46 protein-coding genes, 4 tRNA genes and 3 pseudogenes (1 of these 53 running past the window's edge) are annotated in these 56375 nt (G+C 59.7%); 29 read left to right on the top strand and 24 right to left on the bottom strand.

Translation table 11 applies throughout. The annotated features are described in order from the left end of the window. Nucleotides 1-82: 82 nt before the first annotated feature. The 3 genes from AC2I9W_RS16845 to AC2I9W_RS16855 are packed head-to-tail and all read right to left on the bottom strand — an operon-like array spanning nt 83 to nt 2696. Nucleotides 83-1381 (bottom strand): Y-family DNA polymerase, encoded by a 1299-nt coding sequence (locus AC2I9W_RS16845; RefSeq protein ID WP_486411077.1) that lies wholly within the window; start codon nt 1379-1381, stop codon nt 83-85. Between the two features lie 9 nt (nt 1382-1390). After that, nucleotides 1391-2248 carry an excinuclease Cho gene (gene cho / locus AC2I9W_RS16850; protein WP_486411078.1) on the bottom strand — a complete coding sequence of 286 codons (858 nt, stop codon included), beginning with the start codon at nt 2246-2248 and terminating at the stop codon, nt 1391-1393. Between the two features lie 4 nt (nt 2249-2252). Next, nucleotides 2253-2696, bottom strand: a complete 444-nt coding sequence (locus tag AC2I9W_RS16855; RefSeq protein WP_486411079.1) for a LexA family protein — start codon at nt 2694-2696, stop codon at nt 2253-2255. A 50-nt stretch (nt 2697-2746) separates the two neighbouring features. Between AC2I9W_RS16855 and AC2I9W_RS16860 the strand changes: the two are divergent. Then, nucleotides 2747-3283, top strand: a pseudogene (locus AC2I9W_RS16860) (transposase family protein); the annotation flags it as partial. 482 nt (nt 3284-3765) lie between these two features. After that, nucleotides 3766-3842: transfer RNA gene (locus AC2I9W_RS16865), tRNA-Arg, on the top strand. An 89-nt stretch (nt 3843-3931) separates the two neighbouring features. Here the strand turns inward: AC2I9W_RS16865 and AC2I9W_RS16870 are convergent. Together AC2I9W_RS16870 and AC2I9W_RS16875 are read right to left on the bottom strand one after the other, a co-directional pair. Continuing rightward, nucleotides 3932-5599 carry a M14 family zinc carboxypeptidase gene (locus AC2I9W_RS16870; protein ID WP_486411080.1) on the bottom strand — a complete coding sequence of 556 codons (1668 nt, stop codon included), beginning with the start codon at nt 5597-5599 and terminating at the stop codon, nt 3932-3934. A 272-nt stretch (nt 5600-5871) separates the two neighbouring features. After that, entirely contained in the window at nt 5872-7698 is a 1827-nt protein-coding gene (locus AC2I9W_RS16875; protein ID WP_486411081.1) for a DEAD/DEAH box helicase, read from the bottom strand. A 266-nt stretch (nt 7699-7964) separates the two neighbouring features. Between AC2I9W_RS16875 and ettA the strand changes: the two genes are divergently transcribed. Together ettA and AC2I9W_RS16885 are read left to right on the top strand one after the other, a co-directional pair. Further along, entirely contained in the window at nt 7965-9626 is a 1662-nt protein-coding gene (ettA, locus tag AC2I9W_RS16880) for an energy-dependent translational throttle protein EttA (protein WP_486411082.1), read from the top strand. Between the two features lie 46 nt (nt 9627-9672). Next, complete coding sequence (locus AC2I9W_RS16885; protein ID WP_486411083.1) at nt 9673-11970, top strand: DUF1631 family protein; 2298 nt, start codon at nt 9673-9675, stop codon at nt 11968-11970. 56 nt (nt 11971-12026) lie between these two features. Here the strand turns inward: AC2I9W_RS16885 and AC2I9W_RS16890 are convergent, their stop codons facing one another. Then, nucleotides 12027-13055, bottom strand: a complete 1029-nt coding sequence (locus tag AC2I9W_RS16890; protein WP_486411084.1) for a P1 family peptidase — start codon at nt 13053-13055, stop codon at nt 12027-12029. 163 nt (nt 13056-13218) lie between these two features. Between AC2I9W_RS16890 and AC2I9W_RS16895 the strand changes: the two genes are divergently transcribed. After that, nucleotides 13219-14055, top strand: coding sequence for a MetQ/NlpA family ABC transporter substrate-binding protein (locus AC2I9W_RS16895; RefSeq protein WP_486411085.1), 837 nt, complete (start codon nt 13219-13221; stop codon nt 14053-14055). A gap of 76 nt (nt 14056-14131) precedes the next feature. Here the strand turns inward: AC2I9W_RS16895 and AC2I9W_RS16900 are convergent, their stop codons facing one another. Continuing rightward, entirely contained in the window at nt 14132-15334 is a 1203-nt protein-coding gene (locus AC2I9W_RS16900; protein ID WP_486411086.1) for a leucine-rich repeat domain-containing protein, read from the bottom strand. Between the two features lie 56 nt (nt 15335-15390). Between AC2I9W_RS16900 and AC2I9W_RS16905 the strand changes: the two genes are divergently transcribed. The 3 genes from AC2I9W_RS16905 to AC2I9W_RS16915 all read left to right on the top strand — a co-directional run bounded on the left by AC2I9W_RS16905 (nt 15391) and on the right by AC2I9W_RS16915 (nt 17621). Continuing rightward, complete coding sequence (locus tag AC2I9W_RS16905) at nt 15391-15654, top strand: hypothetical protein (protein ID WP_486411087.1); 264 nt, start codon at nt 15391-15393, stop codon at nt 15652-15654. Between the two features lie 63 nt (nt 15655-15717). Continuing rightward, nucleotides 15718-16368, top strand: coding sequence for an SMI1/KNR4 family protein (locus AC2I9W_RS16910; protein WP_486411088.1), 651 nt, complete (start codon nt 15718-15720; stop codon nt 16366-16368). 80 nt (nt 16369-16448) lie between these two features. Continuing rightward, nucleotides 16449-17621, top strand: a complete 1173-nt coding sequence (locus AC2I9W_RS16915) for an ankyrin repeat domain-containing protein (protein ID WP_486411089.1) — start codon at nt 16449-16451, stop codon at nt 17619-17621. Between the two features lie 53 nt (nt 17622-17674). Here AC2I9W_RS16915 and AC2I9W_RS16920 read toward each other — a convergent pair whose 3' ends face one another. From AC2I9W_RS16920 to AC2I9W_RS16950, 7 genes are all read right to left on the bottom strand, one after another. Beyond that, nucleotides 17675-18028 (bottom strand): copper-binding protein, encoded by a 354-nt coding sequence (locus AC2I9W_RS16920; RefSeq protein WP_486411090.1) that lies wholly within the window; start codon nt 18026-18028, stop codon nt 17675-17677. Nucleotides 18029-18062: 34 nt separating this feature from the next. Next, nucleotides 18063-18569 (bottom strand): DUF411 domain-containing protein, encoded by a 507-nt coding sequence (locus AC2I9W_RS16925; protein WP_486411091.1) that lies wholly within the window; start codon nt 18567-18569, stop codon nt 18063-18065. 106 nt (nt 18570-18675) lie between these two features. Next, on the bottom strand, nt 18676-20061 hold the full coding sequence (locus AC2I9W_RS16930) for a multicopper oxidase family protein (RefSeq protein WP_486411092.1): 1386 nt from the start codon (nt 20059-20061) through the stop codon (nt 18676-18678). Nucleotide 20062: 1 nt separating this feature from the next. Continuing rightward, nucleotides 20063-21496, bottom strand: a complete 1434-nt coding sequence (locus AC2I9W_RS16935) for a TolC family protein (RefSeq protein WP_486411093.1) — start codon at nt 21494-21496, stop codon at nt 20063-20065. Next, nucleotides 21493-21792 (bottom strand): hypothetical protein, encoded by a 300-nt coding sequence (locus AC2I9W_RS16940; RefSeq protein ID WP_486411094.1) that lies wholly within the window; start codon nt 21790-21792, stop codon nt 21493-21495. Before AC2I9W_RS16940 ends, AC2I9W_RS16935 begins: the two co-directional genes overlap by 4 nt. 168 nt (nt 21793-21960) lie before the next feature. After that, nucleotides 21961-22371: a hypothetical protein gene (locus tag AC2I9W_RS16945; RefSeq protein WP_486411095.1), complete on the bottom strand. Its 411-nt coding sequence runs from the start codon at nt 22369-22371 to the stop codon at nt 21961-21963. 64 nt (nt 22372-22435) lie between these two features. Next, nucleotides 22436-24550 (bottom strand): heavy metal translocating P-type ATPase, encoded by a 2115-nt coding sequence (locus tag AC2I9W_RS16950; protein WP_486411096.1) that lies wholly within the window; start codon nt 24548-24550, stop codon nt 22436-22438. 39 nt (nt 24551-24589) lie between these two features. Between AC2I9W_RS16950 and AC2I9W_RS16955 the strand changes: the two genes are divergently transcribed. The 4 genes from AC2I9W_RS16955 to AC2I9W_RS16970 all read left to right on the top strand — a co-directional run bounded on the left by AC2I9W_RS16955 (nt 24590) and on the right by AC2I9W_RS16970 (nt 27631). Next, complete coding sequence (locus tag AC2I9W_RS16955; protein WP_486411097.1) at nt 24590-25063, top strand: Cd(II)/Pb(II)-responsive transcriptional regulator; 474 nt, start codon at nt 24590-24592, stop codon at nt 25061-25063. Nucleotides 25064-25120: 57 nt separating this feature from the next. Continuing rightward, nucleotides 25121-25924, top strand: coding sequence for an MlaE family ABC transporter permease (locus tag AC2I9W_RS16960; protein WP_486411098.1), 804 nt, complete (start codon nt 25121-25123; stop codon nt 25922-25924). A 13-nt stretch (nt 25925-25937) separates the two neighbouring features. Beyond that, entirely contained in the window at nt 25938-26927 is a 990-nt protein-coding gene (locus tag AC2I9W_RS16965; protein ID WP_486411099.1) for an MlaD family protein, read from the top strand. 113 nt (nt 26928-27040) lie between these two features. After that, nucleotides 27041-27631 (top strand): hypothetical protein, encoded by a 591-nt coding sequence (locus AC2I9W_RS16970; RefSeq protein WP_486411100.1) that lies wholly within the window; start codon nt 27041-27043, stop codon nt 27629-27631. Nucleotides 27632-27712: 81 nt separating this feature from the next. Here the strand turns inward: AC2I9W_RS16970 and AC2I9W_RS16975 are convergent, their stop codons facing one another. After that, nucleotides 27713-28762, bottom strand: a complete 1050-nt coding sequence (locus tag AC2I9W_RS16975) for a porin (RefSeq protein ID WP_486411101.1) — start codon at nt 28760-28762, stop codon at nt 27713-27715. Nucleotides 28763-29129: 367 nt separating this feature from the next. Here AC2I9W_RS16975 and AC2I9W_RS16980 point away from each other — a divergent pair. Further along, a tRNA-Pro gene (locus tag AC2I9W_RS16980) sits at nt 29130-29206 on the top strand. Between the two features lie 183 nt (nt 29207-29389). After that, nucleotides 29390-29466, top strand: a tRNA-Pro gene (locus AC2I9W_RS16985). Between the two features lie 95 nt (nt 29467-29561). Here the strand turns inward: AC2I9W_RS16985 and AC2I9W_RS16990 are convergent. After that, nucleotides 29562-30634, bottom strand: a pseudogene (locus AC2I9W_RS16990) (DNA polymerase domain-containing protein); the annotation flags it as partial. A 46-nt stretch (nt 30635-30680) separates the two neighbouring features. Here AC2I9W_RS16990 and AC2I9W_RS16995 point away from each other — a divergent pair. Beyond that, nucleotides 30681-31457 (top strand): annotated as a pseudogene (locus AC2I9W_RS16995) (IS5 family transposase). Nucleotides 31458-31561: 104 nt separating this feature from the next. Here the strand turns inward: AC2I9W_RS16995 and AC2I9W_RS17000 are convergent. Then, nucleotides 31562-31993, bottom strand: a complete 432-nt coding sequence (locus AC2I9W_RS17000; protein WP_486411102.1) for a YbaN family protein — start codon at nt 31991-31993, stop codon at nt 31562-31564. 215 nt (nt 31994-32208) lie between these two features. On the opposite strand from AC2I9W_RS17000, the gene AC2I9W_RS17005 reads away from it, so the two are divergent. Further along, a complete protein-coding gene (locus tag AC2I9W_RS17005; protein WP_486411103.1) occupies nt 32209-33312 on the top strand; it encodes an enoyl-CoA hydratase/isomerase family protein in 1104 nt (367 codons plus the stop codon). Nucleotides 33313-33412: 100 nt separating this feature from the next. Here the strand turns inward: AC2I9W_RS17005 and AC2I9W_RS17010 are convergent, their stop codons facing one another. Continuing rightward, nucleotides 33413-34450, bottom strand: coding sequence for a DUF72 domain-containing protein (locus tag AC2I9W_RS17010; RefSeq protein ID WP_486411104.1), 1038 nt, complete (start codon nt 34448-34450; stop codon nt 33413-33415). Nucleotides 34451-34628: 178 nt separating this feature from the next. Between AC2I9W_RS17010 and AC2I9W_RS17015 the strand changes: the two genes are divergently transcribed. From AC2I9W_RS17015 to AC2I9W_RS17030, 4 genes are all read left to right on the top strand, one after another. Next, nucleotides 34629-37013 (top strand): Tex family protein, encoded by a 2385-nt coding sequence (locus AC2I9W_RS17015; RefSeq protein ID WP_486411105.1) that lies wholly within the window; start codon nt 34629-34631, stop codon nt 37011-37013. Between the two features lie 61 nt (nt 37014-37074). Beyond that, nucleotides 37075-38322, top strand: a complete 1248-nt coding sequence (locus AC2I9W_RS17020) for an alpha/beta hydrolase family protein (RefSeq protein ID WP_486411106.1) — start codon at nt 37075-37077, stop codon at nt 38320-38322. A 65-nt stretch (nt 38323-38387) separates the two neighbouring features. After that, entirely contained in the window at nt 38388-39230 is an 843-nt protein-coding gene (locus AC2I9W_RS17025) for an HDOD domain-containing protein (RefSeq protein WP_486411107.1), read from the top strand. Nucleotides 39231-39392: 162 nt separating this feature from the next. Beyond that, entirely contained in the window at nt 39393-42020 is a 2628-nt protein-coding gene (locus AC2I9W_RS17030) for an AI-2E family transporter (RefSeq protein WP_486411108.1), read from the top strand. 5 nt (nt 42021-42025) lie between these two features. On the opposite strand, the gene AC2I9W_RS17035 is transcribed toward AC2I9W_RS17030, so the two are convergent. Beyond that, nucleotides 42026-43162 carry an iron-containing alcohol dehydrogenase gene (locus AC2I9W_RS17035; protein ID WP_486411109.1) on the bottom strand — a complete coding sequence of 379 codons (1137 nt, stop codon included), beginning with the start codon at nt 43160-43162 and terminating at the stop codon, nt 42026-42028. 190 nt (nt 43163-43352) lie between these two features. Here AC2I9W_RS17035 and AC2I9W_RS17040 point away from each other — a divergent pair, with 190 nt between their 5' ends. The 3 genes from AC2I9W_RS17040 (at nt 43353) to AC2I9W_RS17050 (ending at nt 45527) form a co-directional block, all read left to right on the top strand. Continuing rightward, the gene (locus AC2I9W_RS17040; protein WP_486411110.1) at nt 43353-44333 is read left to right on the top strand and encodes an alpha/beta hydrolase; all 981 of its coding nucleotides are present in this window, start codon (nt 43353-43355) and stop codon (nt 44331-44333) included. A 16-nt stretch (nt 44334-44349) separates the two neighbouring features. Continuing rightward, entirely contained in the window at nt 44350-45207 is an 858-nt protein-coding gene (locus AC2I9W_RS17045; protein ID WP_486411111.1) for a GNAT family N-acetyltransferase, read from the top strand. Nucleotides 45208-45379: 172 nt separating this feature from the next. Then, nucleotides 45380-45527, top strand: a tRNA-OTHER gene (locus AC2I9W_RS17050). Nucleotides 45528-45550: 23 nt separating this feature from the next. Here AC2I9W_RS17050 and AC2I9W_RS17055 read toward each other — a convergent pair. The 4 genes from AC2I9W_RS17055 to ygfZ form a co-directional block, all read right to left on the bottom strand. Beyond that, the gene (locus tag AC2I9W_RS17055; RefSeq protein WP_486411112.1) at nt 45551-46063 is read right to left on the bottom strand and encodes a GlcG/HbpS family heme-binding protein; all 513 of its coding nucleotides are present in this window, start codon (nt 46061-46063) and stop codon (nt 45551-45553) included. 128 nt (nt 46064-46191) lie between these two features. Continuing rightward, nucleotides 46192-46773 carry a response regulator transcription factor gene (locus AC2I9W_RS17060; protein WP_486411113.1) on the bottom strand — a complete coding sequence of 194 codons (582 nt, stop codon included), beginning with the start codon at nt 46771-46773 and terminating at the stop codon, nt 46192-46194. A 17-nt stretch (nt 46774-46790) separates the two neighbouring features. After that, the gene (locus tag AC2I9W_RS17065) at nt 46791-48299 is read right to left on the bottom strand and encodes a sensor histidine kinase (protein ID WP_486411114.1); all 1509 of its coding nucleotides are present in this window, start codon (nt 48297-48299) and stop codon (nt 46791-46793) included. Nucleotides 48300-48399: 100 nt separating this feature from the next. After that, nucleotides 48400-49356 carry a CAF17-like 4Fe-4S cluster assembly/insertion protein YgfZ gene (gene ygfZ / locus AC2I9W_RS17070; RefSeq protein ID WP_486411115.1) on the bottom strand — a complete coding sequence of 319 codons (957 nt, stop codon included), beginning with the start codon at nt 49354-49356 and terminating at the stop codon, nt 48400-48402. Between the two features lie 44 nt (nt 49357-49400). On the opposite strand from ygfZ, the gene mltG reads away from it, so the two are divergent. The 6 genes from mltG to AC2I9W_RS17100 all read left to right on the top strand — a co-directional run bounded on the left by mltG (nt 49401) and on the right by AC2I9W_RS17100 (nt 54378). Continuing rightward, complete coding sequence (gene mltG, locus AC2I9W_RS17075) at nt 49401-50396, top strand: endolytic transglycosylase MltG (protein ID WP_486411116.1); 996 nt, start codon at nt 49401-49403, stop codon at nt 50394-50396. A 127-nt stretch (nt 50397-50523) separates the two neighbouring features. Then, on the top strand, nt 50524-51192 hold the full coding sequence (gene tmk, locus AC2I9W_RS17080) for a dTMP kinase (protein WP_486411117.1): 669 nt from the start codon (nt 50524-50526) through the stop codon (nt 51190-51192). Beyond that, on the top strand, nt 51189-52214 hold the full coding sequence (locus tag AC2I9W_RS17085) for a DNA polymerase III subunit delta' (RefSeq protein ID WP_486411118.1): 1026 nt from the start codon (nt 51189-51191) through the stop codon (nt 52212-52214). The genes tmk and AC2I9W_RS17085 overlap by 4 nt, the downstream gene beginning before the upstream one ends. 86 nt (nt 52215-52300) lie before the next feature. Continuing rightward, nucleotides 52301-52657, top strand: coding sequence for a PilZ domain-containing protein (locus tag AC2I9W_RS17090; RefSeq protein WP_486411119.1), 357 nt, complete (start codon nt 52301-52303; stop codon nt 52655-52657). 150 nt (nt 52658-52807) lie between these two features. Beyond that, nucleotides 52808-53614, top strand: a complete 807-nt coding sequence (locus AC2I9W_RS17095; protein ID WP_486411120.1) for a TatD family hydrolase — start codon at nt 52808-52810, stop codon at nt 53612-53614. A gap of 20 nt (nt 53615-53634) precedes the next feature. After that, nucleotides 53635-54378, top strand: coding sequence for an ankyrin repeat domain-containing protein (locus AC2I9W_RS17100; RefSeq protein ID WP_486411121.1), 744 nt, complete (start codon nt 53635-53637; stop codon nt 54376-54378). Nucleotides 54379-54584: 206 nt separating this feature from the next. Here AC2I9W_RS17100 and msbA read toward each other — a convergent pair whose 3' ends face one another. Continuing rightward, nucleotides 54585-56375, bottom strand: the 3' portion of a protein-coding gene (gene msbA / locus AC2I9W_RS17105; protein ID WP_486411122.1) for a lipid A export permease/ATP-binding protein MsbA. The gene runs 72 nt beyond the window's last position; 1791 of the gene's 1863 nt are visible here — the last part of the coding sequence; its start codon lies beyond the right edge, outside the window; the stop codon is at nt 54585-54587.

Here is a 56375-nt window from a genome sequence, read left to right on the forward strand (position 1 = left end):
TGAACGACAGCCCCCAGCCTAGACCTGCCGCTCACAGCTACTGACCGGACGACAGCTTCTGGCCGTATGCCGACACATGAGGCTACGCTCTGGCAATTGGTACTTCTTCAATTTTTGTGGTGTAGCGTGGTGTGCGGCGCTCCTGGCGCATGCGCCAGCCGTTTTCATCCTGCTCTGATACTCCGGTGCTCGCTACATGCAAAGTGCCTTTGCCAAAGCGCGCGTTGACCTTATCCATGACCTCCATTAGCTTGCTTTGATTGCGGGAAGTTTCCTCAAACAGCAGATCGCCTTGCTCTACCGTGGCCGAGCATAGGTCCAGCAGCATGACCCCGGCCTTGGAGAGTTGATAACCAGGCTCGTAGATCTGGCGTAAACCGCGCACGGCCGCAGTAACAAGAACTTTGGTGTCGGAGGAGGGGGGCTGCAGTTGAATCACTGCCGATTTGTTGAACCTTCGGCCGGGGCGAAATGGCGATGTATGCGCGAAGACAAGCAAGGCTCCCGCGCGCAGCCCATCGGCGCGCAGTTTCTCGGCAGCTCTGGTTGCAAATTCGCTTACGGCTTCGATAAGGGGCGGCAGGGTGCAGATCGGATGGCCGAAGCTGCGGGTGCATGCAATCTGCTTTTTGGCGGAGGGAGCCGTCTCCAAGCTCATGCAGCTGACGCCCTGCAGCTCGCGCACGGTGCGCTCCAGCACAACGCTCCACCCATTGCGTGCGGCATGGGGCGGCATCCTGGCCAGATCCAGCGCAGTCAGCACACCTTGCTCGGCGAGCTGGGCAGAGATATGCCGGCCCACGCCCCAGATCTCTCCGGCAGCGGTGCGGCCGAGAATGTCGGTGCGTTGCTGCTCGGACAGTTCGGCCCAGTTGCACACCCGCTGGAGCTCGGCAGGGTAGCTGCCAGGCTTGCGCTCCGAGTCTTTGGCGACATGGTTGCAGAGCTTGGCTAAAGTCTTAGTGGGGGCCAGGCCTACGCAAGTGGGGATGCCGGTCCATTTCAGGATGCGAGCGCGAATGGCAAAGGCGCGCCGAGTCAGATCGCGGACGCCAGCAAGATCCCCAATGAATGATTCATCGATGCTGTAGATCTCCTGGGTGGGTCCCAAGCCTGCAGCCAGCGACATCATGCGGTCGCTCATATCTCCATACAGCTCGAAATTGGCCGATAGGCAAACCAGCCCCTTGTGTTCAACCAGATCGCGCAATTGAAAAAACGGTTGCCCCATCTTCACGCCCAAGGCCCTGGCCTCGTCAGAGCGTGAGATAGCGCAGCCGTCGTTGTTGCTCAGGACAACAACAGGAATGCCTTGCAGTGATGGGCGAAATACCCTTTCACAGCTGACATAGAAGCTGTTTCCATCAATGAGTGCAAACATGGGAAGCCTTTACAAGGGGATGATCTTGGCGCTGCCGCTTAGGATGGGCCGGCACAAGATCTTGTAGCCATCGGCGTCGAAGCCTTTCACCATGGTGTTCAGTTTCTTTGCTTCAGACACTGTTGGTACGCTTCCCAGATAGCACCAGTTATTGATGACATGGATCTCTCGCAACTCCTGCCATTGCTCCTCAATACCGATCGCACCCGGATAGGGCCAGGTCATAACGCGCAGCTCTTCAAGAGCAGCCTTCAGACGGGCATGGTGTTCCTCTATCGTTTCAGCGCCGCGGCAAACGCCAGCACATTTATCGATCATGCTGCGAAAACAGGGGCGTCCTTGGGCCAACTTTTCCAGCCCAAGAGCGCCATAGCAAAGCTTGTACATATCGGCCAAATCACGTAGAGCCTCCAGCGCTGAGTGACGACTGCCGTACAGGCCAAAAATATCAGGCGTGTTTGCAAAATCAATATCACGCGAATAAACCACCTCAGGGCCCTCGTTGCCGAGCTGAAGAGAGCACAGTTGTCGGTTTCGTCGTAGCTTCTGATTAAACAAGGGCTGCTGCTGCTTGATGAGCTGCGCTTCCAATAGCAGCGCTCCAATCTCGCCCGCCGTGCAGGTGAAGCTTATGCGTACTGTTTGACGGAGCATGCGGGCCTCGTCTTCGCAGCGAAAGTGCGATAGCAAACGAGCGCGCAAGTTAATGCTCTTGCCGATGTATAGCGGCAACTCGCCTTCAGCTGCGTGAAAGATATAGACGCCAGGTGCTGAGGGGACCCCCTCTAGCCATTCAAGAAGGTGCTCGGGATATTCGTACATGCACGTCTCATCAAACTGATGCCGACGACTTGTAGGTTTACGCATGATTTCAAGTCCTAAAGCGTTTGATGCAGGATGTGACTACGCCCCAAATTTCAAGTTCTTGGTCTTCTTTGGGCACGATATCGGGATAGCTAGGGTTGCCAGGCCTGAGCTTGAAGCAGCCGCCTGCGTTGTGAAGAACTTTGACAGTGAACTCATTGTCGAGAACAGCTACAACAATGCTGCCATGGCGCGCACCAAGCGCTCGATCAACCAAAATTATGTCCCCGTCATCGATGCCATATTCGCGCATGGATGGCCCTGCAACGCGCAGCAGGAATGTTGCTTGAGGGTGCTCAATCAACAGAGAGGCAATATCGAGGCGCTTACCTGCAAAGTCGTCAGCGGGGCTAGGAAAGCCTGCAGCCACAGAGCATCCTGCCATCTGCAAGGCAAAGGGGGATGCTATGACGGGCACCGGCGTGCCTATCGGCAAAATACTGCTGTACATGTATACAGTATATTCCTGCCGGAATTCTTTACTATTTCGACCTGTCGGCTCACCCTGACTATCTGGGCAGCTAGGACACCTTTTATGTATGCACGATCAAGGGGGTGGGCCCCATCTACCCGCATACCTTCGTGGACACTTATTCCAAGTGGGGTCCAGTTAAGCTATACACCACCAAGAGACCAATCACAGCGGTTGATCTACTCAATGACCGGGTGCTAGCACTCTTTGCTGAACAAGGCATGGGAATGCTGCGCATCTTGACGGACAGAGGCACGGAGTATTGCGGCAAAGCCGAGCCGCATGATTACCAGCTGTACCTGCTCATCAATAACATCGAGCACACCAAGCCAAGGTGCTTCTGCCGCAAACCAATGGCATCTGTGATGCGCTTCCTCAAAACCATCTAGCAAAAGTTCTATCAGGTAGCATTCCGGGGCAAGATTTACAGATCTATTGACGAATTGCAGGTGGATTTGGGTGACTGGATCAACTACCAACACCTGCGCACCCATTAAAACAAGATGTGCTGCGGCGGGACGCGGATGCAAACGCCGATGGACGCAAAGGATGTCTGGGGCGAGAAGGTAAAAGTGCTGTCTGACAATCGGCCCAGTCGAAACGGGAGCCACGGTCAGATCAGATCGCAACCTCTACACTGCACTTGCTCATGGATTGGTGCGGTACTCGGAGAAGGAATGAAGTCTGTGGAGGCTCCATCAGCAGCTCAATTATGTCCAGTCGTTTGCCGGGTCAGTCCTTGGCTGGGGAGGGAAAGCTTGCACGCACGCTGCAATTTTTTAGGGGCAAAGCAGCTGATGATCAGTGAGCTGGATGGGCATTCCGCTCAATAGGCGATGGCTCTACATGCATGTAGATTAATTTACCACTGCTCGATGTGGCCTGACGCTTTCGGTGGCGTAGGCATGCGGGCTACAGGTTGCGCAATGAGAGTACTGAAGCAAGGCATAATAACGGCTGGTCATATCAGACGGTAAATGACCGATGTGGAGCGCTCCGCAAATCTAGGTTGAGGGTAGGCCAGAAAAAACCTAGTGAAATCAAGCATCTGCCCGTAGCTCAGTTGGATAGAGCAACAGCCTTCTAAGCTGTGGGTCACAGGTTCGATCCCTGTCGGGCAGGCCAAGCTAAAAAGCCACCCAAGCAATTGCTTGAGTGGCTTTTTTGCGGAAGTTACTGCCAAATTTTATCTGGTTTTTTGCGGCAAACTTATATCACTCGATTTCCTCATCAAAAACTACAGATGGAGCTGCAACCACTCTTGCAATGTTGGCTGGACTATTGATCAGATTTTGGCTGACATAGCTGTATGAAGTATCTGGCTCCAAGGCTGCTGCAATCAAATTTGATTTGGCTTGGTTGAGTGTGATGTAGTAGCTGCCAGCAGGAGCATCGACCCCCCCTCTAGTGAGTAAAGGTGTATGGTTTCCAGCCTGGGGCGGGTTGTAGCTTTCCACCATCATATGACCTGTCTCTCCAATCTGAAGCACTTGTACACCTTGCAGGCGAAGGCGGTCAACGGCACGACCAGAGTCAGAGGACAGCCAGTAACCGCATGGTCGGGTGCGGGTTTGAATTGGTTGAATCTTTAATGAAGAGTTCCAGTCCACCCGGGCTTGAATTTGCTCACCAGACTCTGCTTGCAGCATCTGGATTGTGCGCTGCTCCTGGGTTTGCTTGGCTTGAACGGTCAGTGTATTGCGGCAGGCGAGCGCAGAGATGTCGCGGGAGACAAACGATTCCACTTGCAGTAAATTGCGTGACTTTTCTGCGGTGGCCCGAAGCGCTGCAGTCGTGGCAGTGACCAGACCGTGAACACGGCGTTGAATATGCATGCGCCCTAAGTCAGAGCCGCGACTGGCAATCAGTAATGCGGCAGAGTTTTTGAGGCTGCTGGCATTGATAAGAGTGTCTGGATTCAAACTTGCCATGGAGAGTGATTTGTCCTCCGGCTCTGGGCTGGGTTGAAAAAACCACTCGTTGCTGATTTCTGCCTGGTTCAGAGCTGCACGAACGGGCTGGCCAAGCCATTCTAATGCGGCTTTATTGATGAATTCATGAGTGTTGACGGTGCCTGCAGGCTGCACCAAGACATCGTAGCTTTGCACGGCCTGAAACTTCTGCAGTAGCAATCCGCCTGCGGTTACTTCCTGGAGGTCAAGGACTGCCGCCGGGCGGTAATTGCGGATTATGCGTGCAAGGGCTTGTGCTTCGGGCGTGCTGAGCAGCAGGTGATCATGGGCAAGGTCTGTTCCATCGGCCGTGAGGCGGCTGGCTGTGGCTGCTGCATCAGGGTTGGCCCTTGGCACAATCAAGATGTTGATCTGTTGCAGCAAGGGGGCGAGCAGCCCGCCTTGACTGAGCTCGCGTGCGATTAAAAGTAGCGCTTCTGTACTCGCAGGCTCATCGCCATGTTGCCCCCCGACCAAAAGCACTGTCGGCTTACCGTTGCTGTTAAGGGAGGTGGCTTGACTGCCTGATCCTTGGGTAGCGATCAAGGCCTGAATGGGGAGGCCTTTTTGAGAGGTGCCGATGGTCAATGGAGCTAGCAGGATCCCATTGTCTGCCTTGTTGCTCAGTGTCTGAAGCCAGGCGCTGATTTCTGTGTGTGTGCTGAATTGCTGGCGATTGATGCCAAGCCCTGGTGTGTCATAGATGGTGGTTGGCGCTGTAAAGCGAGACTCTATGGCCGGGTTGTATGGGACAGCTGTGAGTTGGGGGGCTACTGGTTGACTCGTGGCTGGAGTTGCTGCAGAAGCCGGTGCAGGGCTAGGTACGCTTTGGCCTGGTGCCCTGCTTGACATTGCTGACCATGGCGGTAACTGCACATTGGCACAAGCCGTTAACAGCACTGCTGAGCTCACTGCAGTCAGCTTGAGCATGCTTGAGCTCCATAGAGGCAGGTTGCGTCTAGCATGAGAAAAAACGAGCTGGGTGAGAAATGTCATAAGTTCAACACAAATAAGAAGAATAGGCTTGGAGCGAAATCCTAAGCTTCGCATATACGCGTCTCATATTAGGCCTGCTGGCTTGCGACCGCCTGTCAGCGTATGGCGATGCTGTCACTGAAAAGCAAAAGGGCTGCAATGCTGTTGATTGCAGCCCTTAAGGCGTTTGACCGAGAGAGTGTTATTCCTCGGTTGTTGAAGGAGGGTTAACGACCGTAGCCGCCTCCAAAGCCACCTCGATTGCTACCTCCACGATTGCCTCCGCCAAAGCCCCCGCGATTGCCGCCAAACCCACTGCGACGGCCACGATCTGCCATGCTGTCCACGCTGGTGCGCATTGGGTCAGGCTGGCCACCATTGCTGCCGCGAGAGTTGCCATTACGTGCATGACCTTGCTGGGTTCCCAGGTGGGCGTCAGGGCGTGGAGGCTGGTCATCGTAGCGGTTGCCGCGTTCGCGATCGCCGAACTGACGGGCGCCGCCGCGCTTGGGGGCTCGTTGTTGCTCATTGCCATTAGGGCGTGGAGCGCGCTCGCTTTGAGCAAACGAGTTGGCACGATCACCATGCTCTGGATGGCGGTCGTTGGTGCGTGCAGTGCGCTCAACGCCAGCTTGACCGCGTGAGCTGTTGAGGCGGTTGTTGCTGCGTGGCTTTTGCGGGCGCGCAGGGCGCTGCTGCATTTCGCCTTCCGCTTCGCCTTGTTGGGAGTCTCCAGCAGGACGACGGCCACCACGGCTGCCATTGGGCGCCTTGTTAGAGCGAATGCGCTCCATCATTTCCTGACGGGCTGCCTTGGCTGCTGCCTGCATGACATCGCGGCTGGGAGGCTTGCCTGCACCGCCCCACAGGGTCTGGCGGCCCATGGCGATGGGCTCGGCGACTTCACCTTCTTCAGGGCCAAAGCCTTCGATGGGCTGTACCGGGATCTCCTGCTTGGTGAAGCGCTCAATGTCCATCATGAAGCCTTCTTCGTCCATGCAGACCAGGCTCACTGCATTGCCTTCACGGCCCGCACGGCCGGTGCGGCCAATGCGGTGCACGTAGTCTTCCGAGATATTGGGAATCTCATAGTTGACCACGTTGGGCAGCTCATCAATGTCGATGCCGCGTGCTGCAATATCTGTAGCTACAAGCGCACGCAGTTCACCGGTCTTGAAGCCTTCCAGGGCTTGAGTTCGCGCGCTCTGGCTCTTGTTGCCGTGCAGGGCCATGGCGCTGACGCCATTCTTGGTCAGGTACTCGGCCACGTTGTTGGCGCCGAACTTGGTGCGGGTGAACACCAGCACTTGGCTCCAATTGTTTTCCTGGATGATGTGCAGCAGCACCTGCTTTTTCTTGCCGCGGCCCACGGGGTGGATCACTTGCTTGATGCGCTGCACGGTGGTGTTGCGCGGAGTGACCTGAATGGACTGAGGATTCTTGAGCAGGCCATTGGCCAGTTCACGGATTTCATCGCTGAAGGTAGCCGAGAACAGCAGGCTTTGCTTGTCCTTGGGCACCAGGGCGAGAACCTTCTTGACGTCGTGGATGAAGCCCATGTCGAGCATGCGGTCGGCTTCGTCCAGGATCAGCATTTCGACGGTGGACAGGTCCATGAAGCCCTGTCCGGCCAGGTCCAGCAGGCGGCCGGGCGTGGCGACCAGAACGTCCACGCCTTTTTCAATGCGGGCAATCTGGGGCTTCATGCCCACACCACCAAAAATAACGGTGGAGGTGATGTCCAGATACTTGGCATAGCTGCGCAAGTTTTCTTCGACCTGAGCCGCCAGCTCACGGGTAGGGGTCAGAACCAGCGTACGGATGCCTTTGCCGCCAAACTTGTTCTTGGGGGCCGTGCCGGTAGACAGGCGTTGCAGCATGGGCAGGGTAAAAGCTGCTGTCTTGCCTGTGCCAGTCTGAGCGCCTGCCAGCAAGTCGTGGCCGGCGAGAACCAGAGGAATAGCTTGTGCCTGAATGGGGGTCGGGTTTTCATAACCCTGTTCTTGGACGGCCTTCAGAATGGCTGGGGCCAGATTCAGTTCTTCAAATGTCATTTGTGATCAATTGCGCCAATCCTGGGCGCGGGGTATCAGCCTGTCATGGTGCCCGTTGGGCAGCCTGGCCAGTTGTAGGCAGATATAGTTTGCGTGTCGGGAGCTTGGAAACGCTTCCTTTGTCCCCAGCTGAAGTGCTGCTGCTGCAGGCAACTGGACGCCTGTTGCGAGGGGTATTGTCGCATGCACCGATAATCATGGCTGGATTGCCGTGCAAAGCGGCACATTTTTTTGCATAAATTTAAGTAACTCAAAGCAATTCGGACATGGCTCAATACGTTTTTTCGATGAACCACCTGACCAAGACGGTGCCGCCCAAGCGCCAGATCTTGAAGGATATTTCACTGAGTTTCTTCCCCGGCGCCAAAATTGGCGTGCTGGGTCTGAACGGTTCGGGCAAGTCTTCGTTGCTGAAGATCATGGCTGGCGTGGATAAGGAGTTCGAAGGCGAAGCCATTCCTATGGCTGGCCTGTCGATCGGCTACTTGCCCCAGGAACCCCAGCTCAACCCTGAGCACACGGTGCGTCAGGCCGTAGAAGAGGCCATGGCGGAGGTCAACAACGCCAAGGCACGCCTGGAAGAGGTCTACGCCGCTTACGCTGAAGAAGACGCGGACTTTGACGCACTGGCTGCCGAGCAAGGCGAGCTGGAAGCCATCATCGCTGCAGCGGGCACCGATTCTGAGCACCAGCTGGAAATTGCGGCTGATGCACTGCGCCTGCCTGCATGGGATGCCAAGATTGGCAACCTCTCGGGTGGTGAAAAGCGCCGCGTGGCGCTGTGCAAGCTGCTGTTGTCCAAGCCCGATATGCTGCTGCTGGACGAGCCTACCAACCACTTGGATGCTGAATCTGTGGACTGGCTGGAACAGTTCCTGCACCGTTTCAGCGGCACAGTGGTGGCTATTACCCACGACCGCTACTTCCTTGACAACGCTGCTGAGTGGATTCTGGAACTCGACCGTGGCCACGGTATTCCCTACAAAGGCAACTATTCCGAGTGGTTGATCCAGAAGGGTAACCGTCTGGAAGCCGAGCAAAAGGGTGAAGAAGCCCGCGCCAAGGCCTTGAAGAAGGAATTGGAATGGGTGCGTCAGAACTCCAAGGGGCGCCAGGCCAAGTCCAAGGCCCGTATTGCACGCTTTGAAGAGCTGAGCGATTACGAATACCAACGCCGCAACGAAACACAGGAAATCTTCATTCCTGTGGCGGAGCGCCTGGGCTCCAAGGTGATCGAGTTCAAGAATGTCTCCAAGGCGTTTGGTGATCGCTTGTTGATCGACAACCTGTCGATGAACATCCCCGCTGGCGCGATCGTCGGCATCATCGGCCCCAACGGCGCCGGTAAGTCGACCTTGTTCAAGCTGATCGCAGGCAAGGAACAGCCTGATTCAGGTACCGTGGAAATCGGTCAAACCGTGAAGATGGCGTTTGTAGACCAGCACCGCGATGCACTGGCTGACGAAAAGACCGTGTGGGAAGACATCTCCGGTGGTCTGGACATGATCAACGTGGGTAAGTTCACCATGGCTTCGCGCGCCTACGCTGGTCGCTTTAACTTCAACGGTCAGGACCAGCAGAAGAAGGTGGGCATGCTCTCTGGTGGTGAGCGCGGTCGTCTGCACCTGGCAAAGACCCTGATTCAGGGCGGCAACGTGCTGCTGCTGGACGAGCCCTCCAACGACTTGGACGTGGAAACTCTGCGTGCCCTGGAAGATGCGCTGCTGGAGTACGCGGGTACGGTGATGGTGATCTCTCACGATCGCTGGTTCCTGGACCGTATTGCTACGCACATTCTGGCTGCTGAAGGTGATTCTCAGTGGGTATTCTTCGACGGTAACTATCAAGAGTACGAAGCCGACAAGAAGAAACGACTGGGTGAAGAAGGTGCAGCACCCAAGCGTATGCGTTACAAGGCGTTGAAGTAAGAGACAAAATGCTTCCAGCCTCGGCTGGAAAGGGTATTCTTGGAGGATGAGCCTCGCCCATGCATCCGTCTCCGTGTTACGCACCTGCCTTGTTCAGGCGGTGCGTAGTGCTGACGCCTTCGCCCTGCGACTGCTCCAGCGTACCGAATATGCGCTGGAGCAGTCGCTTTCAACGGGCTTGCAATCAGCGAGAAGGGATGTGCTCGGTGCTGCATTGCATAACTTGCAGCAGCATCGGGCTTCATTGATTAACAGCTTCCCGCAAAACTTGCTCGAAGCTCTAGTGCTTTCTGCACGCCAGCCTTTTTCATTCAGCGCACAGACGCTGGATACCGGCAGCGGCCAGCTTCTGCCCCTGGCGTCCATGGCGGAGTCTGCCAATCGACAGCTCAAGGTTGAACACCGGCTTGTGCAGCTGATAGAGCCTCAAGTCGAACTGGCGTTAGCAGACCTGGATGCTCTGATGAGCGGTGCGCAGGGGCTGGAAACCGCACAGCCACAGTGCAATCCGCTGCGCTTGCAAAATTATGTACGGGCCTGGAGTCAATCACTGACGGCCGTACAGCCCGCAGCGGAAGTGGCCGAGTGCTGGCATGAGTTCATGTCCCAGCAACTGGGGCCTATCCTGGTTTCAGAATACTCACGAGCCGCCAATTTGTTGCGCCAGCAAGGCGTGCAGCCGGCTCGGTATGGGGCAGATAAAGTCAGCCCACCGCAATGCCTGCTGACATTGCGATTGCTGCAGGAACTGGCTTCAGACTTGCGCTGGATTGACGACATGCGCTGCACGGTGCCGCAGTCGTTAACCGACTCTATGCTTGCGGGCTGGCCTGTGACGGAGCCTGCTTTGCAGGATATTGGCCTAGAGCCTGGCTGGACGTCATTCTCCGCCAATGCTCTGCAGACCTCGCTGCAGCCATGGGTGCCCAGCGTTCTTGGTGAACTGAAGCCATCCCCCTCAAGCCAGGCACCAAGCTCTCTGATTCAGATGCGCACCTTGCAGCGCATGATGAGCCACATGACCAGTGATGGGCGTCTGTTGCCGCCTGTGCAAAAGGTATTGCACAAGCTGGAGCCTTTGCTGAGTGAGCTGGTGGTGCATGATCCCTCTTTCTTTGAAGACAGAGCCCATCCGGCACGCCAGCTGCTCGACGAAATGACCGCCCGCAGCTTGTGGTTCGCCAGTGAATCGGCGCTGGGCTTTTCCCACTTCATCGCAGTATCTGAAGCTGCGGCAAACAAGCTGGCCAGCATGGGATGCGTGAATGCACATGCCTTTGCGCTGGCTCTCCAATATGTGCGGGAGCAGTGGCCGCCAGAGGGGCGCATGAGTCGCCTGTCGGGCTTTGCTGCACAGGCCGAAGGTGAGCAATCGACCCAGCAGGGCTTGATGAGTGGGGCCGTGGGGCTGGCAGACCGGCAGATCGTGGGAGCTATTGCGCAGACACAGCCCGATGCGGAGCAACTGGCCAGCATGATCCGCAGTCTGCCCAGTGCCAAGGGTGTTCCAGAGGATATTCTGGACTTTGTGACCGGTCCTTGGGCAGATGTGATTGCCCAGGCGCAGCAGCAGGCTGGCAGTGGCCAGGACGAGAGAGATCCCGGAGGCTATCTTGCCCTGGTGCCCAGTCTTCTCTGGAGTGTCTCTCCCCAGGCCGCTCAAGATGTACGGCGACTGGTGGCCATTGCTCCCAAGCTGCAGCGCCGCTTGGCGCGAGGCCTGCGCAGTGTGGGGCGTACGGAAGTCGAAATTGCAGCGTTGGCAGCGCGGTTGGGCAGCTTGCAGCAGCGTGTGCTGGATGCTGCAGAAGTTGCGAGCCGGGGGCGCAGTGACGGCTTCCCAGAAACGGATGTCCTGGATGAGTTGCCCAGCATGCTTGGCACTCTTGAGGGCGCTGCGGAGACCGTGCATGCGGGCTTGGACATCACACTTCCGGTATTGACGGAAAAAATTGAAGAGGTGCAGCGGGCCCCGTCTGTACAGCAGCCAGAGGGGCATATCGCCCCAGTGTTCGTGACGGCTCCGCAGCGCAGTGAAGAGCCCTCCAAGGCCAAACCTGAAGCTGCTGTGCCATACCTCGGCGTTGCAACTGCAATGCTACAGGAACCCGCTTCAGCCCCTGTCTCTGTGAGTCAGCTTCAGGATGCCGAGTGGCCTCTGGGGACCTGGGTGGAGCTGCGCAGCGAACGCCAGCAGGTGCGTACCAAGCTGACCTGGGTCAGTCCGCAGCAAAGCCTGTTTCTCTTTACGGCAGAAGATGGCAGCACGCAGTCCATGACACGCCGCATGCGCGACAAGCTGCTTTCTCAAGGGCAGCTGCGACGTTTGGAGGCAATGGCTTAGATCCATCATCCGCCGCAAGCGCTGCCTACGCTGCCATGCTGATCTGAGTGCAAGCTTTATAAAAAATCTTGATAGCTGGGTAGCGTTGCTTGGCCTTGCGTTGGCATTGATTGGGCCAGCAATACGGCTCGGGCCGTAGCTACGGCAACAGCCTCGGCAGCCAGCGTGCTCAGTGTCATCATGCCGAGTGTTTGACCGCTTTGACCGGTGCCCAGCGCAAACAGGCTGTCGCCATCACTCATGGTGTGAACGGGGTTGATGGCGCGGGCCAGGCCATCATGAGCCACCACCGCAAGGCGGTGCGCCTGGGCCTTGGTGAGGACGGCATCCGTGGCCACCACGCCAATGGTGGTGTTGCTGCCTGCCAGCACGGGCCTGGGTTCCTCGCCTGCCAGCAGCGCATCCCGTGTGCCGCGCAAAAGCTTTCCGTCGGCAGTGCGTGCCCCGGCCAGCAATTGCCCGCTGAAGGGGTTGAAGACATCGCCCAGCGCATTGCAAGCGATGATGGCGCCCACCGTCACGCCACCGATGGTAAAGCTGGCTGTGCCAATGCCGCCCTTCATGGCGCGATCATGGCCAAATACCTTCCCCACTACAGCGCCAGCACCTGCGCCCACGCTACCTTCTGCGGGCCGTTCACTGCTGCTGTGCCGGAATGCGCTACGGCTGGCTGCGTAGCCGGCCGAGGCGTCAGGGCGAATGCGCATGTCACCCATCATCACGTCGAAGAGCACGGCGGCGGGCACCAGCGGAATGCGGCCGACGCCGATATTCAGGCCTGCGCCTTGCTCCTCCAGCCAGCGCACGGCACCGGTGGCGGCATCCAGTCCCCAGGCACTGCCGCCGGCCAGCATGATGCCGTGAATTTCCTGCACCAGATTGCTGGGATGCAGCAAATCGGTCTCGCGCGTACCTGGTGCGGCTCCTCGCACATCCACGCCGCCAACCGCTCCCTCAGGGCACAAAATGGCGGTGCAGCCTGTCGGGCGGCGGCTGTCGGTAAAGTGCCCGACGCTCAGGCCTTTAACGCGGGCGATATGCCCGCTGTGGTCGAGCAAATCCTGAATGGAAGACAAAGTCGTCATGGGAAGAAAGCGCTCCTTGGGCTTGTTATATGCAGCAGTGGATAAACAGATCGCTTTTTATTCTTTAGAGAGCGGGTCAATGCGATTCATACTCCCAGCATTGTTGCAGTGCAAAACGCCTTCGTGTGGCGTTGCTGCATGGATTGATTTCAAGGAGTGATAAATGTCTGCACGTTTTTCCTTTGCGGCCAGTCGCCGCGCGGTTCTGGCCACAGCTGCCGTGGCTTTGTTGGCAACGTCCGGTGTGCCAGCTATGGCCCAGGATGCGACCAAGAAAAACCTGCTGATCGGAGCGACTGCTGGCTCCAACTATGACCTGCTGCAACAAGGCATCGTGCCCCAGCTGCAGAAAAAGGGTTATCAGGTCAAGCTGATCGAGTTCAACGACTACGTGCAACCCAATCTGGCGCTGAGCGATGGATCATTGGACGCCAACTTCTTCCAGCATCGCGCCTACTTTGATCAGTTCACCGCCGACCGCAAGCTGGCGCTGAGCGCGATTGCGCAGGGCCCTGTGGCCCCCATGGGTGTGTACAGCCAAAAGCACAAGTCGCTGGCTGGCATCAAGAACGGCGCCAAGGTGGCGTTGCCCAATGACCCCAGCAATCTGGCGCGTGCCTTGCTGGTGCTGCAGCAGGCCGGTTTGGTCAAGGTCAAGGAAGGTGTGAATCCGGCCCGCATTTCCGAACTGGATTTGGCCGCCAACCCCCACAAGCTCAAGTTTGTAGCGCTGGAAGCAGCGCAACTGCCTCGCGTTCTGCAAGATACGGACTTTGTGGTGGTCAACGGCAACTTTGCCGTTTCCTCGGGCCTGAAGTTGACGGAGGCTGTGGTGCTGGAAAAGACTCCCGACTTGTACCTGAACGTGGTGGCGGTGAAGACGGGGAACGAAAACACGCAGTGGGCCAAGGATTTGTCGGCAGCCTATCGATCGCCTGAATTCAAGGCCGTGGTGGACAGCCAGTTCCCTGGTTATTCCAAACCTGCTTTTCTGAAGTAAGCGCCTGAAATGGCACAGCAAGGGACTGCAATGCAGTCCCTTTTCATGGGGTAAGAGGTTTTGTCTCTGGCCACCCTCACAGCACCAGGGCCTGAATTTCGGCTTCCAGGAGCTGTAATGCACGCAGCTCTATCTGCTGCAGCGCCGACTGCTGCTCCAGAGGCAGGTCCCGGAGCACGGCTGCTGCGCCCATATCGCTGAGCACGGCATCACCACTGCACAGATCGCACAGCGTGTTGTGCGCATACAGGTCTCCATGCAGCAGCCCGCGTTGGTGCAGATGCTCAACAGCAGCGCGAATGCACTGAATCAGCCGTTGGGCAATGTCTGCACTAACGCGCAGGCCCGGTGCATAGACATCACGCGTGCAGCTCTCGAAGCTGGGCGGCCTGGCCAGCGCCTGCATTTGCGGGCCAAGCAGGGGCAAGGCCATGGCCAGGCGACCGTCGGGTGCGCCTGCTACGGCGGCAAGCGGCGTCAGCAGGGACGGGTGAGCCCCAGCCGCCAGGCCTGCAGCCAGTTCGGACTGCGGCGTGCCGTCGCTGGTGAATGTGGCTTTGAAGATCTTGAGGGCCAGTGCTTGATCGCCGTTGCTGGCACGGTAGATATGGCCGCTGGCACCTTCGCCCAGCAACTCATGCAACTGCAGATTTTGATAAAAATAGGGCTCTAGCGCATATGTATCAAGCGCAAGTAGCTCACTTTTTTGCGTCATCGGGTTGCCGGCTAGCGCCAGCCAGCTCAGCGCGGGCAGCTGAAAAACAGGCTCTGGGACGCTGGTGAAACGATTGCTGGCAATGCGCAGCAACTCCAGTCGCTGGCAGCGCGCCAGGGATGCGGGCAGGCTGCTGAGCTGGTTGCAGGAAAGCATCAGCTTTTGCAGACGTGCGCAGTTGCCCAGAGACTCGGGCAGAGCCTCCAGCTGGTTGTCCGTCAGAATCAGCCAGCGCAGGCGCGGCGGCAGGCTGTCTTCGGGCACATGTGCAATGCGGCAGGCCTTGAAACCGATCATCTCCAGCTGCGGCATGCGGCCCAGCACGGTAGGCAGTTCGGTGAAGGGGTTGTTCGACGCGAACACAATGCGCAGCCGTTTAAAACGTGTCAGGTCATCGGGCAGCGTGGTGATCTGGTTGCTCGACAAGTCCAGAATCTCCAGCGTTTCGGTCAGCTGATACAGGGCGGTGGGGAAGTCGCTCAGCCCGTCGCTGAGCCTGATATGGTGTGCGCGGGCCAGCGAACCATCGGCCAGCCCGGAGTGAAACTGCTCTAGCGTCAACATAGGTCGCGCAGTCTAAGCCTTATGTGCGTAATGCAAGAAGTGCACGGAATACCCGCATGAAAATCTTCAAAGACTTGCCTGCACTGGTGCAGGCCCTGCCTGAACTGGCAGCAAGCGATTGGGTGGATATGCCCGCTGCAGTGGCTGCCGATCTCAGCGCGCATGGAACGATACAGCCCGTCGACGTGCTGACACAGCCTGCTCTGCGTTTTGTGCTGCGCTCGGGCGATGATGCGCTGCGCATGGGCTATGCGCCGTGGCTGCCGGTGGCTGTGTTGGCGCAGATGGGCTGGCCCTCGCCGTCAGATCAGACTGCCTAGTCCGGATTTCTGCAAGCCGAGTTTGGGCGCAGCCAGCGTTTTGCCAAACCGCAAGAGGTCTGGGTGGACGCAGAGGTGCCTGAGCCATTCTGGCTGCCAGAACCGGCAACCTCAGAGCAGCGCCTGGCCTACTGGCATCTGGGCTTGCAAGCCCATGCATGGCTGGATGAAGAAGCTGTGCAGCCTGCGCCCTTCAGCCCTGCCGAGCTGCGCCTGTGCGAATGGCGACTAGGCAGCCAGCTGCCGCCGTCACTGCGCGACTATCTGCTGCAACTCGGTGTCTTGGACTGGGTCGAGAGGTTGCTAAGCCCGCGTTTTGATCTGCAAGCGCCTGATAGCGATATGGATGCCATCGGCCCGGTCTGTGTGGTGTTCCCCGGCGTGGCAGACATTGTTGAAATGAGCAAGCCCGAGCAGGTGCAGGCTTTGACAGCGGCGCTGCAGCAGCTGGTGGCCTTTGGCGACTATCTGGGCAATGGCAACCTCTGGTGCTTTGATCGGCGCGACGGCTCTGTCTGGTATCTGGACCATGACAGCAGTGCCTTGCTGACCCGCATGTTTGATGACGTGGCCGATTACCTGGATGCGCTGGCCCTGATGGCGCTGTGCCGCGCTCATGGCATTGCCGGTGGGCGGGATGATGGGGATGAAAAGGCCGAAGCGATGCTGAGCCAGCGTTTCGGTCGTGATCTGGTCAAGAAATGGATGTATTGAGCTGTGGATACATGGTATGACCGTGCGACAGGATATTCACGCTAAAGTGATGCTGGCCATCACTCAAAGGACTGCTGTTCATGACCATGAAATTACTCAAGGCTGCGGAAAATGGAGATATCGCAGCCTTGGAAAAGCGACTGCTCGCCGGTGACGACATTGGCTTTGTGCAAAAAGGCACGGGCCTCAATGCACTGACGACGGCCCTGCATTGCGGCAATCTGGATGCTGCGCAGTGGCTGATCGAGAACTCCAGTCCTCTGGACGAGCTGTGCAAAGTCATGGGCTGGACGGCTGCTGGCTGGGCCGCCAGCAATGGGCAGGAGCAGGGCTTGCAGATGCTTAAAGAAGCCGGGGCAGATCTGGACAAGACGCAGGATGCAAAGGGGCGCACGCCTTATCTGATTGCCGTGGATTTTGGCAAGTGGGATGTGGTGCGCTGGTTCTGGAACGCGGATGTGGATTTTCTGCGCCGTGATGCCAGAGGAATGACGGCCCATGATCTGCTGCTCAGCAGCCAGCGCGAAGTACCGCCCGATTTGCTGGAGCGCGCAGCGGCTGATGCTGCCAAGACGCCAGATCGGCCAGCGGCAGCGAGCCCGTTTGACGGGGTGCAGCCTTGGCCCGATGAGCCCTGGGCACAGTTGCACTGGCCCGAGGACTTTCCGGCACTGCCCGCGCAGTACGACGAAAAAGCCGTCGCAGACGGCACGGATAAAGGCTTTTTTGATGAAGCTTTTCACCAGACCATGGCTGAAGGCCTGGCGCCCGCGCTGGCCTCACCTACGGCGGCAGTGCGTAGCTGGGTCTGGACGCAAAGCCATTGGGAGCGCGAGGCCCGTGAGGCGGTGGATGCTCTGTCGGGGGACGACCTGCCGGCCTTTATTGCCGAGTATCAGCGCCAGATGGTGGGCGGCGCCATGATCCGTCACGCATTTCTGCACCCGAGAGCCAGGCGGGCCCATCCGGCACGTTTGCCGGATTGGGTCAGCATTCATGAAGAGCTGCAACTGCTGCATGTGCAGCCCCAGGGGGCGAACAAGGTGGAAGTTGCCGCGCTGGCGCATCGCCCCTTGTCTGCCGGTGCGGACCAAGTGCAGCGGCTGAAGCTGCTGGAAGATCTGCAGGAGCTGCGCTTTACCGTCATGTGCAGCAAAACTGGCAAGGCAAAAGACAAGATGCAAAGCTGGCGCGTGGATGCGGTGGAAATGCGTATCTACGGCAGTCAGTCGGTCTGGACTCGGCTGCTGTAAAACGCTTCAAATAATTCCACTGCATTCCAAGCGCCAGGCTGGGCGCGCTTGCCTCAGGATGCGGGCTGAATGCGCGTGATCGTCAGCGAGCCGCTATCGTCCTCTGCATGAAACAGAACCTTGTCGCCGGGCTTGAAGCGGGCTGCCTGAGAGCTGTTTTTGAGGCCAAACACCATGGTCATGGGCGGCATGTCCAGGTTCTTGATTTCCTCGTGGCGAATGGTGAGCTTGCCGGTGCGGGCATCCACACGGGTGATTTCGCCGGCGGTCATCACATCGGCCGATGCAGCGCTGGCTGCGGGTGCCGCGCCATGACCTGCATGGCTGGAGTGGTCTTGCGCAAAGGCAGGGGCGGCGATGGCAGCGAGTGCTGCGCTGAGGGCAATGGCGGAGAGAATGGTTTTCATGGGGTGTTCTTTCTCTTGTGTTGATTGAACCGCTTTAGCCGCGATAGCTGGTGAAGACGCTGGTGCTGACATCGCTGCGCATCAGGCTCTTGGTCACCAGCAGCACGTCATACGGGTCCTTGCGGCCGCCGTACTCGGGGCCGTCCATGCCGGGACTGCCAATGGGCATGCCGGGTACAGTGATGCCCAGGGCCTTGGGCTTTGCTTTCAGCAGTTTGTGCACATCGGCGGCGGGTACATGGCCTTCGACCACATAGCCGCCCACCAGTGCGGTGTGGCAGCTGCCCAGCTTTTGCGGCAGGCCCAGCTTGGCGCGCACGGCGTTGTTGCCCACGTCATGCACGGTCACGGCAAAGCCCTCTTTTTCCATCAGCACAATCCAGTCCTTGCAGCAGCCGCAGTTCGGGTCTTTCCATACTTCCATGGGGGTCTTGCCAGTTACTCCAGTGTTGCCGGTTTTGCTGGCGTAGGCGGGCAGGGCGGCAGCGGTTGCGGCGGCGGCCAGCATGTGGAGAGCGTTGCGACGAGAGGTATGGGTCATGGCCTTCTTCCTTTTTGGGTAAACGGTTTATCAGTGAAATAGCCTTCTAGCGCTTATCTATCAAGCGCTGGTAGCTATGTTTTTGAGTGTTTTTGTCAGCGATGCATCAGTGATGTTCGTGGCCTCCCGTGTCCTGAGGTTTGTGCACCGTGGCTGCCCCGGGAGCAGTGCCCGGCGCGGTCTGGCGCGGTGCTTTGGCCGCTAGCGGTGCGCCTTGCCATTCATAGGCGACGGTGCCCTTGGGCTGGGTGTACCAGCCGGGGTCCTTGTAATCGTTGGCGCCCAGGTTTTTGCGCACCTTGAATGTGGTGAACATGCCGCCCATTTCGATGTTTCCGAACGGGCCCTTGCCCGTCATCATGGGGAAGGTGTTGTCGGGCAGGGGCATTTCCATGGCGCCCATATCGCCCATGCCGCGCTCGCCCATCAGCATGTAGTCGGGCACGATCTTCTGAATCTTGCCCACCAGACCTTTGTGATCGACGCCAATCATGGTGGGCACGTCATGCCCCATGGCGCCCATGGTGTGGTGGCTTTTGTGGCAGTGAAAAGCCCAGTCGCCCAGCTCGTCGGCGGTGAATTCAATCTGCCGCATCTGGCCCACGGCCACGTCGGTAGTCACCTCGGGCCAGCGCGCTGTTTTGGGCACGGGGCCGCCGTCGGTGCCCGTCACTTCAAACTCATGGCCGTGGATGTGGATGGGGTGGTTGGTCATCGTCAGATTGCCCACGCGGATACGCACCTTGTCGCCCTGTTTGGCTACCAGTGGGCTGATGGCGGGGAAGGAGCGGCTGTTGAAAGTCCAGATGTTGAAATCCGTCATCTCGTTGATGCGCGGCGTCATCGCGCCGGGCTCTACCGCATAGGCGCTGAGCAAGAAGGCGTAGTCGCGCTGCACGGTGTCGATCAGCGGGTGACCAGCCTTGGGGTGGGTGATCCACAAGCCCATCATGCCCATGGCCATCTGCACCATCTCGTCCGAATGCGGGTGGTACATGAACGTGCCGGGGCGGCGCGCTATGAATTCATAGACATAGGTTTTGCCAGGCGGGATATGCGGCTGGTTCAGCCCGCCCACACCGTCCATGCCATTGGGCAGGCGCTGGCCGTGCCAGTGGATGGTAGTGTTCTCCGGCAGGCGGTTGGTGACAAAGATGCGCACTTTGTCGCCTTCGACGACTTCAATCGTCGGCCCCGGCGACTGGCCGTTGTAGCCCCACATGTTGACGAAGAAGCCGGGAGCCACTTCGCGCACCACGGGCTCGGCGACAAGGTGGAACTCCTTGACGCCTGCATTCATGCGCCAGGGCGTGGTCCAGCCGTTGAGCGTGACCACGGGCTGGTAGGGGCGGCCATTAGGTGGCACCAGCGGCGCGGCGGTGTCGGCGCTGTGTTGCATCACAGGCTCAGGCAGGGCGGCCATGGCCACTTTGCTGACGGAGGACGCTGCAACGGCTGCTGCAGCGCCGGTAAAAAAGGATCGGCGTTGCATCTCAGTGGCCTTGCTCGGGTGCTGCAGCAGGTGCGGCGGTGGTTGAAATAGTGGGAGTCGTGCCTGGTGATGTACCCGTCAGGGCCAGTTGCAGATCTGTCTCTGCCAGCCAGAAATCACGCTGGGCCTCGGTGACATTGACCACAGCCTGCGTGGTGTTGCGCGCCTGGGCCAGCAGCTGCCACACGCTTATAAACATGCCGTTGTAGCGGTATACGGTCTCTTCCTGCATCAGCTTGGCCAGGGGCAGGACTTCGGCCTGTTGCTGCTGGGCCAGGTCGTACGCCGTGCGGTAGGCCAGCCAGTGGCTGCGCGCCTCGCTGCGGGCGCGAATGGCGTTCTCGCGCAGCAGCGATGCGCTGCGCAGCACCTGGTTTTTAGCCGTCGCGCTGGCGGCAAATCCCCAGTCAAACAGCGGCAGCGGCACGTCAAACTCCCAGCCCTGGGTTTTGTCGCTGTGGCCGGTGCTTCTTTCGGTGCTGGTGTTGCTGCTATAGGTTGCGCCAATATCGCCAAAGATGCTGCCCACCGTGGCCCAGCCCTGGCGTCCGGCAGTCACATCGAGGTCACGGCGCAGTGCGCTTAAATCCAGCCGCTCGCGCAGGGCGCTGGCTTCGGCGTCGTCGCCGCTGCGCAGCTCAGCGGCTTTTGGCAGGGCGGGCAATTGCTCGGGTAGCTTGAAGGTCAGCTGTGATCCCCACAGCCCCATGCGGCGGGCCAGTTGCTCGCGCTCCAGCTGGGCGTTCAGGCGCGCGCGCGCCAGCTGGGCGGCGGCTTGTTGCTGCTGGGCCAGTTCTTTGGCCTGGTCCATCTTGCTGAAGTTGCCTACCTGGGCCATGCGGCGTGCCAGCTCGCCACCCAGGGCTGCGGCCTCGTGCATGCGCTCGTTGGCGGCCAGCGCCTGCTCGGCGGCCACGGCACGCAGCCAGGCGCGGCGCGTGTCTGCGGCCAGCAGCAGCACCTGCTGGGCGGCGGTCAGCGTGGCTTGCTCCATCTGCCAGCCTTGCCAGCGGCTGCGCCAGGGCAGGGTGATGAGTTGCACCAGGCCAAAGCTGAGCTGACGCTCAATCTCGCGCTCGTGGCCGTTGCGAAAGTGGCCAAAGGTAAAGCTGGGGTTGGGCAGGGTCAGCGCCTGCACGCGCTGGGCATCCTGAATGCCAAGCTGGGCCAGTTGTGCCTGAAGACCAGGGTTGTTGAGCAGGGCGATGCGTACGGCGGTATCGGCATCGACGGGCTTTTGCAGCCAGTCATTGATTTGCGTATGTGCGTCTTGCTGGGCCTTGGCATCAGACGACGGCAGTTGCGCACCTGCGGGGAGCTTGCTCTCAGTGTGCTTGGTGACATCGCCACGCAGTCCGTCCGGCGAGACGCTGGCGCAGCCTACCAGCACCAGCGCCGTTAATAAGGGCGAGAGGCGAAGTGCTATGCGCTTCATCGCTGGCCTCCGTGCTGATGATGGTTGTGCTGGTCGGGTCTTGGCGCAGCTTGGCTGGGCGTAGCCGATTGGGCTTTTTCCCAATTCAGCACATCGGCATGGCCGCGCGGAAACTGGGCCACAGCCGCGTTGGCGGCCTTCCAGTCGCCAGGCTGAGCCACGATGGTGCCACTGGCGGCCAGCGGCTGGTGCTGCAAGGGGGCGGTGGGCGCAGCGGGGTTGAATACCGCTGGTGCGGCCTTTGTCCCAGTTGCAGAAGAAGATGGCTCAGCCGCGAAGCTGGGCAGGGCGCTCATCCCCCAAGCTAGAGTAAGGGCGCAGATGGTGAAGGAATGCGCAGGGCGCATAGAAGATTCCTGAAGTCGAGACCATGTTCACGACCGCAAGGTTTTGAAGTGTTTTTGGCTTCAAAGCTAGATAGCAAGGGCGGTGGCTGCTATCAAATTGCGGACGCACCTAGGGTGTCAGACCGCAGAAATGGGGGGCTTGATTTGCGCTGCAGGCGCGATGCTGGCAAAGCGATCCGCCCCGTGCGGGGCTTGGCTGCTGGCAGGCGCGGAGCCTGCAAAAATGGAGATCGACGACTGTCCCATGGCAGAGTGGCACAGGCCGCAGGTGGTGCAGTGGTTGCCATCGTGAGAGCCACAGCCGCTGCTGTCGGTCGCGTTGCATTGCGGCGCTTCGACTGCTGCATGGTTGCTGTGCTCAGCATGCTCATGGTGGGCGTGCGATTCGCTATCATCCATGTTGTGCGACATATGCATGGCCGCGGTGCTTGCAACCATGGCTGCCGGGCTTTCCATGGCCATGACATCGCCTGCCAGGCCACGTAGGGCCAGCAGCAGCATCATGAACAGGGAAAGAAAACGGCGCATGGGCTCAATGATACCGGGCGGGGCTGTTTAGTTCCCCGCAGATGGTATCTCTATTAGGGAGTGCTTAGTCCTGGCGCTTCCAGTGGCGCAGGCGCAGGCCGTTGGCCACCACCAGCAGGCTCACGCCCATATCGGCCAGCACGGCCAGCCACATGCTGGCGTGGCCAGTCAGTGCCAGGATGAAGAAGGCGACCTTGATGCCCAGCGCCAGGCCAATGTTCTGCCACAGCACGCTGTGAGCGCGCTGCGAGAGGTCAACCACATCGGGGATGCGGCGCAGGTCGTCATTCATGAGCACCACATCGGCGGTTTCCATGGCCATGTCGGTGGCGTGCATGCCGCCCATGGCAAAGCCGATATCGGCCTGGGCCAGCGCGGGGGCGTCGTTGATACCGTCGCCTGTCATGGCCGTGGGGCCAATGTCGCGCTGCATCTCGCTCAGGGTTTTGAGCTTGTCTTCGGGCAGCATATTGCCGCGTGCATCGGTAATGCCCGCCTCGGCGGCCACGGTGCGCACGGTGGTGGTGTTGTCACCGCTGAGCACTACGGGCTTCACACCCAGGGCCAGCAACTGCTGCACAGCTTCCTTGGCCTGCGGGCGCAGTGGGTCGGCCACGGCAAACAGCGCCTGCACGCCCAGGCTGTTGGCCAGCAGGGTGATGGTGCGGCCTTGCTGCTCTTGCTCGCTCAATGCGGCCTTTAGCTCGGCGCTGTCCCAACCTTGTTCGCCTACCCAGCGCAGATTGGCCAGGGTCCACAGCTCGCCATCGACCTGGGCTTGCACGCCGCGCCCGGGCAGGGCCTGGATTTGCTGTGCTTCGGCAAAACTCTTGCCCACGGACTCTTCCAGCCCCTGCGCGATAGCGCGAGAAACCGGATGGTCGGAGCGCGAAGCCAGGGCATAGGCGCGGGCTGCGGCTGTTGTGGGATCTGCTGTGTTCCAGTTTTTCCAGTCCACCAGCTTGGGCGAGCCTGTGGTCAGCGTGCCGGTCTTGTCCAGTGCGATGGCCTTGAGCTGACGGGCCGATTCCAGCGCGCTGCCGCCCTTGATCAGAATGCCGCGCTTGGCCGCAGCCGTCAGTGCGCTGACCACGGTGACAGGCGTGGACAGCACCAGCGCGCAAGGGCAGGCGATTACCAGCAGCGCCAGCGCCTGATAGGCGGCCTGGTGCCAGGTCCAGCCCATGACCCAGGGGGCCAGCACGCCCAGAGCAATCGCCAGCACCAGCACGATGGGGGTGTAGATCTGGGCAAAGCGATCGACAAAACGCTGGGTAGGCGCTTTGGAGGACTGGGCTTGCTCTACCGCATGAACGATGCGGGCAATCAGGCTGTCGCTGGCGGGGGCCGTGACGCGCAGTTGAAGCTCGCCATCTTGGTTGATAGAGCCTGCATAAAGCTGATCGCCAGGGCCTTTGTGTGCCAGAGCGCTCTCGCCGGTGATGGGGGCCTGGTTGACCGAGCTTTCGCCTTCGGTCACTTCGCCGTCCAGCGGCACGCGGGCGCCGGGCGTTACGCGTAGCACAGAGCCGAGGGGAACATCGCGCACGGCCATGCGCTGGGTGCTGCCGTCGGGTTGCAGCACATCGGCGGTTTCGGGTGCTAGTTGCAGCAGGTTGCGGATGGCCATGCGGGCCTTGTCCATGGCCTGGTCTTCAATGCGCTCGGCGGCGGCATATAGCGCCATGACCATGGCGGCTTCGGGCCACTGGCCGATGATGAAAGCGCCAGTCACGGCCACGGCCATTAGCGCATGAATGCCCAGTTTGAAGCGGAACAAATCCTTGATGCCGGCCTTGTAAACACCGAGGCCAGACAGCGCAATGCCGACCACGGCCAGCGCCATGCCCAAGTATTGCAGCACTGCATTGGTGCCGTCGCCGCCAAACCAGTGGCAGGCTTCGGCCGCCAGGGCTGCTGCTAGTGCTGCGTAAATGCGTGGCCAGCCGGGCAGCACGCCATGGTCGTGCCCGGCGTGATCGTCACGATCGTGGTCGTGACTTTTGGCAGGTTGACTGATGGTGAATGGTGCGCAGCAGTCTGTGCCGCAGGCCGAGCTTGCGGGGGCTGCTATGAATTTATTTGAAGTAGCGGCGACGACCTGTGCATGCCCATGCTCATGGGAATGCGAGTGATCGTGGCCGTCATGGGCGTGAGTGGACGGGCTTTCTTGCTTCATGGCAGTATTGAAAACAATAAAGTCACTTTAAGGTCAAGCATGGCGCTCAATTCCCCCGATCTTCCGCGCTGGCGTATTGGTGAGGCGGCCAAGCGCTCGGGCATTGCTGCTGCCAATATCCGTTACTACGAGAAGGAGCAGTTGCTTTCCGCGGGAGTGCGTGAGGACAACCAGTACCGGCTCTACACCGATGGCGATCTGCACCGTCTGCGCTTTATCCGTCTGTGCCGGGCCATGGATATGTCGCTCGACGAGGTGCGAACCCTGCTGGCGCTGGATGGCGCGCGCAAGGCCGACTGCGTGGCGGCCAATACAACGCTGGACGCTCATCTGGGTCATGTACGCGAGCGGCTGGCTGAGCTGCAGGCGCTGGAGCATGAGCTGATGCAGCTGCGCAGCCAGTGCGATGGTACGGATAGTTATTGCCACATCATCGAAGCCTTGCATGCCCAGGCCGATGAGCCATTGCCAGAAGGCTTGCAGGGCGGCCCGGCGTCAAAGCGTCATGTCTGACGGGCTGAGTGAGCGGTGACCGCGTCTGTACCCTGAAGTGGACGCTATCATTCCTGCATGAGTTGGAGCGAAACCACTGTCAAGCTGCCAGGCCGGATCTGGGCTGCGCTGGCCGCGCAGGCCTTGGCGTGGTGGCGCAGCATTTATCTGGCAGCTGTTTTGCTGGTGCTGGTGATGTCCCCGTCCAGTTACCAACGGCGTGGGCGAGCCATGCTGGCCCAGCAGATGTATGCGCAGACCGCGCCTATCCTCACCGGCTTTACTGCATTGGCAGCTCTGCTGTGTGCGGTGATTGCACGCATTGTGATCGTCACTGCCCAAAGCTATGGCCTGTCTCGCTATGCGCTGGATCTGGTGGTGCGGGTGATGGTGATTGAGCTGATCCCTTTGACTGCCGCGCTGTTTGTGGCAATGCGCTGCACCATTCCGGCTGGTGTGCAGGTGGTGCAGATGCGCACCCAGGGGCAGCTGGCAAAGTGGAAAGGGCAGGGCATAGATCCTGTTCGTGTGGCACTGGTGCCGCGTGCTGCGGCAGGTGTATTTGCGGCCGTCACCTTGGCGGCACTCAGCTGCATCGTTGCCCTGGTCACTGTGTACGTGAGTGTCTACGGCTTTAGTCTGGCGGGCTTTGGTAGCTATACCCGTATCTTTGGGCAGATTTTCACGCCGTCGCTGACGCTGGTGTTTGTGCTCAAGACCTGGTTTTTCAGCCTCGCAGTGGCTGTGATGCCGCTGGCGTCGGCCATGTATACGCCGGTGGCACGACATCAGCGCGGTGGGGCCGAGCTCGGTGGTTTTGCCCGCATGTTTGCCGTGCTGCTTCTGATCGAGGTGATCTCGCTCATGGGCAACTATTACTGAAAAGGATGGAGCCATGAGCGAAAAGCGGATGGCCGAGGAGCAATTGATTGATGAGGAGCTGCTCAGCCTCAAGCCAGTGGCCAACCTGCGAGCCAAGGCGGCAGCCTTGCTGGTGTTGACCCTGGTTTTGATTCTGGGGGCGGCTGGCTATCTGCTGTATGCGCGCGGCGTGTTCGAGCCTACCCAGCGTCTGGTGTTGACCGCTGATGACTCCGAAGGCGTGGTGGTGGGAATGGACATGACGTTCTCGGGCTTTCCCATAGGGCGGGTGCGCAAGATTGAACTGGCCGAGGATGGAACGGTGCGCATTCTGGTGGATGTGACGCAAAAGGATGCCCACTGGCTGCGTCAGTCCAGTGTGTTCACTCTGGTCAAAGGTATTGTGGGAGGCACCACCATCAAGGCCTATACCGGCATGCTCGATGATGCGCTTTTGCCGCCCGACTCCGTGCGGCCTGTGCTCAGTGGCGATGCCACGGCAGAGTTGCCACAGATCATCAATTCTGCAAAGGAAGTGCTGGCCAATGTGGCGGCAATGACCGCCACGGACTCGGCCTTGGGCGGGTCTCTGGCGGAAGTGCGCAAGCTGGCCGAGCGCATGCAGGGCCAGGGCGGAGTGCTGGGTGCAGTGCTGGGCAGTGATGAAGAAGCGAAGAAGGTCGGTCAGATGCTGGAGCGTACGAACTCCTTGCTGGCGCGCATGGATCGTATCGTGGCGCGTGCTGACAGCCAGGTATTTGATGCGAATGGCGTCATGCCTCAGGTCAAGTCCACGGTAGAGCAACTCAATGGACTGCTGGCAGACACGCGCAAGAGCATGGCCAAGGTGGATGCGGTGCTGGCAGATATGCAGGTTGTGGGCAGCAATGCCAAGGAAGCCTCTACCGACCTGGGCGCGCTGCGAGCCGAAGTCGAAAGCAACCTGCTGCGTCTGGAGTCTGTGCTCAACGATCTGCAGCGCAAATGGCCATTTGCCCATCAACCGGAGCTCAAGCTGCCATGACTTTGGAATTTAAGCAAAAAACGACTCTAGCCCAATGTGGTAAAACGTTAGTAGCTATTGCTGTGATAGCAATGGCTGGTTGCGGCAACCATCCTCCTGCACCAGATTGGTCCTTGAGTGCCGAAGCTGCGGCCCAAAAAGCGACAACCGCCTATCTGCAAGGTAAGCAGCGCGTTGAAACTCTGCAATGGCAAAAGGCCCGCGATGCCGTCGCCAGTACCGGCCAGCCCGCGCTGGCGGCCAAAGTAGAACTGATGCGCTGTGCTGCACAAGTCGCCAGCCTGGACTGGAACAATTGCCCTGGCTACCAGGCGCTGGCGCAGGACGCCAGCCCGGCAGAGCAGGCTTATGCCCGCTACCTGCTGGCGCAACTGCCACTCTCCGATATTGAGCAGCTTCCAGAGCCTCAGCGTGCCATTGCCAAAGCCATTTCTGCATCGGGTATGGAAGCCATCTCAGAGGTCAAGGACCCGCTCTCCAGATTGGTCGCAGCCGGTGTTGCACTGCGTGCAGGCAGCGTGTCAGCAGAGACTGTGAAGCTGATTCAGCTGGGCGTAGACACTGCATCCAGCCAAGGTTGGCGCAGGCCGCTGATGGCCTGGCTGATGATGAGCCGAGTCGCAGCCGTGCAGGTGGGGGATGAGGCCGCCATATCCCAAATTGACCGCCGCATGAAGCTGTTGATGTCGCCACAGAATCCATGAACGGATGGATATGAAAAAAGCGAGGCCTTGGCCTCGCTTGGGTGAATCAAGCCAGCGGCTGGCGCTGGCCGGTTCAGTCGCTTAGAAGCGGTGGCGAATACCCACGGCCACGCTGGTGCCGGACTTGGACTCTGCCCACTTCACGCGGTCATACATCACAGCGCCATACACATCGGTGCGCTTGGACAGGAAGTGGTCATAGCCCACGGTGTAAGTGGTGCGCTTGCCTTCCACTGCACCAACTTCAGACTTGGTGTGTGCGCCTGCAGCCTTGATCGTGCCGGCCGAGCTGACAGGAACATCCAGACCCAGAGAGTAGGTGGTGTTCTTGACGTCCAGGGTCTTGACCTTGGCTTGGCCGTAAGTGCCGTACAGCTTTACGACGCTGAAGTCATAAGTGCCGCCGAGCATCCAGTCAGTCTTGGAGTCTTGCACCTGCAGGCCTTGGGGGCCGGAGATCTGAACACGCTCATAGAAAGCGGCCAGGCTCAGAGGACCTGCGCCATACAGAGCATTGACGCCCACATTCTTTTTGCCGCGTTGTCCAGCAGCAGTTTGTTCGCCGAACTGGTAGTGCACATTGGCTTTCAGGCCTCCCATGTTGGGGGTCGAATACACGATCTGGTTGCTCCAGCCGGTATCGGTGCCTGTCGTGCCGTTGATATCCTTGTTCCAGCCGCCAGTGCTCATATTCGCATGCAGTACCAGTGGCGAAATGGTGAACGAGTCACCAAAGGGGTTGGTCAGGATCGTGGGCAGGAAGTTGGGTGCCATGCCGCGACCCAGACCCACGCGACCAAAACTGCCGCTCAGGCCCACATTGGCGTCACGAGCGAAGAAAGTCTCGCCAAAAGCCAAGTCATAGCGACCGGGAGTGCCGGTGTCTGCGCGGAAGAACGCTGTGAGGTTGAAGTCGGCCTTCAAGCCATTGCCCAGATCTTCCGTGCCTTTGAGGCCCCACCAGGAAGTGGTCAGACCACCAGAGCCAACGGCGCCAGCGCGCTCACCGCCGGGCGCCTTCATGGAGCCGACATACATATCAACCAGGCCGGTCAGCTGCACATTGCTCTGAGCGTAGGCAGCGCCGCTGCAGGCCAAGGCCGCTGCTACTGCGATGAAAGTGTTTTTCATGTGTGTTCTCTCGAGTTGGAATGAATTTACGTTCTGAAATATAGCGGCGGTTTGTATACAGCTTGGGCTACAGATCCGCGCAAGCCGATGAAATCATCTTTTCAAAGTGATGACAGTGGTTTTTTTGCGTCAACGATTAAGGGGAAGTACGCGTCTGAGCGGTATTGGCGCAGCTTGGAAGGTGCGTAAAACCTTTAAGGCCATGGCATCTGATGAGTGTTTGTGCTGGCTGGAGATATTGGTTGGAATAACAGAAATTCCAGTTGCAGCGTTGGTTCAGCAGGGTCGTGTTTTGAACTCTTTTTGAAAAACTGCGTGTTTTGCTCTGAGTGGGCCTTTTTCATCTCTATAATTCGACCCATCGACACGGAATGTAGCGCAGCCTGGTAGCGCACTTGCATGGGGTGCAAGGGGTCGCGAGTTCGAATCCCGCCATTCCGACCAATTTGAAAAGGCCTGTGATAAAAATCACAGGCCTTTTTCAATTGTTGGGCAGAGGTATGGCGCTTGCATCTGCTATGCAACCTGAAGCAGTAAAAGGCCGTAATCTCTTGCTGTAGTCCTGATAGAGCTGCAATGCTCTTTTTAAAATGTGATCAAAAATCGGTTACAATAACGGCAACAACACGGAATGTAGCGCAGCCTGGTAGCGCACTTGCATGGGGTGCAAGGGGTCGCGAGTTCGAATCCCGCCATTCCGACCAATATAGATAAGGGCTCCTAACTTGATAGTTAGGAGCCCTTTTTCTATGCTGGCGCGACGTACCTCCTGCATCAGAACAGCCGCTTTGGAGGGGGCGGTGAAACTGTCGCCAAGTGGTGTCAAGATGGCATCGGCAATGGGCTGAAGCTGTCTGCTTAAATAGTGGTCATAGTCAATGGGCGAGGAGCGTACTTCAAGTGGCTCGGTCCATTTCTGGTCATAACGTATTGAATCCAGCCACCGTTTTGGTATTGCCTGGGGCGTTGCATGCGTGTGTTGTATACGTCAGCAATGCGTGCAGCTCTCACTTGTGGCGGCACATTCTTGACGTACACATCCAGATGGTGGCGTAAACGTTTGCGGTAGATGAGTTGCTCATCTTTCTTCCCCATCAATGTGGCATTCACATAGTCAGCAACAAAATCCTTGTACGGCTTGCCTTTAAAGACGCGGGTGAGCAGGCTTTCCTGGAACGGGCGTGCAAGCAGTGTCCAGTCGCTGCGCGGCATCTCCAGGCCCCTAAAATCATGGCTTCCTTGCCATCTGCATCCACGCTCAGTCCCGCATAGCGTTTCTTGCTACCGACATCTGATCTTCGGATCGTCGGCATGAAGAACTTCTGGTAGTGGGTGTCGAACTCGATTTCAGGAAAGTTTTCCAATCCCTGCTCTTGGCGCAGTGGCCGCGTCCACTAGGCATTGATGCCCTGGACCAGTTCGCTCGCCACAGCATGTGCCTGCTCAGTAGTGTGTCTGCGTTTGAGCCAGATAAAAATGGAGTCGGTGTCGCCATAGATGGCTTCATAACCGCGTTGTTCTACCAGGTCACGGGTGGCTTTGACCATCGCATGCCCCCGTAATGTGATGGCAGAAATAAGCTTCGGGTTGAAGAATCTGCATTCAGATGCTCCCAGCACGCCAGCGAATGAATTCATCACCAGCTTCAGGGCTTGAGAGAGCGGCTCATTTTGACTGCGCTTGGCTTCATCACTTGCTTGCCACAAGCATCGTCACGATGCCTGGAAGGCAATGCTTATCTCTTGCAAAAAGTGTTTCCAGAGGGGCGTGGACAGGGTTGCTGGAGCCGGCTTGTGAGCCTTCGATCAAGCCCAAAGGATCTACCAGAAAGGTCCTGATGATGGAGGGGTACAGGCTTTTGTAATCCAAGACGGCGTTGTTGCAGAAATCGGCGTGTCGAAAGCGCTAGGCTCAAAGCATGAGCCAGCCCAGCAAGCCCCGCTACCGGACCACCAACTGGAAGCAATACAACGCCTCGCTTAAAGCACGAGGTTCATTGACGGTATGGCTGGAAAAACGCATGTGCTGATTTGCCGCTGCCAGCGGCAAACGCGGGCGTAGCCCGAAGTTCTAGTATGCTGCCATCCAGTTTTGCTTGACGCTCAAGAATCTGTTTGGCTTAGCCCTGCGCCAAACGACAGGACTGCTGCAGTCCGTGCTGCAATTGTCGGGGCTTGCTTGGCCAGCCCCTGACTTCAGCACTTTGTGCAGACGCCAATTAGGGCTGAACGTTCAGGTGCCGTACACACGCAGCCAAGGTGGGTTGCACCTGCTGGTGGATTCGATAAGCATTAAATTTCTAGGTGAAGGCGAGTGAAAGTGCAAAAAGCACGGACCTAAACGTCGCCGCCAGTGGCGCAAGCTGCACATTGTCATTGATGCCAAGACATTGCAGATTCGAGCCATCTGCGTGACTTCCAACAATGTCAGCGATGCTGCCGTATTGCCTGACTTGCTGCAGCAGTTACCGAAAGATGAAGTGCTCGAGAGCCTGACAGGTGGTGGCGCTTCCGACACACAGCCAGTCCATGAAGCGGTGATAAGGTGCGCAGCGACTCCAGTCATTGCACCTCGAAAGAATGCACGCATCCGCAAAGGCAGCGTCTTTGCTAGGGCTTGGGGTAGCTCGCTTCAAACAGGGTTTATGCAACAGAGCCACCGCAGGTTAAAAATTCTGTTTGCTCTAGACCCTTGATCTTCCAAGTCTTTGTCTGCGCACATTCTTGTCCTGGTGGCTTTCTTGGGGCACTGCTGTCAGTGTCCGTTCATTCAGAGGCAGCTGCAGCAGGTGCTAGGTTCTTAGCCTTTCGGCTCAGGCCTGAGCCATAGCCAGAGCAGCACGCAGGCCATGATGCTCAAGCTCATGGCCGTGATCCAGAGCTTGTAGGAGACATGCAGAATCAGCAAGCTGCTGGCTCCCATGCTTACGGTCGCTGTCCATTTAGCACGGCGGCTGACGATGCCGCCGTTATCCCAGTTGTGCAGTAGCGGGCCAAAGATTCTGTGTGCATAAAGCCAACCGTGAAGCCTGGGAGAGCTACGCACTGCGGCCCAGGCAGCCATCAGTATGAAGACGGTCGTGGGTATGCCCGGCACCACTGCTCCGATCAGGCCCAGAACGACGCAGATCAGCGCAAAAGCAATGAGCAGATAGCGCAGCGGAGCCGAAAGTGACCTGGGTTCAGGGCGCTTTGCAGATGAGGGCGTTTCGGAGGAGGGCAGTTGTGTCATGAGGCTGCGGGCAGGCCGGGCCTGCTTACACAAGCACCAGTCGCACAGGCTTCTATATTAGTCAGCGTTGGCGCTGCTCGGGCTTTATGGAGCCCGAATCTGGCGGTATTTGTCACATGCTTGTCCGCGCGTGCGCAGGGCTGCAACGCATAATCAATGTGCATATTCTGGCTGCTTGGCAGCAGCCGGCATGGTATGGATTCAAGGAGCAAACAATGACGACTTTCCCCGGAACCAATGCATCAGAGGTCATTGCCGAAGTGCGCGGCAAGCTGGGCATGATTACGCTTAACCGCCCAAAGGCGCTGAATGCCTTGTCGCTGGGCATGGTGCGTGATTTGCTGGGCACACTGCTTGCTTGGCAAAAAGACGACTCGATTCTGGGCGTGGCCATTCGTGGCAGCAACAAAGAGGGGGTGTTCGGGGCATTCTGTGCGGGTGGCGATATCCGTTTTCTGCATGCAGCAGGCAGCACCGGAAACCCGCAACTCGAAGACTTCTTCACGGAAGAATATGCGCTCAACCATCTGATTCACAGCTTTGGCAAGCCTTACATCGCTTTCATGGACGGCATCGTCATGGGCGGCGGCATGGGCATCAGTCAGGGCGGCTCGCTGCGCATTGTGACCGAGCGCACCAAGATGGCCATGCCAGAGACCGCGATTGGCCTGTTCCCCGATGTAGGTGGCGGCTACTTTCTCTCGCGCTGCCCCGGCTGCGTCGGTGAATGGTTGGCACTGACCGGCGACACCATTGGTGCAGGCGATGCGGTGGCTTTCAATCTGGCCGACGGTTGCATTCCATCGGAACAATTGCCTGACCTCTGGGAGACGCTGGCGAGCACGGACTTCGCCAATGTGGAAGCCCTCAATGCCGCGGTGCGATCGCGCTTTGTGAGCATGGAGTCCAAGAGTGCAGAGCACCGCTTGGAGATTGATGCCTGTTTTTCTCAATCCAGCGTCACAGCCATTGTTCAGGCCTTGCAAGCAGGCAGTGACTGGGCGCAGGCCGAGGCAGCTACGCTGCGCAAGCGCTCACCGCTGATGCTGCATGTGGTGCTGGAGCAGATTCGCCGCGCCCGCAAGATGACGTTGGCTGAGGATCTGCGCATGGAGCGCGACATGGTGCGTCATTGTTTCTATCTGCGCCCCGGGCAGAGCGAGACAGTAGAGGGTATACGCGCTTTGGCCGTGGACAAGGATCACAGCCCGCGCTGGAGTCCTGCCAGCATTGAGGACGTTGGTGATGCCGAATGGCAAGCATTCTTTGACAGCCCCTGGCCTGTGCACTCGCACCCGCTGGCGGCGTTGAAAGACTGATCCGCCCTGAGATGAAAGCCCTGCAGCAAGTCTTCAGGGCTTTTTTGATAGCTGTCAGCGCTTGATGGATAGGCGTTTGAGCCTGTTTTTGTATTAAATTTCAGCTTGGGTTTGTCAGACGTGCAAGTGCCTGCGCCAGCAGAGCAATGGAGCGCGGAGCACAACCCTCGGCATCGTTGCTGATGGTCACGAAAGCGGGTTGACCTGCTCCACAGATGCCGGCAATCGTGCGAGCCAGCTGCTCGCGGGTATGCAGATCTTCGCTGCGGATTTCGCTGAACGGATCGTGCTTGGCCTGCGCATCAGCATAGCCATAGGCACCAAAGATGCGATTCAGATTCCAGCGACAGACCAGTGGGCCAGGCCACAGGGCACGCAATATCGGCAACTGCTCCTCGATGGGTGGCATCTTGCCGTGCAGGCCCAGGCAGTAGGTTGCGCCATGGGCCTTGAGTGTTTGAGCCAGCGCGGGCGTCAGCAGCTCGGGGTCGCGTACTTCAACGGCCACGATGACTTCGGACTGCTTGTGCTGTGTCTGCAGTGTCTGATGTACCGCTGATAGTAGAAGGGCCAGTTTGTTCATTAGCAGACTGGGCTGGCTGAGCAGGCTCCAGGGAAGCGGGCTGAGCTGAAATACCAGCACGCCCAGCTTGGACCCCAAGCCCTCCAGTGTAGGCAACACAAAATGCTCCACGGCCAGGCAGGGATCCAGAAACGCCGGGTTGGCTTCGCGTGGCTTGCCTTCTTCGGTGCGGACCTGGGCATCGGTCACGCCTGCCGGGCACTTGACGACAAAGCGAAAATCCTCATCCACCTGCGCCGCAAACGCCGCGTACTGGCTGGCGGTCAGTGGCCGCCAGAAGGTGCGATCCACGCAGATGGTGCGCAGCAGCGGGTGCTGGTGATAGGCCGTGAGGCCTTTCTTGGCCAGCACTTCCTTGGAATAGGCACCGTCCCAGACCAGGCCTTCCCAGCCGGGGTAAGACCAAGTCGATGCGCCCATGCGTAACAGGGCTGGCAACTGGCTGGCCAGCGCTGCGTACTGGGCTGCATCCGGCGTCAGCATGACATCACCGCGCCGTGGCTTGGCAGGCGATGGGTCATCAGCAAAGAAGTCATCCTGAAACTGCTCGGGCATAGCTTTGAAATTCTAATGAAATTGCTCTCCAGAACTTAATCCAAATGTGCCCTCAGCTATTAAAACCATAGTTTTTAAGCTTTGGTTTCATTTGCCTGCAGAAATCCGGGTGAGGGCATGGCATGCATATGGCAAACTCATTGGCTTCCTGTGTTGAACGCCGTGGGGCGAGTATCGAATGCAAAAAATCATTGGTCAGATTGCTCAAGAACTGAATGTCAAACCGCAGCAGGTGAGCGCGGCAGTGGAGTTGCTCGATGGTGGCGCCACGGTTCCGTTTGTAGCCCGTTACCGCAAGGAAGCCACGGGCGGCCTGGACGACACGCAGTTGCGCGCACTGGACGAGCGCCTGAACTATCTACGCGAGCTGGAAGACCGCCGCGAGACCGTCATCAAGGCCATTGACGAGCAAGGCAAGCTGACTGACGCATTGCGCCTGGCGATTGCACAGGCTCCTACCAAGCAGGAGCTGGAAGACATCTACCTGCCGTTCAAGCAAAAGCGCCGCACTAAGGGTCAGATCGCCAAGGAATTCGGCATCGAGCCGCTGGCCGACAAGCTGTTTGCGGACCCCACGCTGGACCCGCACAAAGAAGCCGAGGCTTTCTGCAAGCCCGCCACCACGCTGGACGACGGCAAGCCCGGCCCTGACTTCAGCACCACATTTGCCGTGCTGGACGGTGTGCGCGACATCCTGTCCGAGCGCTGGGCCGAAGACCCGGCCCTGGTGCAGAAGCTGCGCGAATGGCTGTGGGACGAGGGGCTGCTCAAGTCCAAGAAAGTCGAATCCAAGAACGAAAACGACCCCGAGGTCGCAAAGTTTCGCGACTATTTTGAATACGATGAGCCGATCGGCCGCGTGCCCTCGCACCGTGCGCTGGCCGTGTTCCGTGGTCGTGCACTGGAGATTCTGGAAGTCAAGCTGGTGCAACCCGTTGAGCCCGACCCCGGCCAACCGAGCTTGGCCGAAGGCAAGATTGCCCTGCACTTGGGCTGGAGCCATGCCAAGCGCGCATCCGACGATCTGCTGCGCAAGTGCGTGGCCTGGACTTGGCGCGTGAAGCTGAGCTTGTCGACTGAGCGCGACCTGTTCAGTCGCCTGCGTGAGGAGGCCGAAAAAGTGGCGATCAAAGTGTTTGGCGACAATCTGCGCGACCTGCTGCTAGCCGCGCCTGCGGGCCAGCGCGCTGTGATTGGCCTGGACCCTGGCATTCGCACGGGTGTGAAGGTGGCCGTGGTGGACCAGACTGGCAAGCTCGTGGACACGACCACCATCTACCCGCATGAGCCGCGCCGCGACTGGGATGGCTCGCTGGCCGTGTTGGCCAAACTGGTTGAAAAGCACAACATTAATCTGATTGCTATTGGCAATGGCACGGCCAGCCGCGAGACCGACAAGCTGGCGGCCGATCTGATCAAGATCGCCGAAAAGGCGGGCAAGAAGATCGACAAGGTGGTTGTGAGCGAAGCCGGTGCTTCGGTTTATTCGGCCAGCGAATTTGCGGCGCTGGAAATGCCTGATATTGACGTTAGCCTGCGCGGTGCCGCTTCCATCGCCCGCCGTCTACAGGACCCGCTGGCCGAGCTGGTCAAGATCGACCCCAAGAGCATTGGTGTGGGCCAGTACCAACACGACGTGAACCAGAGTGAGCTGGCCCGCCAGCTGGATGCCGTGGTCGAGGATTGCGTGAACTCCGTGGGTGTGGACTTGAATACTGCTTCGGCCCCGCTGCTAACGCGTGTGTCGGGCCTGTCGGCCTCTGTCGCCAAGTCGGTGGTGCGCTGGCGTGATGCCAATGGCTCGTTCAAGAACCGAAAGCAGCTGATGGAAGTGGCGGGCCTGGGTGCCAAGACTTTCGAGCAGGCCGCCGGTTTCTTGCGCATTCGTGGTGGCGACAACCCGCTCGATATGACGGGCGTGCACCCCGAAACCTATCCCGTGGTGGAGCAAATCATTGTCTCCACCGGCAAGAGCGTGGACCAGATCATGGGCCGAGGCGAGGTGCTCAAGGCTTTGAAGCCCGAACAGTTCGCCAATGACAAGTTCGGCGCAGTGACCATCAAGGACATTCTGGGCGAGCTGGAAAAACCCGGTCGCGACCCGCGTCCAGACTTCGTGGTGGCCCGCTTCAACGACGGCGTGGAAGACATCAAGGATCTCAAGGAAGGCATGACGCTGGAAGGCACCGTGAGCAATGTGGCCCAGTTCGGTGCCTTTGTGGACCTGGGCGTGCACCAGGATGGTCTGGTCCACGTGAGCCAGATGAGCCACAAGTTCATCGAAGATGCGCGCGAAGTGGTCAGGACCGGGCAGATCGTCAAGGTGAAGGTGCTGGAAGTCGATGTGGATCGCAAGCGCATCAGCCTGACCATGAAGCTGGACGCGGCACCGGCAAGGCGTGATGGCCCGCGCGACAACCGCTTTGAAGGAGCAGGCCGTGGCAACAGCTACGGTGGAGGCAATAGTCGTGGTGGGTACGCTCAACCCCAGCGTGGCAACCAGCCCACGCAGCAAAACGCCATGGCTTCGGCCTTTGCCAAATTGCAAGGACTGAAGAGATAATCTCCCATAAGGCCGCCACTGAATCCGAATAACAGGCGGCCTTTTTTGTGGGAGAAAAACAATGCGTGAACCGAGAGGGCGGGTGATCTTGCCGGCTATTGGTGTGGTGCTTTTGGTGGTTTTTATCGCTGCCAAGATGACTTCGCGAGGCTGGCTGTCTTTGGACAGGGTTCAGCAAAAGGCACAGGCCGAAAAAATCGTTCCCTTGGTCTGGCCGCCCGCGCTGGCGCCGCAAAGTGACGCTTTGTGTCATACGGTCAAACTCAACCTGGGGCAGGTCGACAAGGCGCAGGAAGAAGGCATTGCGGTCGATCAGCAGCGGCGCTGTATTACGCGAGAGGCCATGGCCGACTATGAGTCGGCCAGCCAGCGCCATGCTGCAGCCCGCAAACAGCACGAGAGCCAGCGTGCGGAGCAGGCGCAGATTGAACAGACCTTTGAACAGCAGATTGCGAACGGCTCTATTACGCTGCAAAACCTCATGCAGGCTCGTGCCGGAAGGAGTACACAGATTGCGACTGCGTTGCTGCCAGCCGCACATAAGGCGGTGGCGGCCATGCCAAAGCCGCCTGCCCATTTGTTTGTGCCCATGGACTACCGCAGCGGTGATCTGCAACTCAAAGCCTTTGTCACACCTGACCCCAGAGACGGGGAAAAGCAGCCTTTGATGGTCTGGCTCACAGGCGGTGATACCAACAGCCTTGGCGACTTCTGGAGCGAGGGTGACGCCAGCAATGATCAAAGTGCTAGCGCGTTCCGCAAGGCCGGAATGGTGATGCTCTTTCCAAGTCTGCGAGGCGGTAATGACAACCCGGGGCAGCGGGAGTACTTTTGGGGAGAGGTACAGGATGTGGCCGCTGCAATTTTGCAGGCGGCCCAACTGCCTCACGTGGATCCCACGCGTATTTATCTCGGAGGTCACAGCACCGGGGCCACCTTGGCTTTGCTGACAGCCGCGGCCGGGCTGCCAGTGCAAGGCATTTTTGCCTTTGGCCCGGTCGATGAGATCAGCGGTTATGACTGGCCTGTTCGATGGGGGCTGATGTCTGCTGATGAAAAGCGTTTGCGTTCGCCCTTGTACTGGCTGCATGCCATCAAGAGTCCGACGTGGATCATTGAGGGCAGCAAAAGGCCGAGCAATATCCAGAGTCTTGACAATATGTGTGCTGCGCGGAAGTCGAATCAGGTGCATTGCGTCTCGGTGCAAGGCTTGGATCACTTCTCCGTGCTCCAGCCGCTGACACGCAAAATTGCCAGCCAGTTGATCATGGGGCAGCCGGTACAGCTGCAAAGTAATGAGACATTCTGACGATCGCCTGAGTTTGTCTTTTTTCTTTTATGGAGACTGCATTTGAGCAGTCACGTACTGAGCCAATGAGTCGTGTCAAGCCCTTGATCCTGTCTGCCTTGCTGGAGCAGCATCAGTCGCTGCCTAGTCAGCCGCGTACGGTTGCCTTGCTGCTCAACGAGCTGTGCAAGCCTGAGCCTGGATTGCGCAGCTTGGCTCAGCTGTTCTCCACAGATCCCGTTCTGGCAGGGCGCTTGCTGGCCATGAGCAATCGTCCTGGACACTTGCAGGGTCAAGGGGTGCACAGCATTCCAGAGGCATTGGTCGTGCTGGCGCCTGTGCAGTTGAAACAGTTGATGCAAAAGGCTGCGCCAGTCAGCGCTGCGCATGCCACGGCGGGCTGGAGTCTGGCGAACTTTTGGCGTTACAGCTTGGACACGGCACGCATGGCACGTGCGCTGGCGATGTCCGTGCAGGCCAATGCATCTCAGGCTTATGCCCTGGGCTTGCTGCATGGCTTGGGCGAGCTATTGCTGCATACCGCCGACCCGGAGACTTTTTTCCGCTTGGCCGAATTGCTGGAGCCCATGCATCCGCATCGCCCGCAGGTGGAAATGCAGTTGATGGGCTACTGCTCGGGCCAGATTACCGCACACCTAGCCAGGCAGTGGAACTTGCCAGAGTTCATGAGCGATGCGTTCCAGTTCATGCATACGCCGCTGGAGCAGCCTGTGTTTGAGCCTTTGACAGGGGTGTTGCACCTGGCGATCTGGAGGGCATCGACACGTGCGCTCAATTGGAGTGAGCGCCAGATGGCGGTCAGTTTTCCCGCCGAAACCGGGCTGGCTCTGGGAATGGATATCGATATGGTGCTGCGTCAGGCCTCTATCGACTGGCATGCAGGACAGTCTTTGGATGTGCAGTTCTGAGCTCAGTGGTTTTATTCTGAGGATGAGCGCTTGCATGTCTACATCTTGGTGCATGAGAAGCATAAAGGCTTGATCGAGCTTTAAGGCAGCGCGGGGAAAAGCCTTGTGGACGAAGAACATGACGTCAGTAAAAATGCGCCTAACAATCTTTCAAGGGCGCTTATGTCTGAACCTCGAAACGAGTTTTCTTCCAAGGGTGAATCTGCTGCACTTGAGGATGTTGGTATCGGAGCGGTAGCACCGACTAAGCCGCATGCCGGTCCTCCCGTTGAGCTGGAGCCGCTGATACAGCATTACAAAGATCGTACCGAGCGTCAGCGAGGCACTGCGGGTCTATGGAATACAGATGGTCTGCAGGGGCGCAGTCACGCCACGGGTGTGGCCGCTGGCTCTCAGCTAGTGGAAATTTTGCCGGCCCTGCGTTTGCTGACCGGATTGATGATCGCCTCCATCGTGATCCTGGCCTTGTACTTTGGGCGGGACATGCTGATTCCGCTGGCGCTGGCCATGCTCCTGGGCTTTTTGCTGGATCCTGCGGTCAGCCGCCTCAAGCGCTGGGGGCTGCCGCGTATGGCCTCTGCCATTGTCGTTGTGGCTCTGGCACTGGCTGCACTGGGCGGGCTGGGCATGTATCTGGGCAGCCAGGTGCAGCAACTCAGCGCCGATCTGCCGACCTATCAGTCCACGATTCGGGACAAGCTGCGCAGCCTGCGCAAGAGCGCCAATATGCCCAGTGCATGGGATGGCGTTTTCAAGACTTACAACACGGTGGAGAAAGAGATTTCCAGCGTTGATGGCAATACTGCGCGTGTTCAGAAAGTGGAGGTACAAAGGCCAGAGTCCAAACCCACGACACAAATGTTGCAGTGGCTGGGCCGCATTGCAGAGCCGGTGACGACGGCGGGCATCGTGCTGCTGTTTGTCATATTGATTCTGCTCGATCGGGATGATCTGCGTGACCGTCTGCTGAGACTGGTGGGAGGCAACTTGCATGTGGCCACCGATGCGCTTGACGAAGCCTCCGAGCGCATTGGCAAATATCTGCGCATGCAGTTCATCGTCAATGTCAGCTATGGCATACCCCTGGCGGCGGGGCTGTGGTTCATTGGGGTTCCGGGGGCCATTCTCTGGGGTGTGCTGGGAGCCATCATGCGCTTTGTTCCCTATGTGGGACCCATGCTGTCGGCAGTCTTCCCTCTGGCGCTGGCCTTTGCTGTAGACCCCAGCTGGAACATGTTCTTGCTCACATTGGGCTTGATCCTGCTGCTGGAGCTGATCAGCAACAATGTGATCGAGCCCTGGCTTTATGGCTCAAGTACAGGACTGTCGACACTTTCCATCATCGTGGCGGCGACGTTCTGGACTGCCTTGTGGGGACCGATTGGACTGATCTTGTCCACGCCCTTGACGGTTTGTCTGCTGGTGCTGGGGCGCTACATACCCTCGCTCAAGTTCATGGAGGTGCTGCTGGGCAGTGAGCCTGTGCTGGGACCTCAGCAGCGCCTGTATCAGCGTTTGCTGGCCGATGACTCCGAGGATGCGATCAGCATGGCGCTGGATGCAGTGCAGGAGCGCTTGCCTTCCAAGCCGACCCAGGCAGACAAGGCGGCGGCGGTGCGCAGCTTCTACGACGAAGTGGCCATCCCTGCCTTGCGCATTGCTACCCAGCAGCACCTGGAATCCGCGACGGCGGAGCACAGGCTGCGCTTGTCCAATGGCATGGCGGCTTTGCTGGAGGAGCTGGAGGAGCACTATGCCGCTCCTGTGGGGAGCGATTGCAGCAATGCAGAGGCTGAAAGCCTGGAAAAGGTGCAATTGGGGCAGCGCTGCCTGCGCATTCACTGCGCCGGGGCTCGCTGGGAAGTGGATGCACTGGGAGCGGCAATGGTGGCGCATGCGGAAAGCCTGCATGGACATGCTGTGAGCTGCTCGGAATGGGCTTTGGCTCCTGACACTCAGCTCACGAGGCTTGATGCCGGAGCGTTGGCCGAAGGTGGGCAGTGGGCTCAGGTCATGGATCAGTCAGACCTACTGGTGCTCTCCATCTTCAGTGCGCAGCCACAAAGCATGCTCAGACGCATGATGCGCCGTATTCGCAAGCGCTGGCCGCAGACGCAAGTGGTCTTGTGCCTGTGGAATGCTCCGGAGGTGGCGGCAGACCCTGATTTTGCGCGTCATACTGGGGCGCAGGCCTGCGTGACCAGTTTGCACGAGCTGCACCTGTGGGTGGAGGCCATGCAAGTGAATGCGTTGAGCGAGCATGTAATCGCAGCCCCCATCCCCGAAGGCGATGCCTTGCGCGTGCAGTGGCTGCATGCCAGCGGGGTTCTGAGTCCTGCGCTGACGCCGCTCTATCACGACACGGCCCAGAAGGCTGTCAATGCCTTCAACACCCGGTGGGCGCAGGTGGCCTGGGTGGATGCAGAGAAGGTCTGGACTCCTGGAAGCTTGCTTACGCTATCGGAAAACGTCACTGCCGAGCAAGGCTGGCCGCGCGAGAGCTCGGTGTGCTCGTATGTGGTTCATGACGCTGAAGCTCTGGTCGTGGGCGATCTGGCTCGCGATCCACGCTTTGCCAGGAATGCCACCGTGCAAGAGCTGAAGTTGCGCTTTTACGCGGGAGTGCCCCTGGTGGACAAGAAAGGCCATGTGCTGGGCTGTCTTTCCATTCTGGATGATGAGCCGCGCAACCTGTCTGATGACGAGTTGGACGTGCTGATGGGCATGGCCCGCCAACTGATGGAAGATGTGCGCGCTGCGCTCAAGCAAAGCGCCGGGCCCGAGGCCTGAAGGCCTCAAAGCGAGGTGCTCAACATGTGCTCATAGTCCTCGGCGGATGCAAGCCGGGGATTGGTCGCATGGCAATGGTCGCGCAGTGCGCCGTCAATAACGGCCCTGAACTGCGCAGACTCAACCCCAAGCGCGGCAAGTCCTGCCGGAAGGCCCAGGCGGGCGTTCATGTCGCGAATGGCGTCGGGAATATCGCTGGCGCTGCCAAGGCCCATGGCATGGGCCATGCGAGCCAGGCGGTCTTCACGCTGCACGCTTTCGGCCTGGGCATTGAAACGCACGACAGCAGGCAGAAACAAGGCATTGAGCGTGCCGTGGTGCAGGCCCGGGTTGATGCCCCCCAGGCTGTGGCTCAGGCTGTGCACGCATCCCAGGCCTTTTTGAAAAGCCATGGCTCCCTGCATGCTGGCACTCATCAATTGACGGCGTGCCTCGCTGTCTTGGCCGTTGCGGGTGGCGCGCTCAATATGGGCCCAGCCGCGCGTCAGGCCATCCAGTGCAATGCCGTCTGCGGGAGGGTTGAAGGCGGCGGCCATGAACGTCTCCATGCAATGCGCGATCGCATCCATGCCGGTGGCGGCAGTCAGCAGGGCAGGCAGGCCATAAGTCAGCTCTGGGTCGCAGATGGCGGCCTTAGGGACCAGGTGCCAGCTGTGAAAACCCAGCTTGCGGTGGTCGTTCACGATGATGATGGCGCCGCGCGCCACTTCACTGCCGGTGCCACAGGTAGTGGGGATGGCAATCAGCGGTGCTACATGATCGCTGATACGCGGTGAGCCGCCTTCAATCGTGGCGTAGTGCGACAGCGGCCCTTCGTGCGTGGCGGCAATGGCGACACCTTTGGCGCAGTCGATGGCACTGCCGCCGCCCACCGCAATCAGCCCGTCGCAGTGCTGGGCCTTGTAGACGTCTGCGGCACTCATGACCGCAGCCTCTGTTGGGTTGGAGGGCGTCTGATCAAAGACCGCATGAGGCAGATCGCCCAGTGCGTCCAGAGCCTTTTGCAAAATGCCCGCCGCCTTGACACCAGGGTCCGTCACGAGCAACGGCTTGCGAATGCCCACGCGATCGCACTCCTGGCGCAGTAGGCGGATGGCGCCAAAGTCAAACTGGATTTGCGTGACGTAATTGATGGAAGCCATGGCACATCGGTATGAAAGAGGAACAACTCCCGGAATTTAGAAGCGTGCGGCGCAGGCACACAGAAAGCTAACCCTAGGTGCGGACCCCAAACCGTCGCCCCGGAGACAAGAATGCAGATCGGCTCATGCAGACTTCGGGCTTGGCCCGCACAATGCCTGCCTGTGCTTTTGTCCCCCAATTGTTGTGATCATGTCCGAGACCTCCGAGGCTTTGCCCAGCAGCCTGACCCCTTCCATGCGCGATGTACTCAGGCGCATGGAGCGAGCAGCCCGCACCCCCATGCATCAGCTGGGAGCCGAAGGTGCCAGAGCCGCCTATGAAGCCGCAGCGGGTGTGCTGGAGATACCCAGACAGGCATTGGCGCGTGTAGAGGATTTGCAGATTCCCGTGCGCGATGGCGCAACGCTTTTGGCCCGGCTGTATGCGCCCGTGGCCCAGGAAGAAGCCCCTGACACAGGGCTGCCGGTGCTGATGTACCTGCACGGCGGCGGCTTTACCGTGGGTAGTGTGGCCACACATGATCAGCTCTGCCGCCAGCTTGCGCACCTGGCAGGCTGCATGGTCGTGTCGCTGGAATACCGTCTGGCGCCGCAGCATCAGTTTCCGGTGGCGCACAACGATGCCTGGGATGGGCTGCAGTGGCTGGCCACCCATGCCGCAAGTCTGGGTGCCGATGCCCGCCGTATCGCCGTAGGAGGCGATAGTGCAGGCGGAACTCTGGCGGCTGCCTGCGCGATTGAAGCGCGCGACGCCGGGCTAGAGCTGCAACTGCAGTTGCTGATCTACCCTGGCACCACGGCGCATCAGGATACCGATTCCCACCGTCGATTTGCCCGAGGGCTGGTGCTGGAGGAGCCCTCCATCACCTGGTTTTTTGCCCAATACCTTGCCGATCCCAAGGACAGAGAGGACTGGCGTTTTGCGCCGCTGCTAGCGCCCGATGTGGAAGGGGTGGCTCCCGCCTGGGTGGGGCTGGCCGAGTGCGATCCGCTGGTGGATGAAGGCGTGGAATACGCCGACAAGCTGCGTATGGCAGGTGTTCCCGTGGATCTGGAAATTTACAAGGGTGTCACCCATGAATTCGTCAAGATGGGCCGTGTGATTGCCGAGGCGCGTCAGGCGCATCACGATATGGCGCAGGCCTTGCGCGGCGCATTTGGTTTGAATTGAAACGAGAGCAAGCACTATGAATCGACAGGACTTTCGCAGCTTTACCCGTATCGACGTGCGCTGGGCCGAAGTGGACGCGCAGAAAATTGTCTTCAATGCCCACTATCTGATGTATGCCGATGTGGCCATCACCAACTACTGGCGCCAGCTGGCCATTCCCTATGAAAGCGGCTTTGCATCCCTGGGCGGCGAGCTGTTTGTGAAGAAGGCTGGCACCGTCTATCACGGCTCGGCCACCTTGGGCGATGTGCTGGATGTGGGCATACGCTGCGTCAAGCAGGGCAATACCTCGCTGCAGTTCGAGGCCGGAATCTTTCGCGGCATGGAGCTGCTCAACTCCGTGGAGCTGGTCTATGTGTTTGCCGATGCGGTGACCCAGACCCCGAAGCCCGTGCCCCAAGCCATGCGTGATGTGCTGACCGCTTTTGAAGCGGGCCAGGACGTCGTGAGTCTGCGCTCGGGTAGCTGGAACGACCTGGGTCGTGATGCAGAGCGCTTGCGCATGGCTGTGTTTGTGCGTGAGCAAGGCGTGCCGCGCGAGATCGAGATCGATGAGTTTGACCCGGTTGCACGCCATGTCGTGCTGTTCAACGGCTTGAATCAGCCCGTGGCCACTGGCCGACTAGTCAGCGATGCGCCGGGCGTGGCGCGCATTGGCCGCATGGCGGTGGATCGCAGTGTGCGCGGCGGCCGCTGGGGCCGCATGGTGCTGGACAGTCTGGTGGCGTCGGCCCGCGAGCGCGGTGATCGCGAGGTCGTGTTGCATGCCCAAAGCCATGCCGAGTCGTTTTATCTGCGTGCCGGTTTTGTGCCCGAGGGGGAGGTTTATGAAGAGGCCGGAATTCCTCACATCACCATGCGCCAGGTGCTGTAGTTGATTCTATTTTGATAGCTTTCAGCGCTTTGCAGGTAAGCCTTTGAGGCTTGTTTGACTGATATTTTGGAGGTGGCGTATGGGGCGAATCATGACAGTGCTGTGCCTGATCGGTGTAGTAGCTGCAGGCTATGTGGCTTACCGCTACGGAGTGTTCTGAGGCTCCAGAGAGAGAAAGGTGACTGAGCGGCTGAAGGTGGGCGCCACCCAATAGCCTGAAGGCCAACGTTTGGGCGCTGGCCTTCAGGTTGGAGGGAGCGCTCTGTGGCAAACGCCCTCGGTGGTTGTGCCGCACGCAGGTTCGAATCCTGTCCTTTCTCACCTGCGGGCGGCGCTTGCAGGATTACTGCAGCTGATCTTTGATGGCGGTCAGCGCCTTCTGTGCGCAGGCCTCGTCCAGATGGCCGCCGGGTGCACCGGCCACGCCGACGGCACCCACGGTGTCGTTAGCTATCTTCACAGGCACGCCACCGGCCAGCACCAGGAAGCCGGGAATGCGCGCCATGCCTGCAGCGTCGGGGTTGGACTGAATGGCCTTGGCAATGCCGCTGGTGGGATTACGCGAAGAGGCCGAGGTGAAGGCCTTGGCGCGCGAGGCTTCTGCAGTGTGCGGGCCAGCGCCATCGGCGCGCACCATGGCCAGCAGCACGCCGGCGCGGTCCACTACCGAGGCGCTGACGTTGTAGCCTTCAGCGCTGCAGGCGGCCACGGTCTGCTGGGCCAGCTGCACGGCGGTGGCGCTGGCAATGCTGCGCGTGGTCGTTGTTCCGGTGGTGGCCGCAGAGGCTGCGCTGGTGGCCAAAGCGGCAGCCAGAGTCAGAGTGGAGAAGGCGACGTTGCGCAGGCGTTGGTTCATGTCAAGGCTCCTAGAAGACAGGGTGATAGCAATGACTGAACTGTAGGAAAACGGGCCGCTGCTGCCCATGCGCAAACCAACGGAGGGATATCGGTAATCCTACCGAGGTAAAGCTCTCTTCATGGGCTTCACAGCGCGGCGCTGAGCAGCAGTCTGGTCTGCTCGGCCACTGAGCCGGTGCCCAGCTTCTCGGCCAGCTTGGCGCGGTGGGTGTCCACGGTGCGCACCGATATATCCAGCGTTGCGGCAATGTCCTTGCTGCCCAGCCCTTTGGTGATCAGCTCCAGAACCTCGCGTTCTCGCTCGGTCAGGCTGTGCAGGCTCTGGCGCGCTTCATTGCGTTCGGCCTGCCGGTTCAGCCGTGCCTGGGCCGACTCAATGGCCTGCAGCAGCGTCTGCTCTTCGATGGGTTTGGTCAGAAAATCGGTGACCCCGGCCTTGAAGGCCCGGCGGCAGGCGTGCAGATCGCCATGGCCGGTAATCACAATCGTGGGCCAGTCCACCCCTTGGGCCATGAGCTGCTCGTGCAGCTGCAGGCCGGACATCATGGGCATGCGCAGGTCGGTGATCAGAATGCCGGGCTGGTTGCGATCCAGGTGTGCCAGGCAGTCTGCGGGGGATGCAAAGCAGGTGACGGGCAACTCGTAGGTCTGCAGCAGCAAATGCAGGGCATCGCGTACCGAGGGATCGTCATCAATCAGGTAAATCATGGGCTGCTCAGGCAATTTCAAGAGAGGGACTTGTCCAGCGGCAAGTGCATGACAAAGCAGGCACCACCCATGCCGGGGGAGGGCGTGTAGGCAAGCTGGCCGCCCATACGCTCCATCAGCGTGGCGCACAGGGGTAGCCCCAGCCCCATGCCTTCGGGCTTGGTGGTGAAAAAGGGCTCGAAGATGCGCTGTGTCGTGTCGGCATCCACGCCTGGCCCGTTGTCTTGCACTTGGAGCAGAGCCTGTGTGTCGCCTTGCTCCAGCGTAATGACGATGGAGGCCGAGCCACTGGCTGGAGGGCTGCTGCCCAGGGCATCCAGAGCATTGCGCACCAGGTTGTGCATAACTTGCTCCAGTGCAACGGGGTCGGCCAGAACCCAGCAAGGGCGCTGCGGGGCTTGCCAGTGCAGCGCTACCTGCGCCTGACGGGCCGGCCCTTCCAGCAGCAGCAGGGCATGACTGACGACTTGACCGAGATCCAGCCTGTGCGGCTGGCTGGGGGCGTTGCTGACATAGCTGCGCATGCGCTCCAGAATGGCACCCGCACGCCGGGCCTCGCGCACATTGGCCTGCAAGGCGGCGGCCAGCAGCTCGGGCTTGCCGCGCTCATGGGCACGCAGTGCTGCCTGACTTTGGCTGAGCAGTGCCGTGACGGGCTGGGCCAGTTCATGAGCAATGCCGGATGCCATCTCACCCATGCTGTTGACGCGTGAGGCATGGGCCAGCTGTGCCTCATTGGCCAGCTGACGGGCTTGCTGCTGATGCTGCTTGCTTTGCTGGCGGCTGCTCCAGACCAGATGCACGGCTGCCACCAGCGCCGCACTGATCAGCGCGCTGATCAGCAACATGCCCCAGTTCAGCGGCTGGAACAGGCCCTGCGGGCGGGCCAGCAACTGCACATGCAGCGGCTGGTCGTAGCCATTCAGGGTGAATTCTGCAAAGGGCTGACTTTGCCGAAAGGGGCCGGTAGGCTCGAGCAAGCTCTGTTGCTTGAGCTGTATGCGAAGGCTCATGTCGGCGGGCAGGGTGTTGGGATCCAGCAAATGAGCGGAATCAATGCGAACGCACAGCCAGCCTGCCGGAGTAGCTATCTTTTTAATGAATAAGTAGTGTCCAGGATAAAGTGTGTCGGGCAAGCTGGTGCTGGCTTTGAGCTGCAAGGCCGCTGCTGCCTGGATGACCGCAGGGTTCAGGCAACTGCCTGTGGCCGGGTGGCTGGGCGTGACCAACTGCACCTCTTGAATGCGCGGGTAGATCGCTTCGATGGAGCGGACCACATGCTGCAAAGCCGATAAGGCATCCGGACTTTGCAGTGCTGCGACGGCCGTAAGCGCCGTCAGGTGGGCCTTGTGTTGAGCCACTTTTTCCAGCATCTGGCGCTGAAGGCTCTGACCGAGTTGCGCTTGCGCCTGCTGCTGCTGGTTATGGGCCTGCCACCACTGAAGGCCCACCAGCAAGGCGCACAACAAGCCCCAGGCCAGGGTCAGCAGTCCGTAGCGGTGAGTATGAGAAGTGGCTTGGCTCATGAGCCTGGACTTTCGAGAGGTGCACAAAGGGGGACAAAGCCGAGGCAAAAAAATGCCAAGGACGAGCCTTGGCATTGTGGCTGACTGAGCGGATGAGGGATTAGATATCGGCCAGAAGCTCGTAGGGCAGGGGCAATATCTGCAGAGCAATGGCCTTGCCAGCGTCGGCACTCTGACCTTCTGCCAGTGCCGTGTGGGCAAACAGGTCGTCCCGTGTGGCGGATGCAATCTGCATGGAGACGATGGCATCCCACCCGCCGTCAGGAGCGGCAGCAGCCTGCACCACGGTACCGGTGGCCTGCTCCAGGTCTTCGGCGGTAAAGACTTCCTGACCTACGCTCAGGGCCTGTTCGGCATGCACCACATAGGCGCGGCGCTTGAGCGTGCCGCGGAACTGGCTGCGGGCCACGATTTCCTGGCCCGGGTAGCAGCCCTTTTTGAAGTTGACGCCGCCCAATGATTCGTAGTTCAGCATCTGGGGCACAAAGGCATCGACCACAGGAGCCGACAGTGTGGCTACGCCGCTTTGCACTTCAGACCATTGCCACAGGCCTTCGCTCAGAGTGGGGCCTTCTGGGACCACGCCGGCAGGAGCAACCCATAGCGCACGCGGGTTGCCGGCCCCAGGGTAGAGCGCCAGCACATGGGCATCGCCCTGTTGCTGAAGAGCCCACGGGGCAGCACCGGCACTTGCATATTGCTCGGCAGCCTGGCCGCTCAGGCCATAGAGGGCAAAGTCCGCCGTAGCGTCGCTGAGCTTGCACTGCGCTCGCAGCACAAACATGGACAGGCGCTTGAGCGTGGGTGCGAGCAGACTGCGGTCGCAGATCAGCACGATCTCATCAGCGCTGCGTTTGAAGCCGATAAAGCTGGCCAGCATGCGGCCTTTGGCCGTGCAAAAGGCTGCAAGACGGGCCTGATCAAATTTGAGCAGGGCAAAGTCATTGCTGAGCTGGCCGTGCAGAAAGCTGGCTGCGTCAGCGCCAACGGCGCGGATGACACCAAGGTGGGAGAGGGGAGTAATGCCGTTCAGCGGCAGCGTCTTGGGCTGGGTCATGGCTGAATTATGATCGTCGCTCTGTGTATTAATGGATTGAGCCTGTGCGTGCCCTTATTCGAGCACTGATATTTTTGCTGTCGCTGGCCGCTTTGGCGGCGGGCGGGGCATGGTGGTGGCTGAATCAGCCACTGAAGCTGGCTCAGCCCAACCTGGAGCTTGAGATTGAACCCGGCACCACGCCGCGTGGCGTGGCCCAGAATGTGGTCAAGGCCGGTGTGCAAACCGATGCACGCCTGCTTTATGCGTGGTTTCGCTTCTCGGGGCAGGACCGTGCTATCAAGGCCGGTAACTATGAGCTCAGCGCTGGCGTGACACCGTATGAGCTGCTGCAAAAGCTGGCGCGTGGCGAGGAAAGCCTGCGGGCGATGACGCTGGTGGAAGGCTGGAACTGGCGCCAGGTGCGCGCGGCCCTGGCGCGCGAGGAATTCCTCAAGCAAGAGAGTGCTGCTCTGAGCGATGAAGCCTTGATGACGGCACTGGGTCGTGCGGGTGTGGCACCGGAAGGTCGCTTTTTTCCCGACACTTACACCTATGCCAAGGGCAGCTCGGATATGGCGGTGCTGCGCCGCGCCATGCATGCCATGGATCGCCGCTTGGCCGATGCCTGGGCCATGCGCGCGGCCAATACTCCGCTGAAATCAGCAGACGAGGCGCTGATTCTGGCCAGCATCGTGGAAAAGGAAACGGGCCGTGCGGCAGACCGTGCGCAGATTGCGGGTGTGTTCTCCAATCGCCTGCGCATTGGCATGCGGCTGCAGACCGACCCCACGGTGATTTACGGCATAGGCGCCAGCTTTGACGGCAATCTGCGCAAGCGTGATCTGCAGACCGACACTCCTTGGAACACCTATACCCGTGCCGGTCTGCCGCCCACGCCCATTGCCATGCCTGGCAAGGCCGCGCTGATGGCTGCTGTGCAGCCCGATCAGACCAAGGCCTTGTACTTTGTGGCCAGGGGCGATGGCACCAGCCACTTCAGCGCTTCGCTGGATGAACACAATAGAGCCGTCAACCGCTATCAAAGAGGTGGGCAGTAACTCGCTCTGAGGCGCTACGCACCTTCCCGAGAAGGCGCTCCTTCGCTGCAAGGCGGCTCTTGCTGGGTGCCCCTGAATGGGCGCATGCTCTTTCAGGCGCAGGCAGCAATCAATGGATGATTTTTAGATGACAAAAGGACTGTTCATCAGTTTTGAAGGCATAGATGGTGCGGGCAAATCCTCGCATATCGAAGGCCTGGCCCAGGCGTTTCGCAATCAGGGACGCGTAGTGACCCTGACGCGTGAGCCCGGTGGAACGCCGCTGGCAGAAAAGCTGCGTGCCCTGATGCTGCATGACGCCATGGACCCGCTGACCGAGGCGCTGATCGCCTTTGCGGCGCGACGTGACCATCTGGTGCAGGTGATTGAGCCCGCGCTGGCGCGTGGCGAGGTAGTCATTAGTGACCGCTTTACCGATGCCACCTTTGCCTATCAGGGCGCGGGGCGTGGTTTTGACTGGGATCAGCTATCGATTCTGGAGCGCATGGCGCAGACAGGTACTGCGCTTCAGGCTGATTTGGCTGAGAATTTCATGCGTGAGCCTGATATGACCTTGTGGTTTGACCTGCCTGCCGAGGTGGCGGCCCAGCGTCTTGCTACGGCCCGCGTGCCTGATCGCTTTGAGGCCCAGCCCGGCGAGTTCTTTGCCCGCGTGGCACAGGGTTACGCCCAGCGAGCCCAGGCCGCGCCGCAGCGCTTTGCGCGCATTGATGCCAATACCAGCCGCGAGTCCGTGTGGCAGCAGATCACACAGGCGGTGGCTGACAAGGGCTGGCCGATAGGTGGCAAGGCATGAGCGAGACCAAGGCAGAAGCGCCGTGGATTGCTGCGCAGCGCAGGCAGTTGCTGGCCCAGCGCGGCCATGCCTGGCTGTTGCAGGGACCATCGGGCCTGGGGCAGTACGCGCTGGGTTTGTCGCTGGTACGTGCCTGGCTGTGCGAGCAGCCATCGGCACAGGGCGCTTGCGGGCACTGCGCCAGCTGCCACGCCATCGATGTGCGGGCCCATGCCGATCTTTGTGTGCTCATGCCCGAGGTGCAGATGATGGAGCTGGGATGGCCGCTGTCTGAGAAAGCACAGGCCGATATTGACGACAAAAAGCGCAAGCCCAGCAAAGAGATCCGGGTGGAGGCCATGCGCGATGCGGTGGAGTTCTGCCAGCGCACCAGCGCACGCGGGCGCGGCAAGGCCGTGCTGGTCTATCCGGCCGAGCAGATGAACGCCATTACGGCCAATGCCTTGCTCAAGACGCTGGAGGAGCCGCCTGGCGACACCCGGTTTGTGCTGGCCAGTGAAGCCGCTCACCAGTTGCTGCCCACGATTCGCAGCCGCTGCCTGGCCCACACCATGACCTGGCCGGCTGCGCCAGAGGCCGCGAAGTGGCTGCAGACCCAGGGCTTGAGCGAGCCGGATGCCACTGCAGCCTTGCAAGCTGCCGGTGGCCGCCCTGGCGATGCACTGCGCATGGCGACGGATGCTGGCAAGGCTGCAGCCTGGGCACAACTGCCCAGACAGCTGGCCAAAGGCGATGTGGCTGCGCTGGCCGCTTTTGCGCCGGCGCAGGCCGTGCAGGCACTGCAGAAAATCTGCCACGACCTGATGGCACTGGCGAGTGGAGGTGCGCCGCGCTATTTCTCGCCATCCGACCTGCCGGGCAAGCCGCTGGCCATGGGCTTGCTGGCCGACTGGTCGCGCGAGCTGGTGCAGGCTGCCCGCACGGCCGACCATCCCTTTAATACAGGGCTGATGATGGAGGCGCTGGCGGCCAAAGCTCGGGCGGTGTTGATCTCGGGCAAGTCCGCAGGGCGGCCTCGTTGAGGGTTGAGCCACTCCAGCTTCGAGCGGGTGTTAACCTAGGGGCCTGTTGAAAGCACAGGCTTTCTCTAGAAACAAGCAAATCCACTATGAACGCACCCACCACTCCCCGCCCCAGTGTGATGCAGCTGGCCATCAAGGAAAAAGCGGCGCTGTACGCTGCCTATATTCCTTTGTTTGCCGAAGGGGGGATTTTTGTGCCGACCCAGCGAGACTACCGCCTGGGCGAAGATGTCTACGTGCTGCTGACCTTGCCGGAAGACCCTCAGCGCTATCCGGTAGCAGGCCGTGTGGCCTGGGTGACGCCGGAGAGGGCGCCGGGCAATCGCACGCAGGGCATCGGGATTCAGTTTCCCAAGGATGCCAAGTCTGCCGAGCTCAAGGCCAAGATCGAGCATATTCTTGGAGCGGCTTTGAGCTCCGAGAAGCCCACGCAAACCATTTAGTCTCCCCTGAGCGGCTATGCCGCTTCCCCCTCGCTCGATGCTTTGTATCGGGAGGGAGACAACAGCCTCGCTGCGGGGCGGGCCTTGCTCACTGTCTCTGAGCTGGAGCCTGCCTGTTTAATCAGAGGCTGACTTATTACAGATTTCGTGATGTTCACCGATTCCCACTGCCATTTGAATTTTCCAGAGCTGAGTGCCAACCTCGCTCAAATCCGCGAGGCCATGGCTGCTGCCAAGGTCACGCGCGCGCTGTGCATCAGCACCACCATGGAAGAGTTTCCCGATGTGCACCAGCTGGCGCTGGACCATGACAACTTCTGGGCCACCGTGGGTGTGCATCCCGACACCGAAGATATGACCGAGCCAACGGTACAGGACTTGGTCGAGCGCGCTGCGCTGCCGCGCGTGGTGGCCATTGGCGAGACGGGGCTGGACTACTACGGCATGGAAGACCGCAAGGGCGGACGCACGATTGCCGATCTGGAATGGCAGCGCGAGCGCTTTCGTGTCCATATCCAGGCCGCGCAGATCACGCAGAAACCGCTGGTGATCCATACCCGCAGCAGTTCGGAAGACACGCTGGCCATCTTGCGCGAATGCGGCGAGGCCAATACCAGCACCCAGGCCGGCGGCGTTTTTCACTGCTTTACCGAGACCGAGGCCGTGGCCCGCGCCGGTCTGGACATGGGTTACTACATCTCGCTGTCGGGCATTGTGACCTTCAAGAACGCCCAGCACCTGCGCGATGTGGCGGCTTTTGTGCCGCTGGATCGCCTGTTGATCGAAACGGACAGCCCTTACCTCGCGCCCGTGCCTTACCGTGGAAAGACTAATAATCCTTCCTACGTGCCCTTTGTCGCCAAGCAGATTGCCGAGGTGCGCGGCATCTCCATTGAACAGGTGGCAGAGGCCACGAGTGCCAACTTTGACCGTCTGTTCAAGGGCGTGACCCTGTAAGCGACTTCTGGAGCGAGTGCATGAGCCTGTTTGCTGCCCCATCTGTCCCATCGGCCCCGTTGGTTTTGAGTCGTCGCCAGAGCCTGCACTGGCTGGGCGCCGCAGTCGCCGCCGCAGGAGCTGCAGGCTTGCCGGGCGCGGCCTGGGCCAGCGCCTATGAGGAATATTCGCGGGCATTGGTCAGCGATAACTCCCGCGCCATCTTGAATCTGGTTTTTCGCGGCTTTGACCCGAATACTCTGGACAGCAGAGGTCGGCCGGGTCTGGTGGCTGCGCTGCATCAGGACTCGCTCAAGGTGGTCGATGAGCTGCTCAAGGCACCCAAGATCAATGTGAATCTGGCCTCCAGACAAAACGAGACCCCGCTGATGATGGCCTGCATCAAGGGGCATCTGGATCTGGTCAGGCGCCTCATCAAGATGGGGGCAGATGTTAATCGCGAAGGATGGACGCCGCTGCACTATGCGGCTTCGGCCGATACACCGCAAACGCTGGACATCGTCAAGCTGCTGCTGGAAGAGAGTGCCTATATTGACGCTGCTTCGCCCAATGGCACCACGCCGCTGATGATTGCTGCGCAGTACAGCAGCGAGGCCGTCGTCAAGCTGCTGCTGCAAGAGGGTGCCGACATCATGCTGCGTAACCAGCGCAATATGACGGCGGCGGATTTCGCCCGACTGGCGGACCGCCAGTACATGGTGGAGCTGCTGAGCAAGACCTTGCAGCACGAGCGCCGCACCCAGCCTTCACGCGGGACATGGTAGGAGCCGCTTGGCCTGCTCCCGATAGTTGTCAGAGGTTGTCGGAACTTACGCAAGCAAGAATGTGCCAAGGACTGCCGCCCAGAGGTGAAGCTCTTGCCCGAACCTGATTGGCTTAAGTCGTATTTTGATAGCTGCTAGCGCGCAATAAAAAAGGACTTCAAGGCTTTTTAGGCCTGAAGTCCTTTGTTTATATGCGGTTGCAGCTCTTAATTTTGTGAATCATCGGGAGCAGAGCTACGAGCCACCTGATTGTGCAGGCGTGCGTACAGGCCGCCCAGCTCCATCAGCTCGGCATGTGAGCCTTGCTCGGCAATCTGGCCGCGCTCCATCACCACCACGCGGTCGGCGTGCTCGATGGTGGACAGGCGGTGTGCGATCACCAAGGTCGTGCGGCCCTGCATCAGGCGGTTCAGGGCTTCCTGCACCAGACGCTCGGACTCGTTGTCCAGCGCCGAAGTGGCTTCGTCGAGAATCAGAATCGGCGCATCTTTGTAGAGCGCGCGGGCAATGGCCAGGCGCTGGCGCTGGCCGCCGGAGAGCTGACTGGCGTTGTGACCCACCAGGGTATGCAGGCCCTGGGGCAGGTTGCGCACAAAGTCGCCCAGATTGGCGGCCTCCAGCGCTGACCAGATGCGGGCTTCGTCCATATCGCCGCCCAGCGCCACGTTGGTAGCCACGCTGTCGTTGAGCATGACCACGTCCTGGCTGACCATGGCGAATTGCTGGCGCAGCGTGCCCAGGTCCCACTCGGCAATCGGTGTGCCTTCCAGCGTGATCTGGCCGCTGGTGGGCGAGAGAAAGCGGGGCAGAAGGTTGACCAGCGTGGTCTTGCCGGCACCCGATGGGCCGACCAGGGCCACCACTTCGCCGGCCTTGATGGCGAGGCTCAGGCGCGACAGGGCAGGTGCCTTGTCTTCGCCAAACTGCACGCTGACATTGCTGAATTGCAAAGCACCGCTGACTTTGTTCGAGGGCTTGAAGCTGCCGCCTTGTTCGTCGGTCGAGCCTTCCAGCAACGCCAAGCCGCGCTCCAGCGCAGCCACGCCGCGCGTGATGGGGTTGGCCACGTCGGCCATGCGGCGAATGGGGGCGATCAGCATCAGCATGGCCGAGATAAAGGCCGCAAAGCCGCCCACCGTCACATCCTGCACGCTGGCTGCGCCGATAGCAGCTCCGCCCTGACGGCTTTGCCACAGTGCAATGCACAGAATCACGGAAAGGGCAATCGCGGCCAGCACCTGGGTCAGCGGCGTCATGGCGGCCGAGGCAATCGTGGCCTTGGTGTTGAGGCCGCGCAGCTGGCGGCTCAGCTCACCAAAGCGCGACTGCTGGGAAGCCTGGGCACCGTGCAGGCGCACCATGCGGTGGGCCAGCACGTTTTCTTCGACCACATAGGCCAGTTGGTCGGTGGCGGTCTGGCTGCTCTTGGTGATGCGGTACAGGCGGCGCGACAGCGTCTTCATCACCCAGGCCACGCCCGGCACCATGAAGGCCACGATCAGCGTCAGTTGCCAGTTCAAGTAGATCAGATAGCCCAGCAGCGCAATCAGCGTAAAGCCGTCGCGCGAGATGCTCATCATGGCCTGCACCAGCTGCTGGGCACCGGTCTGCACCTCATAGACGATGGTGTTGGACAGCGCCGATGCGGATTGGCGCGAGAACAGGCTCATGTCAGCTGCCAGCAATCGCTCGAACAGCTTCTGGCGCAGGCCCAGCATGCCGTCGTTGGTAATGCGCGCCAGTGCGTACTGACCGGTGAACTGCGCCAGACCACGAATCACAAACAGGCCGATCAGGAAGACCGGCACGGTCCACAACGGCAGCGAGCCTGCGGTAAAGCCGCTGTCCAGCAAAGGCTTGAGCAGGGCGGGCATGGCCGGCTCTGTGGCAGCGCCAATCAGCGTTGCCAGAATGGCCAGCCCCCAGGCCCAGCGCTGGCCCGAAAAATAAGGCGTCAGGCGCTTGAGGCGCTGCATCAGCGGCAGGTCGGAGGGGTT

The organism is Comamonas sp. FUJ_7, from assembly GCF_057369555.1.

What these genes read in the sequence shown, in the direction of transcription:
- AC2I9W_RS16845 (WP_486411077.1), bottom strand. Translation starts at nt 1,381, where the DNA reads ATGTTTGCACTCATTGATGGAAACAGCTTCTATGTCAGCTGTGAAAGG.
- cho (WP_486411078.1), bottom strand. Translation starts at nt 2,248, where the DNA reads ATGCGTAAACCTACAAGTCGTCGGCATCAGTTTGATGAGACGTGCATG.
- AC2I9W_RS16855 (WP_486411079.1), bottom strand. Translation starts at nt 2,696, where the DNA reads ATGTACAGCAGTATTTTGCCGATAGGCACGCCGGTGCCCGTCATAGCA.
- AC2I9W_RS16870 (WP_486411080.1), bottom strand. Translation starts at nt 5,599, where the DNA reads ATGCTCAAGCTGACTGCAGTGAGCTCAGCAGTGCTGTTAACGGCTTGT.
- AC2I9W_RS16875 (WP_486411081.1), bottom strand. Translation starts at nt 7,698, where the DNA reads ATGACATTTGAAGAACTGAATCTGGCCCCAGCCATTCTGAAGGCCGTC.
- ettA (WP_486411082.1), top strand. Translation starts at nt 7,965, where the DNA reads ATGGCTCAATACGTTTTTTCGATGAACCACCTGACCAAGACGGTGCCG.
- AC2I9W_RS16885 (WP_486411083.1), top strand. Translation starts at nt 9,673, where the DNA reads ATGAGCCTCGCCCATGCATCCGTCTCCGTGTTACGCACCTGCCTTGTT.
- AC2I9W_RS16890 (WP_486411084.1), bottom strand. Translation starts at nt 13,055, where the DNA reads ATGACGACTTTGTCTTCCATTCAGGATTTGCTCGACCACAGCGGGCAT.
- AC2I9W_RS16895 (WP_486411085.1), top strand. Translation starts at nt 13,219, where the DNA reads ATGTCTGCACGTTTTTCCTTTGCGGCCAGTCGCCGCGCGGTTCTGGCC.
- AC2I9W_RS16900 (WP_486411086.1), bottom strand. Translation starts at nt 15,334, where the DNA reads ATGTTGACGCTAGAGCAGTTTCACTCCGGGCTGGCCGATGGTTCGCTG.
- AC2I9W_RS16905 (WP_486411087.1), top strand. Translation starts at nt 15,391, where the DNA reads ATGAAAATCTTCAAAGACTTGCCTGCACTGGTGCAGGCCCTGCCTGAA.
- AC2I9W_RS16915 (WP_486411089.1), top strand. Translation starts at nt 16,449, where the DNA reads ATGACCATGAAATTACTCAAGGCTGCGGAAAATGGAGATATCGCAGCC.
- AC2I9W_RS16920 (WP_486411090.1), bottom strand. Translation starts at nt 18,028, where the DNA reads ATGAAAACCATTCTCTCCGCCATTGCCCTCAGCGCAGCACTCGCTGCC.
- AC2I9W_RS16925 (WP_486411091.1), bottom strand. Translation starts at nt 18,569, where the DNA reads ATGACCCATACCTCTCGTCGCAACGCTCTCCACATGCTGGCCGCCGCC.
- AC2I9W_RS16930 (WP_486411092.1), bottom strand. Translation starts at nt 20,061, where the DNA reads ATGCAACGCCGATCCTTTTTTACCGGCGCTGCAGCAGCCGTTGCAGCG.
- AC2I9W_RS16935 (WP_486411093.1), bottom strand. Translation starts at nt 21,496, where the DNA reads ATGAAGCGCATAGCACTTCGCCTCTCGCCCTTATTAACGGCGCTGGTG.
- AC2I9W_RS16940 (WP_486411094.1), bottom strand. Translation starts at nt 21,792, where the DNA reads ATGAGCGCCCTGCCCAGCTTCGCGGCTGAGCCATCTTCTTCTGCAACT.
- AC2I9W_RS16945 (WP_486411095.1), bottom strand. Translation starts at nt 22,371, where the DNA reads ATGCGCCGTTTTCTTTCCCTGTTCATGATGCTGCTGCTGGCCCTACGT.
- AC2I9W_RS16950 (WP_486411096.1), bottom strand. Translation starts at nt 24,550, where the DNA reads ATGAAGCAAGAAAGCCCGTCCACTCACGCCCATGACGGCCACGATCAC.
- AC2I9W_RS16955 (WP_486411097.1), top strand. Translation starts at nt 24,590, where the DNA reads ATGGCGCTCAATTCCCCCGATCTTCCGCGCTGGCGTATTGGTGAGGCG.
- AC2I9W_RS16960 (WP_486411098.1), top strand. Translation starts at nt 25,121, where the DNA reads ATGAGTTGGAGCGAAACCACTGTCAAGCTGCCAGGCCGGATCTGGGCT.
- AC2I9W_RS16965 (WP_486411099.1), top strand. Translation starts at nt 25,938, where the DNA reads ATGAGCGAAAAGCGGATGGCCGAGGAGCAATTGATTGATGAGGAGCTG.
- AC2I9W_RS16975 (WP_486411101.1), bottom strand. Translation starts at nt 28,762, where the DNA reads ATGAAAAACACTTTCATCGCAGTAGCAGCGGCCTTGGCCTGCAGCGGC.
- AC2I9W_RS17000 (WP_486411102.1), bottom strand. Translation starts at nt 31,993, where the DNA reads ATGACACAACTGCCCTCCTCCGAAACGCCCTCATCTGCAAAGCGCCCT.
- AC2I9W_RS17005 (WP_486411103.1), top strand. Translation starts at nt 32,209, where the DNA reads ATGACGACTTTCCCCGGAACCAATGCATCAGAGGTCATTGCCGAAGTG.
- AC2I9W_RS17010 (WP_486411104.1), bottom strand. Translation starts at nt 34,450, where the DNA reads ATGCCCGAGCAGTTTCAGGATGACTTCTTTGCTGATGACCCATCGCCT.
- AC2I9W_RS17015 (WP_486411105.1), top strand. Translation starts at nt 34,629, where the DNA reads ATGCAAAAAATCATTGGTCAGATTGCTCAAGAACTGAATGTCAAACCG.
- AC2I9W_RS17020 (WP_486411106.1), top strand. Translation starts at nt 37,075, where the DNA reads ATGCGTGAACCGAGAGGGCGGGTGATCTTGCCGGCTATTGGTGTGGTG.
- AC2I9W_RS17025 (WP_486411107.1), top strand. Translation starts at nt 38,388, where the DNA reads ATGAGTCGTGTCAAGCCCTTGATCCTGTCTGCCTTGCTGGAGCAGCAT.
- AC2I9W_RS17030 (WP_486411108.1), top strand. Translation starts at nt 39,393, where the DNA reads ATGTCTGAACCTCGAAACGAGTTTTCTTCCAAGGGTGAATCTGCTGCA.
- AC2I9W_RS17035 (WP_486411109.1), bottom strand. Translation starts at nt 43,162, where the DNA reads ATGGCTTCCATCAATTACGTCACGCAAATCCAGTTTGACTTTGGCGCC.
- AC2I9W_RS17040 (WP_486411110.1), top strand. Translation starts at nt 43,353, where the DNA reads ATGTCCGAGACCTCCGAGGCTTTGCCCAGCAGCCTGACCCCTTCCATG.
- AC2I9W_RS17045 (WP_486411111.1), top strand. Translation starts at nt 44,350, where the DNA reads ATGAATCGACAGGACTTTCGCAGCTTTACCCGTATCGACGTGCGCTGG.
- AC2I9W_RS17055 (WP_486411112.1), bottom strand. Translation starts at nt 46,063, where the DNA reads ATGAACCAACGCCTGCGCAACGTCGCCTTCTCCACTCTGACTCTGGCT.
- AC2I9W_RS17060 (WP_486411113.1), bottom strand. Translation starts at nt 46,773, where the DNA reads ATGATTTACCTGATTGATGACGATCCCTCGGTACGCGATGCCCTGCAT.
- AC2I9W_RS17065 (WP_486411114.1), bottom strand. Translation starts at nt 48,299, where the DNA reads ATGAGCCAAGCCACTTCTCATACTCACCGCTACGGACTGCTGACCCTG.
- ygfZ (WP_486411115.1), bottom strand. Translation starts at nt 49,356, where the DNA reads ATGACCCAGCCCAAGACGCTGCCGCTGAACGGCATTACTCCCCTCTCC.
- tmk (WP_486411117.1), top strand. Translation starts at nt 50,524, where the DNA reads ATGACAAAAGGACTGTTCATCAGTTTTGAAGGCATAGATGGTGCGGGC.
- AC2I9W_RS17085 (WP_486411118.1), top strand. Translation starts at nt 51,189, where the DNA reads ATGAGCGAGACCAAGGCAGAAGCGCCGTGGATTGCTGCGCAGCGCAGG.
- AC2I9W_RS17090 (WP_486411119.1), top strand. Translation starts at nt 52,301, where the DNA reads ATGAACGCACCCACCACTCCCCGCCCCAGTGTGATGCAGCTGGCCATC.
- AC2I9W_RS17095 (WP_486411120.1), top strand. Translation starts at nt 52,808, where the DNA reads ATGTTCACCGATTCCCACTGCCATTTGAATTTTCCAGAGCTGAGTGCC.
- AC2I9W_RS17100 (WP_486411121.1), top strand. Translation starts at nt 53,635, where the DNA reads ATGAGCCTGTTTGCTGCCCCATCTGTCCCATCGGCCCCGTTGGTTTTG.